Consider the following 43,734-nt stretch of genomic DNA (forward strand, 5'->3'; position numbering starts at 1 on the left):
TGGGTCTCCTCCGGTGCTGGGGGCCTTCGCCGGCCGCTGCTGCCCCGGGGACGGAGCCGCGGGGCCGTTCTCGACATCCTCCGTCACATCGCCCTCAGGTTCATCGAGGAGCGCTCCCCCGGCCGGCAGATCGGAAGCGACCAGCTCGGCGGCGCGCGCGGGGTCGCCGTTCGCGCGCTCGAGCAGTGCTGCGACGTCATAGCCGGCGGAACCGCGGGCAGGGACGAGGCCGAGGGACATGCCGTGGTCGAACAGCGGCATGGACACGGAGGCGTCCAGGTCGGGACGGAGGCGGTGGAGCGCGCAGACCAGCTCCCAGGCGGCGGCGTCCAGCCGGGCCCGCTGCCGGGGGTCGCACGCGCTCACGGCGGCGGTCACGCCGACGCCGTCGGGCTCGTACCCCAGCAGGGCCGGAAGCAGTTCCGGAACGCCCATGATCCGGGCGGCGCCGAACGTGCGGACGTGCGCGCCCTCAGGGGCCTCGAGCAGCCCCACCAGCAGCGGGACCGCACGCCGGTCACGGCGCCGGGCCAGGCCGTGGATGCCCTCCTCGCGGGCGTCCGGGTCCCCGTCGGTCGTCCGCTCCCAGAGCGCGGCGCGGATCGCGGGGCTGTCGGCCTCGAGCTGGAAACCCAGCGTGAACGTCGCCCAGTTGCGGACCTCCGGGTCCTGGTCGCGGGTCAGGGCGATGAGTGCGCGGACGTCCGACCCGTCCGGCCGGCCGGTGGCGACCCACGCGAAGGAGCATGCCGCCCCGCGGCGGACCTCGGCGTCCTGGTGCCCGGCGAGGGCGATGAGGACGGGAACAGCGCGCTGGTCGCCGGTGCTTCCGATCGCCTCGGCCAAGGACCGCAGAACATCGTGCTCGCTCTCCCGCTCCGCGAGCCGCAGCAGCGCGGAGGCCGCCTCGGCCCGCACTGCCTCGTTCCGGTCGCTCGCGTCGCCCAGCACATCGCAGCCCGTCGCGCGCTCGGCCGGGTCGTCCGAAGCGATCAGGGTCAGGCCGCGGGACAGCGCCCCCGTCAGGTCGCAGGTACTCACGTCAGGCCGTTTCGCCGGGATCGTGGGTGATCAGGTCGCCCGGCTGGCAGGCGAGGACGTCGCAGATCCTCGACAGGGTCGAGAAGCGGATGGCCTTGGCCCGGCCGTTCTTGAGGACGGACAGGTTCACGACGGTGATGCCCACCTGCGCCGACAGTTCGGTGAGCGTCATGCCGCGCTGCGCGAGGATCCGGTCGAGGTGGATCCGGATCGAGTGGAGTTCCTCGTCGGGCATCAGATGGTCCCTTCGAGATCCTCTCGCATGCGCACGCCCTCACGCATGATCTTCCCCATGATCAGTGCGGCGAGACCGGCGAGAACGAGCACCTGCGGTCCGGACACCGTCGGCCCGGAACCCACGATCGGCGCCATGCTACCGACCAGCCAGGACTGCGACCAGCCGACGACGAGGCCGGCCACCGGCGTGCCCACGGTGACGAACCAGCCCAGCATGGAGAGTCGTTGCGACGCCGCGTCCGTGAACGGCCCCTCGGACACGACGGCCTTGAGCAGCCGGGAGAAGAGCAGCAGGGCGAGGGAACCGAACAGCAGCCAGGGCAGTTCGCCCCCGAGGTCGGCGGCGCGCTGCCCCACGGAGGGATCGTCCTGGCACAGGCGCGTGGTGCTGCCGGACGCTTTCACGCCCTGGCCGACCGGTACGGAGTCCGCCGCCAGCGGGGCGTTGCGCCAGAAGTCCGTCTGAACGCACACCGCCCCGTCGTCGAGCATGTGCGTGATGGCCTTGCCGACGAAGGCGAGCCCGCACAGCACCGCCAGCGCAAAGGTCACCGAGGCCAGCGTCCTCGTGAGTCGCGTGTTCATCGCGCCCCTCCCCATCGATTATCGATACGATCGAACGGTCCTCACAGTAGAGGGCATATCGATAATCGACAAGTTCGGTCGGGGGCGTCCCCGCCCACGCCCCGGCTACGCTGGCTGCGCATGACGCACACCGGGATCGAGATCACCGCGGAGCTCGTCCGGGCCCTGCTGCGCGACCAGCACCCCGACCTGGCCGAGCGCCCCCTGCGCCTGGGTGCGCGGGGCTGGGACAACCAGCTGTGGCGGCTCGGCGACGATCTCGCCGTGCGCCTGCCGTGGGCGACCGACCGGGCCGACGCGCTGCTGCGCAAGGAGGGCACCTGGCTGCCCGCACTGGCTCCGCGCCTGCCCCTGCCGGTCCCCGTCCCGCAGCGCCTCGGCGAGCCGTCCGCGCGCTTCCCCCGCCCCTGGATCGTCACCACGTGGGTACCGGGCGAGCCCGCCGACCGCGCCCCCGCCACGCGCGCCGCGCAGGCGGCCGACGCCCTGGCCGCGTTCCTGACGGCCCTTCACCGACCCGCCCCCGACGACGCACCCAGCGGCGGCTTCGGCCGCGGGGGGCCGCTCGCGGACCGCACCGAGCACTTCGTCCCGTACCTCGCCTCGGCCACCGAGCAGGGCCTGATACCCGACCCCCAAGCCGTCCGCGCCGTCTGGGACGACGCCGCCGCCGCGCCCGCGTGGGCGGGCCCGGCACTGTGGCTGCACGGCGACCTCCACCCCGCCAACGTCCTCACCGCGGACGGCACCTTCTGCGGCGTGATCGACTTCGGCGACCTGTGCGCCGGCGACCCGGCCTGCGACCTCGCCGCCGCCTGGGTGCTGCTGCCGGACGGCGCCGCCGACCGCTTCCACGCCGCCTACCGGCCGGCCCCGGACGCCGCGACCCTGCGCCGCGCCCGCGGCTGGGCGCTGCTGCAGGCCCTCACCGGCATCCTCGTCGGCGACGCGGGCGTGCACGGCCGCCCCGGCGGCAAGCCCACCTGGGGCCCGCCCGCCCGCATCGCACTCCAGCGCCTGATCGCCACCGCCCCCCGCTGAGCCCCGGACCGTCCGCCGGGCCACGACGGGCGGGCGGGGGCCGAACGTCCCGAGCCCTCGGCCGAACGGCCTGTTTCGGCCCGCGCGGGGTGTGCTCGCGTCCGGGACAGGGCACCTGACCTGCGTACGGACGTGACTGCGTGGAATCCCACCTCATGTCGGCGCACACGCTCCGGGACGCGGACACCCGCTCCCGGGCGGCGATGAGTGAGGTGGACCCATGGACGGATCGATGTGCGCGGGGCTGTTCACCCGCCGCTTCGGCCCACCGCCCAGGGAAGGGCTCCCGACCACCGTGCTGGTGCACGGGCTCGGGCTGTCCGGGCGGTACTTCGTCCCCCTCGCACGGCGTCTGGCCGCGGGCGGGACGACGGTGCTCGTTCCCGATCTGCCGGGCAACGCGCGCTCGCGGGGCGTCGTCCGCCGCACCCCCGACATGGGCGAGGTCGCCGCCGCCCTGGCCCGCTGGCACCGGCGGCTGTCCCTCGGCCCGACGGTGGCGGTGGGCAACTCGGTCGGCTGCCAGGTCGTCGCGTCCTTCGCCGCCCAACACCCGGACGCGGTGCGTCGGACGGTGCTCCTCGCACCGGCCCTCGAACCGCGCACCGCCGCCCTGCGCCACTTCGGCCGGCTCCTCGCGGACGCGCCCCGCGAACCGCTCGCCCTGCTGGCGCTGGCCGCGACCGACTACCTGCTGACCGGTCCCGTCCGGTGCGCCCTGTCCTTCCGGCACGCGCTGCGCGACGCCGACGCGGCGTTCGAGCAGCACCTGGCCCGGATCGACGCGCCCACCCTCGTGGTGCGGGGCACCGGCGACACGATCGTCACCGCCGCCTGGTCCCGCCGCGTGGCCGGGCTCGTCCCCCGCGGCCAGGCGGTCGATGTCCCCGGCACCGCCCATGCCGCCCACTACAGCGCGCCCGACACCATCGCGCGGCTGATCCGCGACTTCAGCGCGAAGGAGGACACGTGACCCCGCTCGAGAAGTCCCACCGCGAGACGTCCACGCCCCGGCGGCGTCCGTCGCTGTGGCTGCGCGTGCTGCCCGGGGTGTCCCCCGAACGCCGCGGCTTCATCCTGGCCTGGTGGGGCTTCGCCGTCACCTTCGGCGGGATGCGGCTGCTCACGTGGCTGATCCACATCGACATGGCCGGGGTGGGAGACGTGCAGGCCGGCGGGGTGCACATCCACCACTACGTCTGGGGGATCCTGCTGCTCGCCGTGGTCGGCGCGGTGGGACTCGTGCACCGCACGGCGCGGGTGCGCGCCTGGATGGGACTCGCCTACGGCGTGGGCCTGGCGCTGATCCTCGACGAGGCGGCGTTGCTGATCAGCCTGGAGGACGTCTACTGGGACACCGAGGGCGGCATCAGCATCGCGCTGGCCGTCACGGTGATCGCCGTCGCGGGCAGCGTCCTGGCGGCGACGCGCGGCCGCGACGGCAACAGGGCTCACGACACGGAACGCAGCGGAGAGTGACCCCGCTCCCCCGGCGGCCGCGCAGTCCGGCCCCGCTCCCCCGCGCTGCGGGGCTGGACGGCGCGCGGCCGGGCAGGCGGATCCACGCGATCACGTCGGGCCGTTCAGTCGTTGCGGCGCTTGCCGAACTCCCCGATCAGCACCGGGTACTGCTCCTTGCCGTGCCCGGCGGCGATCGCCCGGTCCGCCATCGCCTTGAGCAGCCTCGGCAGTTCGGCGTTCACCCCCACCGCCTCGCTCTCCTCGATCAGGTGCTCCATCGCCCGTGCGTCGGTCTCCAGGGCGGAGACCTCGGCCGGGAAGGAACCGCTGTCGATCTGCTCGGCGTACCCCGGCAGCCAGTCGGCCACGACGGCGGCGATCTGCCGCGCGAACGGGGCGTACGTCGCGGCGTCGACGCCGGCCGTCCTGAGCATGGCCGTGCCCTGGAGCCAGGCGTTCAGGACGCTCCACATCATGGCCAGGCCGGCCACGTCGTACAACGACGCGAGCCCAGGGTCCGTTCCCAGGTGGGTGACGGTGCCGAGGGCGCCGAGGGCTGACTCGTGTGCCGCGAAGTCCGGCTCGGGCCCACTGAGCAGGATCACCGCATCGGCGGTGCCGATGGCCGGCGGGACGGCCATGATGGCGCCGTCCAGATAGCGGGCACCGCGCTGTTCGGCCCATCGGGCGGCTTCCCGGGCCTGGGCCGAACTGCCCGACGTCAGGTTGAGCAGCGTCGTGCCGTGCAGCGCGGCCTCCTCCGCGCCCAGCAGCTCGTACAGGGCCGGGTAGTCGGTGACGCAGACGATCGTCAGTGAGTCCGCCGTGAGCGCGTCGCCGACGGTCGGCGCCAGCCGTACGCCCTGGGCCACCAGTCGGTCGGCTTTGGAGGGGGTGCGGTTCCACACGGTGGTGGGATGCCCGGCTTTCAGGAACGCGCCGGCGAGCGCTTGGCCCATCAGGCCGAGTCCGATGATGGTCACGGGTGTTTCGGTGCGGTTGTTCATGACAGCATCGTGAACGTTGATACCGGTGTGAAGGTCAAGCGAGGTAGCGATGCTGATCGGGGAACTGAGTCGTCGAACGGGAGTCCACACGCATCAGTTGCGTTACTACGGGGCCCAGGGGCTGCTGGAGGCCGACCGGGGCGCCAACGGATACCGCGAGTACGACGAGACGGCTGTGCTGCGGGTCAAGCAGATCCGTCACCTGCTCGGCGCCGGCCTGTCGTCCGAGGACATCGCGTACGTGCTGCCGTGTGCCCTCGGAGAGGCTCCGGAGCTGCCCGGATGCCCCGAGTTGCTGGCTGCGATGCGGTCACGGCTGCAGCGGCTGAACGATCGGATGGCCGACCTCGCCCAATCGCGCGACGCACTGGCCGGCTACATCGCCGCCGCCGAGCGGACGGGCGACGAGAGCTACCCGCCCTTCGACACTGCGGACCACTGTCCCGTTCCGGCCTGAGGAGGCGGAGATTCCCCTCACACGACGGTGAAGTCGTGCAGGGTGCCCAGGCGGGTCAGGGACTCGCGGCCCGGGATGCCGTCGACCGCCCGGCCGGAGAAGCCGCAGCGCCGCTGCCAGTCGGCATAGGCCGACTTCGTTCGCACGCCGAAGGAGCCGTCCACCCACGTGGCGTTCAGCAGCAGCTCGGCGTGCAGGGCCCGCTCCACGATCAGGACGTCGGCCGGGTACGTGGTGCCGCCCTGCGGGAGTCCCGGATCACGGTCGGCGGCGGCGATGACGCGGGCCAGGGCGACCAGCGGCTTGGCCGGGGGCGTCGTCCCCGCGGCGAAGGCGGGCCAGGAACCGGGGCCCTGATGCTGGTTCTGCGGGACCTGGCTGTGCCCGTACCACCCCCTGCGCGTCGCCCAGATCCGCTCGTCCCGGTGCGCGCCGAAGTCGGTGGGCCGGCCCATCGGCCACACGTCGGGCACGCCCTCCAGGCGTTCAGCTGCGGCCAGCCCGTGCAGGGAGTGTCGACGAGACATGCGTGGGCGCGGCCGTCCACCCGGCAGTGCGGGAAGAAGTGCGCCTCGACCTGGAGGACGACCCGGCCGGCCCGGTTGGTGCGACTCCCGCCGTCGAGGTCGACGAGGGACTTCGCCCGGGAGGTCGCAGGGAAGAACTGGGTGCATCGGCCGGTGAAAGGGGACCAGAGGAGGGGCGGGTGCCGCACGCAAGCTCGCCGATGCGGCGTCACGACCACCCTGTGGACGGCCGCCTGCCCCGTCCAGCGGTGTTCCGCTGAGCGGGACCAGCGTGCTCCGCCTCGGGCGGACAAGCCGCCGCGGTGCCGGGTCGTGCCGGGAGAAAAGGACTTGAGTCGCTCGCGGCCCGACGTCCACGATGGCGGTCGGTCGGGTCGGCAACCGAAGGGGTGGGTGGCAGTGCCGGAGCGCAACGACGAGGTCGTTCTGACCGGCGGCGGCGTCAACCACGTCGTGCGCGTCGGGTCCACCGTCCGACGGCCCGTGGGGCCATGGACCCGCACGGTGCACGCGCTGCTCGATCACCTGCGGGCGGCGGGGTTCGCCGCTGCGCCGCGCGCCCACGGGTTCGACGCCGACGGGCGCGAGATCCTCGACTTCCTCCCCGGCGAGGTGGCCACCTACCCCCTGCCGGAGTACGTGCGGTCGGACGCGACGTTGCGGACCGTGGCGGTGATGCTGCGGGACTACCACGACGCCACCGTCGGCTTCGCACCCGCGGCAGACGCCGCCTGGTACCTCCCCGGCCGCGCCCCGGTCGAGGTGATCTGTCACGGGGACGCCGCTCCGTACAACTGCGTGTTCCGCGACGGGAGGCCGGTCGCCTGGATCGACTTCGACACCGCGCACCCCGGCCCTCGGATCTGGGATGTCGCGTACACCGCCTACCGGTTCGTGCCCCTGACCGACCCGGGTAACGGCGACTTCACGCTGCCTGTCGAGGAACAGGCCCGCCGGCTGCGGCTCTTCGCGGATGCCTACCGGCTGGACGACGACGGACGAGCGTCATTGGCCGACACGGCCCGAGACCGCTTGGACCACCTCGTCCGCCACATGCACGAGCAGGCTGCCGCCGGCACCGCCGCGTTCGCCGAGCACATCGCAGCCGGACACGACAACCTCTACCGGTCCGACGCGGCTCACCTCACGCGCCACGCGGCGGTCTTCACGGAATGGTTGCGGCGCAGCGCCCCCCTGGGGTGAAGCTCGAAACCTTATGGAGCCGGGGTCCAGTCGTGGTCGAACACCGGCACCCACACGAGGGCGCGGCGGTGCGCGCAGCTCCGGACGGGTACCGGAGCGGTGTCGCACGGGGCGGAAGCGGTCGGTGATGCGGAGACAAATCCGGGCTGAGTGCTCATAGGCTCCTCCAAGCGGTATATCACCACAGTACGCCGTAGGGGTATGTGTGGGGGAGGCATGCGGCGGCATCACTCGGAGCCGTACGGACGGACCCAACTCCCCACCGCACATGGGCCGTCCGGCTCCGATGCCGCAGTACGGGTCCCCGTCCGGGACGGCGGACGGGGACCTCGCGACGCGCGGTCAGCCGCTGATCTGCTGGGGCTCGGACCGGCTGCCGATGGCGATCTTGCGGGGCTTGGCACGCTCGGCGATCGGGATGCGCAGGGTCAGGACGCCCGCGTCGTACTCCGCGTGGATGTGCTCGGTGTCCAGGGTGTCGGCGAGCATCACCTGGCGGGAGAAGACTCCCAGCGGCCGCTCGGACAGCTCGACCTGTACCGCCTCGCCCTTCGCCACCGGCCGGCGCTCCGCCTTGACGGTCAGCATGTTCCGCTCCACGTCGATGTCCAGCGCCTCCGGGCTCATCCCGGGCAGATCGAACGCGATGACGTACTCGTCACCCTCGCGGTAGGCGTCCATCGGCATCACGGACGGCTTGGACCACGTCCCCGAGGTCGCGGTGAGCTGCTGGACGATGCGGTCCATCTCGCGGAACGGGTCGGTGCGCATCAACACGGTGAAACACCTCCAGTTGGTTCGGGCGGAAATTGCCAATGCGCTGCACGGCGATTCCGTTGTAACATGTCATCCAGTCGATGACAAGCAGAATGTCGTCAGAAGGGTGACAAGCATCGGAGGACCCTCGCCCATGACCGCGCCCCACGCCCTGACCACCGCCCTGAACAGCATCAATGAGGCCATCCACGCTGCCGGGAAGCCCTTGCCCCATCCCGCCTCGCCCAGCTCGGAGGAGGCCCTCGCCGCACTCCTGCTCCTGCGCGAGCTGCGTGATCAGCTCGCCGGGTGGGAGCCCGCGCTGATCGAGGCCGCCCGCGCCGCCGGCGCCAGCTGGGCCGACCTCGCCCAGCCCCTCGGCGTCGCCAGCCGCCAGGCCGCCGAACGCCGCTACCTGCGGATCCGCCCCGGCAGCCCCGGCACCACCGGTGAAGAGCGCGTCCAGGCCACCCGCAACCGCCGCGCCGCCGACCGCACCGTCACCACCTGGGCCCGCGACAACGCGGCAGACCTGCGCCGCCTCGCCGGCGAGATCTCCGCCCTCACCGATCTGCCCGACCCCGCCCGCACCCCCCTGACCGAGGCCCTCTCCCACGACGACGCCACCCACCTGCTCGCTCCGCTCACCGCCACCCGGCCGCACGTCGAACACGACCACGCCGACCTCGCCGCCCGCATCGACACCATCACCCACCACACCGACCGGCTCCGCCACGAACAGGGCGACCACGCCGCGCCCCCGGCCGACGCCTAGCCGGCGGACACCTGGCCGACGAACACGCGGCGGCGCCCCGCGGGAACGGAGGGGCGCGCAGCCGCGGAGAGACGGTGCGGGCGCCGTCGGGCCCGGGATACGCCAGGAGGGCCGATCGGCCCCGCAGCAATCGGCGCACCTGGCTCCGCCTAGATGTACAGGCACGGGAGGGGCGTCCAACACGTCCGGCCCGGAGGCCTGCCGGGCTCCGGCGGTGGCCGCCGGGCCGGCGTACGATCCGGCAGAACGCCGGCCTGTTCAGCTCACGCCGACGATCTGCCGCTCGGGCTCGATCACGGCCACGACGCGCTCCAGGGCGCGGGAGTACGGGCCACCGGTGTACTTCGCCGAGATCCGGTCGATGATCGCCCAGGCCGCGTCGCCCTCGATCCAGTCCACGACGCGGCCGCGGACGGCCACGGGTTCGAACGGGTTGTCCGCCGGTGTCAGGGAGAGCGCGACCCTGGGGTCGCGGCGCAGGTTGGCCGCCTTGCGGCTGTGCGGGCCGGTCAAAATAACAATGCGGTCGCCCTCGGTGCCGATCCACACGGGCACGGCGTGCGGGGCGCCGTCCGGTAGGAGGCTGGCGAGGTGGGCGATCGGGGTGCCGTCGAGGACGCGGCGAACGTCGGGGTCGAGCATGTGGTTCTCCTTCGAGGGGAGTTGGCAGCACGGGGCCGGTGCCACATCCGGAGTTTCTTCAAGAGACTCCACTAGCCTAACCAACGGCGTTCCGTAAGGGAACCCCATTTGCTAGAGTCGCCCCATGCAACGCACCAGCTTCGGCGAGATGGCCTGCTCGATCGCGCGCACGCTGGACGTGATCGGGGAACCGTGGTCACCGCTGGTCCTGCGGGACATCTGGGTCGGCATGCACCGCTTCGACGACATCCAGGCCGACCTGGGCATCTCGCGCAAGGTCCTGACCGAGCGCCTCCACCACCTGGTCGAGCACGGCGTTCTGGAGCGCCGCCCCTACGACCGGCGCCCGCGCTACGAGTACCACCTGACGGCGAAGGGCACCGAGCTCGTCGACCTGCTCATGGTCATGGCCGGCTGGGGCGACCGGTGGCTCGCCGGCGAGGCCGGTCCGCCCGTGCTCTACCGCCACCACGCCTGCGGGGAGATCAGCGGAGTCGAACTGTCCTGCGCCCACTGCGGCCGACCGATGCACGCGGACGACGTGGACGTTCTCCCCGGCCCGGGCAGCGCGCCGGCCGGGCCCTGAAACCGCACTCCGCCGCCGCCCGAAGAGCACCGTGCGCCGCGGTGGGGACTCCTCCGAACTGACGCGCGGATCGCGACGGAAGGCGTGCACCAGCCGCCCGGAAACGCGGGCACCGGCCTGTCACCGCGGAGCGGTCACCGCGGCCGGCGAGTTCGCGTCGTGGATGAGCAGGCGGGGTGCGCCGGTGCCGTCGGCGGGCACGGACCACACGTCCCAGCCGCCGCCGTGACGGGGCAGCCCGTACATCACGGTGTGGTCGTCGAGCCAGGCGGCCTGGTCGTCGACGCTGTGCTCCTCCGCCAGCGGGGTCTCCTTCATGGTGGCCAGGTCCAGCACGTACAGGCGCCACGGCCTGTTGGCGCTGGCGTTGACCCGCTTCTTGAACACGATGCGGGTGTTGTCGGACGACAGCGAGGGGCACTCGGCGTTGGTCCGCAGGGTGCGCGCGGTCCACTTCCGGTAGTCGCCCTGGACCAGGTAGGTGCGCCCGCCGGTGCGGGCCGTGGCATAGAAGGTGTTGTCGTCCGCGGCGAAGTTGACGCCCCAGTAGTTGAGGTCCGCGGCGTGGTAGGGCTTCCCGTCGAGGGTGAGCGGGATCTGCTCGATGCTGCTGATCAGGCGGCCGGTCCGGGTGTCGAGGATCGAGGTCCGGGTCGAGAAGTCGTCCTTCAGGTAGGAGTCGCCCTGCACGAACGTCGTCCAGGAGAGCATGCTGCCGCTGGCCGAGACCCGGGCCCGGTTGGGGAACCCCTCGGTCTTGACCTGCCGCACCTGCCGCAGGTCGCGGTCGAGGACCGTGACGTGCGTGGCGGGGACCGGGCCCCCCCGCTGCATGCAGATCCCGGTGCCGTGGGCGGCGTAGAGCCGGTCGCACAGCGCGGTGCCGGTGGTCCGCGGCGTGTCGGGGCGGTCGAGGGGCACCGAGGCGATCCGCCCGAACGAGGAGCCCGGGGCGGTGTCGCGGAAGAGGATCTGCCCGGAGGTGTCCAGCCGGACGACGCCGCTCGCACCGCCGGCGCCGTCGGCGTCCCGGGAGCGCAGCACGTACCCGGTGACGGTGGTGATCGCGACCAGGGCCATCACCAGCAGGATCAGCAGCCGGTTGCGGGTACTCATGCCGTGCTCTCCTCGCGCAGGGGAAGGGTCACCAGCGCCGCCACGATGGCGACGGCCAGGACGGTGAGGGCCACCGCGAGTGCGGTGTGCAGGCCCCACCGCGACCAGGCGGCGCCGAACAGCACCGAGGACGCCAGCGTGGCCAGCGACTGGCCCGTCTGGATCACCGACAGGCCGGCGGCTCGCAGGTGCTCGGGCACCATCGGCCCGACGGCCGCCATCAGCACCCCGTCGGTCGCCGCGTAGAACAGCCCGTGCAGCACGAGCGTGGTGACCACCAGGACGGGGCCGCCGACCGGGCCGAACAGCGCCAGGTAGGCGAGGAGCAGGGCCCCGTAGCCGGCGACGAACACCCGCAGCCGCCCCATCCGGTCGGCGAGCTGGCCGAGCGGCATCGCCAGCAGCAGGTAGACGCCGGTGGTGCCCAGTGGAAGCAGCGGGAAGTACTCCGCGGGGATGTCCAGGCGCTGCTGGATCAGGAGGTACACGAACGAGTCGCTGAGCGTCACCGCGCCGAGCAGCAGGACGCCGATGCCCACCCGGCGGAAGCCGGGCCGCAGCAGCAGGCCGAGCACGTCGCGCACGGTCGCCCGTTCGTGCCGGTCCAGCGGCTGCCGCCGGTCGCGGACGAACAGCGCCAGGATCACCAGCGCGAACGCGGCGATGCAGAAGCTCGCCACGAAGACGGTGTCGTAGTGGCCGGGTGTGGCCAGCAGCAGCGCGAAGGCGGCCAGCGGTCCGAGGAAGGCGCCGGTGGTGTCCAGCGCGCGGTGTGCGCCGAAGGAGCGGCCGAGCGTCTCGGGGGTGCTGCTCAGCGAGATGAGGGCGTCGCGGGGACCGGTGCGCAGGCCCTTGCCGGTGCGGTCGGCCGCGATCACCGCACCGAGTGCCGGCACGGAGGAGCCGGCGGCGAGCAGGCCCAGCTTGCACAGGGCCGACAGCGCGTAGCCGCTGCCCGCGACCAGTTTGCGGCGCTGCCAGCGGTCCGCGGCGTGGCCTCCCGCGACGCGGACCAGGGCGGTGACCCCGAAGTACATGCCGTTGAGCGCACCGAACTGCAGGGGGCTCAGGCCGAGGGTGAAGATGACGTACATCGGCAGCACCGCGGTGATCATCTCGGAGGAGATGTCCGTGACCAGGCTGACCGATCCGAGCGCGAGCACGTTGGAGTCCACGCCCGCCCACGCCCGGCGCCGGCCGGGGGCGGCGGCAGCGGCGGCGGGTACTTCGGACGTCTCGGGTACTTCGGACGTCACGGGGGTTTCGGCAGCCTCGGGAGCCTCGGCAGATGGGGGGCGGACGGCCCGGCTCGTCGAGATGTACATGACTGTCCTCTCTTGCTGATGCCTTCACGATCGGGGCCCGCCGGCCGGGGTGTGCCGGCCGGCGGGCCCGTGAGCAGGAGGTGGATCAGTCGTTGATCGAGTACGGGTCGCCGTAGACCTTCCACTGCAGCGGCGGGTTCAGGTTGAGGTTGCCGTTGTTGAGGAAGATCCGCTGCTCGGTGTCGACGCGGCTGGTGTCCTCGTGCGCGGCCTCGGTGAGCATGGCCGCCTTGCGGGCGTCGAGGAACGCGTTGAGGTAGGCGGTCTCGTTGCCGCCCTGGGCCGGGGTCTTGGCCTTCTTCAGCGCCGCCGCGCGGATCCCGCCGAAGCTGGTCGCGTCGTCGCCGGGACCGTGCATCACGATGGCGTCGTAGTAGGCGAACTGGCCGAGGGCGTGCAGGCCGTCGGACTTCGCCTGGCTGACGGCCGGGTTGAAGTACACCCGGTCGCGTTCGTCCTCCTGCGCCCGCTGGAAGACGGAGTCCTTGGCCGCGGTGTGCCAGGCGGTCTCGAAGTTCGAGCCGAGCCCGGTGTGCGAGGCCGTGCCGTTGACCTTCTCCAGCGCGGGCAGGTACGAGGCCAGGACGTTGCCGGGCTTGAGGTCGGTGTAGTGCCGGACGAGGTCGAGCATGTCGCCGGTACCGGAGCAGAAGCCGACGATGCCCGCGGTGTAGCCACGGCCGTCACCGATGTCCTCGATGTAGGTGTACTGCGACTTCCAGTCCAGCGAGGAGTTCTCCGCGCTGGAGACGAGCTGCATCGCGATCTCCTTCTTGCGCGGGTCCGTCAGATCGGCGCCCGAGCCGCCGGGCGCCGTGGTGGGAGCGGTCGTCGGCGGTGTGGTGGGCGGGGTCGTGGGCGCCGTCGTGGGCGGGGTCGTCGGCGGTGTGGTGCTCCCGGCGCCGTACACCTCGAACTCGAACAGCGAGTAGCCGTAGGCCGTGCCGCGCTGGCTGGCCGACATGCGCACGTAGCGGCCGTGCCCGCTGAGGGCCAGGTCGTCGGTGCCACCGTTGCCGGTGGTCGTGGAGTAGGCCGTCGTCCAGGTGCTGCCGTCCGTCGACGTCTGGATCTTGTACGACTTCCCGTACGCCGCTTCCCACGTCAGCTTGACGCGGCTGAGCGCGGTGTCGGCGCCGAGGTCGACCGAGATCCACTGCGCGTCGGAGCCCTCCTTGCTGCCCCAGCGGGTGGTGGCGTTGCCGTCCACCGCCTTGGCTCCGGAGTACGAGCTGCTCTCGGTGGACGAGGTGGTGGTCGGCTTGCCCAGTGCCAGGTTCACCGACCCGGTGGGCGGGGTGGTGGGAGGCGTCGTGGGCGGGGTCGTGGGCGGGGTGCCGGTCACGTCCCAGATGTCGGTGATCGGCTTCGCCGTGGCCGCGCTGCCCAGGGCGGGCAGCCCGTACATGTCCTCCAGCGTGCGCAGGATCGAGTAGTGGTTGTACTTGACGCTGGAGGTGGCGCCCTTCTTGACGTTCGCGCCGACGATCATCGTGGCGATCTTGTTGTCGGCGTCGTCCCCGTCGTTCTCGTCCCAGGTCAGGATGAGGGCGCTGTTGTGGGTCTTGGCCCACTGGATGTAGCCGTCGAAGTGCGCCTTCAGCCAGTCGTCACCCTTCTTGACCGAGCCGTCGTGCATGTCGTTGTCGAGGTTCGGGGTCACGAACGACACGTCGGGGAGCTTGCTGTAGTCCGTCGGGAAGCGGCTGTAGCGCAGGTTCGAGGTCGCCGGGACGTTGGAGAAGTTCACCCAGCCGTTGTGCTTGCGGGCGTAGCCGTTGCTGCCGTCGTCGCCGCAGTCCTTCGAGCCGTCGGCCGGCAAGTCCTCGGAGTAGCCGACGAAGGAGTGCCCGCGCGTCAGGAGCTGGTTGCCGAGGTTGTCCGACGTGTACTCGTACGGACAGTTGTCGTCGTCGACGCCGTGCGTGGAGCCCGAGAACATCGCGATGTAGTTGCCCTGGCTGGGGTGGGTCGTGCCGTGCATGTTCGACAGCGACGCGCCCTGCTTGGCCAGGGAGTTGATGTACGGCGCGTTGCTGCTGCCGACGACGTCGTCGTAGAACTTGTTCTCCTCCGTCACGACCACGACGTGGTCGAACTGGGGGATCCCGTTGGCGGTCACGGCCGCCGGGGACGCGGTCGCGCCGTTGCTGCCGGACGGGGACGCGATGGCCGTCGCCGTCAGCCCGAGCAGGCCCACGGCCACGCTCATGCCGGCGGCGATGAGGGCGTTGCGGGACCGCCGGCCGCGGCGGGCGTGGACGCCGTGCTCCCCGGGCGGGGGCTCGGTGCGCGGGGAGCGCGAGGGAGGGTAGGGAGGCGTCATGCTGATCTCCTTGGACAAGGCTGTGGTGCTGATCGGTGCGATGGACCTGGGCAGCGCCTGTGCGGCAGTGCGGCGGGCCGGGCCGCGCGGGGAGGTGACGCGTTCGGGGCATGCGGCATTGCGACGACAGGTTCAGCGGACTATGACCGCGGCGGCCGGGTCAGCTGCATGCGCAGATGCAGGTGAGCGCGTCAGGTTCGGAACGTCCGCGCCGAGCCGCTGGCGGGATCTTATGGGATAGGAAACTTTCTTAACAGATGTGGGAAGCTCCGAATCCCGGGGCATCGAAGAAAGGCCCAGCTCACCGGGTGCGGCCGCCCGGGAATCAAAGCCTCCAGATCCCACCCACCCGCGCGAAAGCGCGCTCGACGGCCTTGTCGCGCCGGTCGGGGGACCCCACACTGACCTCACCCGGCGGCCCGCAGGACGCGTCGCCGGCCCACGGACGTCCCACCGCGCCGCGCGAGGACACCGATGCACGCAGCGGGTCTGGAGAGGCTGCCCGGGTGACCGGCCAGTGACCCGCGGCGGGTCGGTTCTGTGAGTCACCCACACCGTTCACCACCTGGCCCGCCCCTGGCCGCCCCACGGCCGCCGGTGTGCCCCAGGCTTCGCCGGAAGCGTCAGCGCGCTTCCCGTCTTCCCCACTCCCCCGAAGGAAGGACCGGCCCCCTTGCGTACGCACTGGCGTAGACAAGCCCACCTCACCGCCGCCGCCCTGACCGTCCTTGGCCTCGCCCTGGGCCTGTCCGGCGCACCGGCCTCCGCCCAGGACCGGCCCGCGGCACGGAACGCGTCCGCCGCCCAGGACCCGTCCACGGTGCGGATCAACGAGATCGAGTCGAGCGACGGCAACCCCGGCGACTGGATCGAACTCGTCAACACCGGGACCACCGCGGTCGACGTGTCCAAGTGGGTCCTCAAGGACAACGACAACGCGCACTCCTACAAGATCGCGTCCGGCACGACGCTGGCCCCGCACGCCTACCTGGCGCTGAACGTCGAGTCGTCGTTCGGCCTGGGCAGTTCGGACTCCGCGCGCCTGTTCCGGCCGGGCGGCTCCACCCTGGTCGACTCCTACGCCTGGACCGCGCACGCCACCACCACCTACGGGCGGTGCGCGGACGGGACCGGCGCGTTCACCACCACGACCGCTCCGACCCGCGGCGCGGCCAACGCCTGCGGCGGGGGCGGACAGCCCTCCGACTCCGCCTGGCCGGGCGGTACGGCAGTCACCGTCGCCGACGGCTCCAATGTGTTCGGGGAGAACCTCAGCGGGCTGTCCTTCGAGAGCGCCGGGGTGCTGTGGGCGGTGAACAACGGCCCGAGCAAGCTCTACCGGCTCGTGCCCAACGGGACGACCTGGCGCCCCGACCCGTCCGCCGGCTGGTCGTCGGGCAAGAGCCTGCGCTACAAGAACGGCAGCGGCGACCCCGATGCCGAGGCCGTGGTCGTCACCCCCGAGGGCGTGTTCGTCGCCACCGAGCGCGACGGCAACAAGGGCTCCACCAGCCTGCCGAAGATCCTGCGCTACGACCCCGCCTCCACCGCGTCCGCGCTCAACGCGACCGCCGAGTGGAACCTCACCTCCGACCTGCCCTCCCTGCCGGCCAACTCCGGTCCCGAGGCGCTGTCGTGGATCCCGGACACGTTCCTGACCGCACACGGCTTCCGCGACGAGCACACCGGCGCCGCCTACGACCCCGCCACCTATCCCGCCCACGGCAGCGGCCTGTTCTTCGCCGGCGTCGAGGACAACGGCACCGTCTACGCCTACGCGCTCAACACCTCCGGCGGCGGCTTCACCCGCGTCGCCACCTTCGCCGGCGGCTTCTCCAGCGTGATGGACCTGGAGTTCGAGCCCGCCACCGGCCACCTGTGGGCGACCTGCGACGACACCTGCGAGGGCCGCAGCGCGACCCTGGACATCAACGCCCAGGGCAAGTTCACCGTCACCCACACCTACGACCGCCCCGCGGGGATGGGCAACTACAACAACGAGGGCTTCGCCATCGCCCCCCAGTCGACGTGCACCGGCGGCCACAAGCCCGTCATCTGGTCCGACGACGCCAACGACGGCGGCCACGCCCTCCGCACGGGCACCGTGAACTGCATCTCCTGACCCCGCCCCGACGTGGCCGGGGGCGGCACAGCTGCCGCCCCCGGCCTGGTCGTTCAGCGCTGCGGGACGTCCCTGACGAACACGATGCCGTCGATGTCCGCCAGGTGGGCCGGGTCCAGGGGGGCGTAGCCGTACCAGGGGGATACGCGCGGGGCGGGGGGCGGAGTGTCGAGGGTGGCGGCCAGGCGGGGGGCGTCGATGACGCAGCGGTCCTGCGGGAGCGCGTACAGGAGCCCTTCGAGGGTGGTCGGCGGCGGCGTGTCCACGCCGCGGTGCCGGATCGTGCCCAGCGCGGTCGCCACGAAGGCGTACTCCGCGCCGAGTCGGGTGCTCACCAGAGCGCCGGCGCTCCACCACTCCAACCGCGCCCCGCCCATCCGCATCGAGCTCTTGGCCCGCTGGAGATGCGCGTTCTGGGCGTGGACCAGCGCCGGGCCCCGTTCGGCGAGGGCGAGCAGGTTCTGGGCCATCATCTGGTCCCGCACGCTCACCAGCCGGGTCAGCCGCGCGGGTGAGGTGTCGGCCATCCCGTGGTGGTAGCGCAGCAGGCCGGCCGCGGTGCGCCCGTACAGCCGGGCCCGCTCGAAGGCGTCGGGCGAGGTCGTCGCGAGCAGGTGCGGAGCCTGCTGGTCGAGCAGCGCCAGCATCTCGTCGGCGAGCAGCCGCAGGCGGTCGGCCTCGACCGTCCGCCCGACGGAGAGCGCGGGTTCCATCATCACGGCCGGATCGGTCCATCGGTCGTCGGCGCCGAGCAGGCGGTCGAGGGTGTCCGGGGTGCAGGGCAGCAGCTCCGCGTCCACCCGGGGCGCCAGGTAGCCGTGCAGTGCGGTGAGGGCCTGCCGGGGGCTCGCCGCGTGGGTGATCTCCAGCGGGCCGTCGAACCCGGCGAAGCGCAGCCGCTCGGACGCGCCGCAACCGTCCTCGTCCGCCCGGACGTTGTGGTCCCGCATCCAGCGCACGAGGTCGCGGTTGGCGGCCGAGGCGCCCCAACCGTGGCTGATGCCCTGCGCCATGACGTCGTCGAGGGTGCCCGCACCCGTGGTGACGTAGTCGTCGACGAGCAGACCCATGACGCAGTCGCTCTCGATCGCGATCGTCCGGTAGCCCTCCTGCTCGACCAGTTGCCGGAAGACAGCGTTGCGCAGGTCGAGCAGCGCGTCCTCGCCGTGGGTGGGCTCGCCCAGCGCGAGCAGCCGGGGGCGCGACGGGAGCAGCCTCATGACGGCGGCGGCGTCGACGGCCTGGACGGTGTCCTTGATGTCAGTAGCCATGCCGTCAACGCTATCGTTGAACCTTCGGTGTAAACTTTTCCGCGCTATCGTGCGGCTCATGGGGAAAAACTCTCAAAGTGAGGATCGGCTCCGGCCGGTCGATCTGGCGCGCGGACACGGTCTGTCGACCCAGGCGATCCGGAACTACGAGGAGGCCGGCATCCTTCCGGCGGCCGCCCGCACGCCCCACGGCTACCGCACCTACACCTCCCTGCACGCGGGCGCCCTGCGCGCGTTCCTCGCGCTGCTGCCCGGCCACGGCCACCGGACAGCGGCGGCGATCCTGCGGGCGGTGAACCAGGGCGCGGACGACGGGGCGTTCCGCCTCCTCGACGAGAGCCATGCCCAACTCCTCGACGACCGGCAGACCCTGCGGGCCGTGGAGAGCGCCCTGCGCGACCTGAAGCCCACCCGGGCGGGGCACGGGACGGCGCCCGCCCCCAGGCCCGGCGGCACGTTCATCGGGCCGCTGGCGACCGAACTCGGCGTCCGCCCCGCCACGCTGCGCAAGTGGGAGCGCGCGGGGCTGGTGTGCCCGCGCCGCGATCCGCAGACCGGCTACCGCGTCTACGACGAGGCCGACGTCCGGGACGCCCGGCTGGCCCACCAGCTGCGCCGGGGCGGCTACCTGCTGGAACAGATCGGTCCGCTGCTCGCCCAGGTGCGGACGGCCGGCGGGCTGGAGCCGTTGGAGGCCGCCCTGGGCGACTGGCACGCCCGGCTGTCCGCCCGCGGGCGGGCGATGCTGACCGGAGCCGCCGAACTGGAGGCATACCTGCGCCGGCGCGGTTGACTCGTCGGCCCCGTCCGCGTGCGCCCCACCGTTCCGTCACTACCGGCGGAGCCGGCCGACGTGACCATCCGCTCCCGCGGGCCTGATGGACACGCCGGCCGTGCCGCCCTCGTGGTGGACGAGCCGGCCGGCACATGAGGAACCCCGCCCGAAGTGGTCCGCAGACCACTCCGGGCGGGGCCCGTCCAGATGTGCGTGCGAGCACGCCGCAGTCGGGTCCTCCGGTCAGCCGACCGGGACTTCGGTTCGCGGTTCCTCGGCCTCGGCCCGGGTCTCGGGGTTGCCCGGCCACCAGAACTTCCTGCCCGTCAGCAGCACCAGCGCCGGGACGAGCACGGTGCGCACGATCAGCGTGTCGAGCAGCACGCCGATGCCGACGATCACGCCGATCTCGGTGAGGGTGATGAGCGGGAGAACGCCCAGGACCGCGAAGACCGCGGCGAGCAGGATGCCCGCGCTGGTGATCACTCCGCCGGTCGAGGCGAGCGCGCGGAGGATCGCCGCGCGGGTGTCGTGGCCGGCCACCGTGTCCTCCCTCGCGCGGGCGATGAGGAAGATGTTGTAGTCGACTCCGAGCGCCACGAGGAACAGGAACGACAGCAGCGGAACGTTGTCGTCGAGTGCGGGGAAGTCGTACACGGTGGTGAAGACGAAGTGCGACGCGCCGAGTGCGGAGAAGTACGTCGCGACCACGGTCAGCACCAGGAGCACCGGTGCGACCAGGGCCCGGAGCAGCAGCACCAGCACGGTGAACACGATCAGCAGGACCAGCGGCACCACCACCTTGGTGTCGCGGCTGGTGGCCTGGGCGGTGTCGTAGTCCCCCGCGGTCGTGCCGCCCACCAGCGCCTTGGCGTCGGGGATGTCGGCGAGCTTGTCGCGCAGGCGTACGAGGGTGGGGCGGATTCCGCGCTGCCGGGCGATGAGTCGAGGATGACGGTCGAGACGGCATAGCCACCGGACGGGGTGCCGGGCCGGACCGAGTCGACGCCTTCGACGGTGCCCGCGGCCTGGGCGACCTCGGCCGCGGCGCCTGCGGCGGAGACCACGTCGAGCGGCTGGGTGGCCCCGGCCGGGAGGACCGACTGGAGGGTCCTGGCGCCCTGGACGGCCTCGGGGGTCTTGCGGAACAGCTCGTTCTGGGAGAGCCCGACGGTGGTGCCGAAGAGCCCGCACGCCAGCGCGGCCAGGATGACGACCGCCCCGGTGGACACCAGCGCGGGCCGCTTGCTGACGACCCGGCCGAGCTTGGACCACACCCCGTCGCGGTCGGCGGCGATGGCGTCGCCGACACGGGGGATCAGGGGCCAGAACAGCCAGCGGCCCGGCAGGACGAGCGCGGCGGGGAGCACGACGAGGCCGAAGAACATGGCGATGACGATGCCGACGGCGCCGGCGAAGCCGAGCCCGCGGTTGACCGTCAGTTCGGCGGCGAGCAGCGTGAGCAGACTCAGGACCACGGTGGATCCGCTGGCCAGAACCGCCGGGGCGACGCCGCCCAGGGCGCGGCGCATGGCGACGAAGCGGTTCTCCTCGACCCGCAGTTCGTCCCGGTAGCGCGAGACGAGCAGCAGGGCGTAGTTGGTGCCTGCGCCGAACACCAGCACGGAGAGGATGCCGGCGGCCGAGCTGTCCACGGCCACGTCGACATGGGGGGCGAGCGCGCCCACGACGACGGTGGCGAGACGGTCGCCCATCGCGACGACGATCAGCGGCACCAGCCACAGGATCGGGCTGCGGTAGGTGACCAGGAGCAGCAGCGCGACGACCAGGGCGGTCGTCAGGAGAAGCGTGACATCCGCGCCGTCGAAGACCTTGTTCAGGTCGGCGGCGACGGCGGGTGCGCCGGTGACCTGGGCGCGCAGCGGCGCTGGGAGGTTCTGTCCGGCGACCTTGCGGACCTCGGCGACCGCTGTGTTGTTCTCCTCGCCCTCGGCCTTGTCCGACAGGGGGACCATCACGGTGGCGACGGTGCCCTTGGGGTCGAACACGGCGGTGGCCGGGGTGCGGGTGAGGCCGGTGGCGCCGAGCGGTCCGGCCTTCGCCGTGATGGCGGACTTGTCGGCCCCGGTCAGCGGACTGCCGTCAGTACGGCTGTAGACGACGATCGCCGGGGACGTGCCGCCGCTCTCCATCGCGTCGATGATCTTCGCGGCTTTGGCGGACTGGGCCGCGGCGGGAAGGGTGTCGCTGTCCGCGCCCTTGGTGGTGGCCTCGGACGGACCGACCGCGAAGATCGCCCCGACGAAGGCGAGGGTGAGGAGCAGGACCGTTACGGCGAGCGTCCGGGGCTTGCGGACAGGGCTTGGGGACTTCATCGAATCCTCACGATGGCGCTGTTGTGATCGGCGGATTGCCGACTGCTGCGGACCCAGAACATATTCCATGGTGGAATAGTTTTACCGTGGAAAATTAAGACGATGACGGTAGGTTGTCAAAGGCGTACCGGCGCACAGGACCGGCCCGCAGGCAGGAAAGGCGGCACCGGGGTGCAGGGATCGACACGCGGTGAGATGGATGCGCAGCGTGAGCGGCTGATCGAGACGCTGCGGGCGTACAGCGGCCGCTTCACCGAGCTGAGCCACCTCTTCGCCGACTGGCTGGGCCTGCACTCCACCGACGCGACCGCGCTGCTGGAGATCGCCGCGGCGGAGGAGCGGGGCGTCCCGCTCTCCCCGGCCCGTCTCAGCGAGCGGATCCTCCTCTCGCCCGGCGCGACGACCGCCCTGCTCAACCGCCTCGAAGGGGCCGGACACATCATCCGCAGCCGGGAGGGCACCGACCGCCGGGTCATCACTCTGCGCAGCAGCGCGTATGTCCAGGAGCGCGCCGAGGAGTTCTTCCACCCCCTGGGCGAACGGCTCGACGCCGTCATGGCGGAGCACCCGCAGGAGTTGCTGGCCGGCTTCGAGGCCCTGCTCGCCGACCTGAGCACGAGCATGGACTCCTACATTGCCGAGCGGGCCCGGAAGAACTGACGCCGGCTCACGTCCCCCGGGCCGCGCCGGGCGCTACAGCCGGGGCACGGTCAGGCGGTCGCGCGATCGAGCCAGCCGATCAGGTCGTCGACGATCTCGTCGCGGTTGGTTTCGTTGAACAGTTCGTGCCGGGCCCCCGGGTAGGTGCGGTAGACGATGTCCGTGAGCCCTGCCTGCCGGTAGCGCTCGACGGCGAGATCGCTGAGGGTCAACGCCTGGTTGAGCGGGTCGTGGTCGCCGACGAGGACGTTGAGGGGCAGGCCGGCGGGGATGCCGCCGGGGGTGGCCAGCCGCCCGGCGGCGGCTGCCAGGTCCTGCATGGAGGGTCCGGTCAGGGTGAATCCGCACAACGGGTCGGCGATATAGGCGTCGACCTCCGCTTCGTCCCGGCTGAGCCAGTCGGCCTCGGTGCGGGTGGGCTGGAAGGCGCTGTTGAAGGCTGACATCACGTCACCACCGGCCGCGGCGAGGAATGCGAGGAGCCTGTCGACGGCCGCGGTCCCGCACAGGGCGACGGCGGTGACGAGGTCGGCGTGGTCGAGCAGGTACTGCTGGGCCGCGAAGGAGCCGAGGCTGTGGCCGAGGAGCACCACCGGCAGGCCCGGGTGGCGGTCGCGGGCGATCCGGGTGAGCGCGGCGAGGTCGTCGACCAGCAGGTTCCAGCCGTCGCTCCCGAGGTCGCCCGGCCGCCCCGGCAGCATGGTCAGCCCGTGGCCGCGATGGTCGTCGGCGTACACGACGTACCCCCGCGCGGTCAGCCGGTGGGCGAGGCGCGCGTAGCGGGCGCCGTGTTCACCCATGCCGTGCGCGATCTGGACGATGCCGCGTGGCGGGTGCTCGGGCACCCACGCGCGGACGTGGACGGTGAGGCCGTCCTGGCTGGGAAAGGTGAAGCGGGTGGACATGGCTCACTCCTGGATCGGGCACCGCACGGAGAAAGCGGCTCCGTGCCGCCTTCCGCTCCTACGGGAGGATCATGCGCCCCTACGTCGCGCAGGCCCAGCGCATCCCCTGGATCGCTCCCCGCCTCGCCCACTCCAGGGCCCGTGCCGGCGTCCGGCGCATGGCGCGTCCCGGGGGCTCCGCACACGATCCCCGGACACTAGACTCCGCGCATGAGCACCGGCCGCACGCCCCTGTTCTGTGACGCCGCACTCGCCGAGCGCATCGAGCGGGTCGAGGCGCAGCTCATCGCCAAGGGCAGCGAAGCCGCCCACCGCCGCGCGGCGGGCCCGGCGGGCTTCGTGGTCCCGCTCGCCGGGGGCGTGGCGAGCTTCGCCGAGGAGGGCTCGCCACTCAACAAGGTGGCGGGGCTGGGCTTCGGCGGGCTGCCGAGCACCGCCGCCCTCGACGACATCGAGCGGGCCTTCACCGCCTGCGGCGCCCCCGTACAGGTCGAACTCGCCCACCTCGCCGACCCCGCGATCGGCGCCCTGCTGACCGCACGCGGATACCGGCTGACCTCGTTCGAGAACGTGCTCGGCCGCGCCCTCACGAACGAGCACGAGCAGGTGCCGCCGCCCGAACGGCCCGCGGTCGCGATCCGTCCCAGCGGTGACGACGAGTTCGAGCCGTGGCTCGACGTCGTGGCCGCGGGCTTCGCGCAGCCCGACACCCAAGGGCTCCCCTCCCACGAGGAGTTCCCCCGCGACGTCATCGCCCGGGCCGTGCGCGATCTCGCGACGGCGGCCGGGGTCGTGCGGTACGCCGCCGTGCTCGACGGGATCCTCGTCGGGGGCGCCAGCCTGCGCCTGGCGGACGGGGTCGCGCAGTTCACCGGCGCGGCGACGGCGCCCGCGTACCGCCGTCGCGGCGTCCAGAGCGCGCTGCTGTCGGCCCGGCTCGCCGACGCGGCGGCCGCCGGCTGCGACATCGCCGTCATCACCACGCAGCCGGGTTCGAAGTCGCAGCACAACGCCCAGCGCCGGGGCTTCGACCTGCTCTACACCCGCGCTGTGCTGGTGAAACAGCTCTGAACCGCGGTAGGCCCGCAGGCCCGGATCCGGGCCTGCGGCAGTGATCTGGCTCACACCCTGTCACGGGAATCCACGGGTCGGTGTCTTGTGTGCGAACCGCTGGAAACGAGGGAGGCACACCGTGACTGGGAAGACCGGCAACACCGAGGTGGTCGTGATCGGCGGAGGGTACGCCGGGGTGATGGCGGCCAACCGCCTGCGGCAGCGCGACGACGTGACCGTGACGCTGATCAACCCGCGCCCGTCGTTCGTCGACCGGATCCGCCTGCACCAACTGGTCGGCGGGAGCAACGACGCCGTCATCGCGTACACCGACGTGCTGCGCGAGGGCACCGGGCTGGTGGTCGACAGCGCGACCCGGATCGACGCGCCCGCGCGCAGCGTGGCGCTGGCGTCGGGCGGCACGGTCGGCTACGACTACCTGGTCTACGCGGTCGGCAGCGGCAGCGCCGACCCGCGCGTGATCGGAGCGCCGGAGTTCGCCTACCCCATCGCCAGTCTGGAGGAGGCGCAGCGGCTGCGGCCGGTGCTCGACGCCGCGCCGGCCGCGGCCGCGGTGACGGTCGTCGGAGCGGGCCCGACCGGTATCGAGACCGCGGCCGAGCTGGCGGAGGCGGGCCGCGCCGTGACCCTGGTCTGCGGCGGGGTGCTCGGCCCGTACCTGCACCGCCGGGGGCGGCGCGCGGTCGCCAAGCGTCTGGCCCACCTCGGGGTGACCGTGGTCGACGGTCCCGGCACGAAGGTGACGGCCGTGGCGCGCGCGAGCGTACGGCTCGGCGACGGCCGCGAGCTGCCGAGTGCGGTGACGATCTGGACCGCCGGATTCGGCGTGCCGGAGCTGGCCGCCCGCAGCGGGCTGAGCACCGACGCGGTGGGCCGGCTGCTCACGGACGAGACGTTGACCAGCGTGGACGACGCGCGCATCGTCGCGGCCGGTGACTCGGCGGCACCCTCGGGCCTGCCACTGCGGATGAGCTGCCAGGCCGCGCTGCCGGCGGGCGCGCGCGCCGCCGACACCGTGCTGAGCCGGATCGCGGGCGAGCAGCCCGCCGCCCTCAACCAGGTCTTCGCCGGCCAGTGCATCAGCCTGGGCCGCCGTGCCGGGATCTTCCAGTTCGCCCACCGGTACGACGTCGCGGTGGGGTTCCACCTCGCCGGCCGGCCGGGGGCGAAGGTCAAGGAGTTCATCTGCCAGGGCATCGTCAAGTACATGACCGACGAGGCGGCCAAGCCCGGCACCTACAGCCTGCACCGCGTCTCGGGCGGGTCCAAGCGCCGGCGGATGCTCCAGGCCGCGCCCGCCCCGGCGCCGGCCACCGTCGAACGGGCGGCGTAGCGCCGCGGGCGGGGCCGATCGCCGGTGGGCCGGGGGCGGATGGGACCCTGCTGGGGAGCACGCTGGATGGCCGCCGGCAACCGGGCACGGCCGTGAGGGAGAGGGGTCGACCGATGAGCGACCAGGCCACTGACCCGGCGACGGAGACGTTCGTCGCCCACCGCAACCTGCTCTTCACCGTCGCGTACGAGATGCTCGGGTCGGCGGCCGACGCCGAGGACGTCCTGCAGGAGACGTGGTTGCGGTGGGTCAAGGTCGACCTGGCGGAAGTGCGCGACCAGCGCGCCTACCTGGTCCGGATCACGACCCGGCAGGCACTCAACCGGCTGCGCACGATGAGCCGTCGCAAGGAGTCCTACGTCGGCCCCTGGCTGCCCGAGCCGATGCTCACCGCGCCGGACGTGGCCGACGACGTCGAGCTCGCCGAGAGCGTGTCGATGGCGATGATGCTGATCCTCGAGACGCTGTCGCCGACCGAGCGGGCGGTGTTCGTGCTGCGCGAGGCCTTCGACGTCGGCTACGACGAGATCGCGGCCGCCCTGGAGAAGACCCCGGCGGCCGTCCGGCAGATCGCCCACCGCGCCCGCCAGCACGTCGACGCGCGCCGCCCGCGCCAGACGGTCTCCCCCGCGCAGGCCCGCGCGGCCCTGGCATCGTTCCAGCGCGTGCTCGACACCGGCAATCCGCAGGATCTGCTCGACGTGCTGGCCCCGGACGTCGTCCTGGTGAGCGACGGCGGCGGCTTCAAGCAAGCCGCGCTGCGACCGATCGTCGGCGCCGAGAAGGTGACCCGCTTCCTGTTCGGCGCCCTCGGCAAGAACGACCTGCCGGTCACCGTCCACCCCACCATGGTCAACGGCAGCCCCGCGCTCGTCGTCCGCCTGGACGGCGAACTGGACGGCATCATCGCGGTCCGGATCGAGGACGCGCGCATCACCGGCCTGTACTACGTCCGCAACCCCGAGAAGCTGTCGCGCGTGGAGTCCGAGACCCCGCTCGTCCGGCGGTAGGACCCGGCGGCGCACCAGCCCCCCGACGAGAGGAACAGCACAGTGGAGATCGTGGCAGACGACCTCTCCGGCCCGGAGATCGCCCGCTTCCTCGACGAGCACGTCCGGCAGATGCGGTCGATCACGCCGCTGGAGAGCAAGCACGCCCTCGACCTCGACGGGCTGCGCCGACCGGAGATCACGTTCTGGTCGGTCCTGGACGACGGGGCGCTCGTCGGGTGCGGCGCGATCAAACGGCTGGACGCGGGCCACGCGGAGCTCAAGGCGATGCGGACCCGGCCGGCCCGCACGCGCAGCGGGATCGCCTCCCTGCTGCTGGCGCACATCATCACCGAGGCACAGCGCGCGGGCTTCACCCGGTTGAGCCTGGAGACGGGCGCGGCCGAGTTCTTCCTGCCCGCCCGGAAGTTGTACGAGAAGTTCGGGTTCACCTACTGCGAGCCGTTCGCGCAGTACCGGCCCGACCCCAGCAGCGCCTTCATGACCCGGACGCTGTGAGCGGTTCCGGATCCGGGTGCGGCCCGCCCCTGCCGGGCGGGCCGCACCCGTTCCCGGCGGTTACCGGGTGAGCGCGGCGCCGCCGAAGGTCACGACGAGGCGGCCGTCCGCGGCGAAGGACCAGTGCAGGGCGCCGGAGTACGCGGCGCACCGGGACCCGTTCGCGCCGGTCCAGAACTGGTTCGAGCTGTCGGCGTCGCCGACGGTCTTGTCGTTCGACCCGCTGCCGCTGCGGCACGAGGTGTTGTTGCGGAACACCGAGGTGCCCGCGTCGAACGAGTAGTTGCGCTGGTCGTTGTCGATGCTGACGTTGTCCGACACCGTCATGGAGCCGGGGTTGCTGTTGTACGTGAAGCCGTGGTGGCCGTTGTCGTAGGCGATGTCGCGGCGGACGATGTGGTTGACCTTGATGTCGTCGCCGCCGAGCTTGTAGCCGTTGCGGTCGCCGTTGGTGTTCTGGGTGCCGTCGCTGAGGGTGCCGTTGCTGTAGGACAGGGAGTCCTCGATGGTCACCGGGCCGATGGGTCCGGTGTCGGTCTTGGTGTAGAGGTCCCAGCCGTCGTCGATGTTGTGGTGGGACACGTCGTAGCGGAAGACGTTGCCGGGGCCGGAGGTGAGCTTGGCGGCGAAGCCGTCGGCGTTCTCACCACCGGAGTCGGCGTTGTCGTGCGACTCCGAACTCACGACGAGGTTGTTGGCGGGCCACTGGTCCTTGGGGGTGCTGGAGGCGGTGCGGGAGATCTGCAGCCCCGAGTCCCGGTTGAAGCGCGTCACCGTGCGCTCGATGATGTTGTTGCTGCCGCCCACGAAGATGCCGTTGTCGCCCGCGTGCTCGACGACGATGCCGTTGACGCGCCAGTACGAGCCGTTCAGGGCGAGCCCGCGGTTGGCCGGATCCTCGGCCATGGCGGCGAAGTTCAGCACCGGGACCTCGCCCGGGTAGGCCGACAGCTGCGTGCGGGCGGACGCGGTGCCGTTGTTGCCCGGCGCGATGGTGACGGTCTGGGAGTAGTGGTAGGTCCCCCCGCGCAGGTAGATCGTTCCGCCGGAGGTGACGCGGGTGATCGCCGAGGCGAGCGTCGTCGGAGCCGACTGCGTGCCGGCCGCGCCGTCGGTGCCGTTCGGTGCCACGTACACCGCCGAGCTGCTCGGCGGCGGGGTGTCCGCCGTCTCGACGTCGAGGTAGTCGAGGTTGGGCAGCCCGGCGGAGGTGGTGGGGCCGAGGCGGACGGTGTTGCTGCCCGCGGCGACCGGCAGCGTGAGCGTCTTGGTCGCCCACGTCGACCAGGCGCCGGTGCCCTCGAACGACGCGGAGCCGGCCGCCGCACCGTTGACCGTGACGGTGGCGGGCCGGGCGGTGGTGGTGCCGTTGGCGAAGCGCACCTTCACCGTGGCCGTGCCGGCGGTGGCGGCGGTCACCGTGAACTGGGCGGAGCCGCTGGTGGCGTTGGTGCCGTTGCAGAACCCGGTGCCGGAGTAGCCGGCCCAGTCGGAGTCGATGGTGCCGGTGCAGACCGCCGGGGAGCTCTCGGCCTCGTAGCGGGTGGACGCGGCCTGCGCGGGGGCGCCGGACAGGGCGACGAGCGTGCCGGTCAGCAGGCTGACGCAGGCCAGGACGGGGCGTAATTGCATCTGGTGTCTCCAGTTGGTCGGCCGGCCCGTCGCGGGGTTCCGCAGGGGGAGGACGTCGAGGAACCACGCGGCGGTTGACGATGGGGGCGATCCGGGCGGAGACTGCGACCGCCCGGGAAAGCGCTTTCTCGGGACGGTAGGGGCTGTTCTTGAGCACGGTCAATAGTCGCGTACATGATTACAATTCACGCCTGTGAACGCTCAGGGCGTGAATACGCGCCCGCTGCGCGGCCTGGGCACCTCGGTCGCGACTCCTCCGCCCTGGTCGACGACGGCTACCGGCGCGACAGCCCGTGGACGCCGGCCCAGGCGCTGATCGCCGCGGCCAGCTCCTCGGGGCGGTCCTCCGGGGAGTGGTGGCCGGCCGGCCCGAGGCGGGCGACCTCCAGCGCCGCGATGTTCCGCTCGCACCAGGCCACGGCCCCCGCGTCGGTCATCGCACCGGGGCCCGGCGCGAACGCGGCGAGCAGCTTGGGGACATCGGGACTCGCGGCCAGCCAGGCGTCGTAGCGCTCGACGCGCGCCACGACGTCGGCGGGCTCGCCGTCCAGCGGCATCATCCGCGTCCACGCCAGGATCGGGCGGCGGCTGTGCGGCGTCGGGAAGGGGCGCCGGTACACCTCCAGGTCGGCCGGGTCCAGCGGCGTGGCGAGCGCGCCGCCCAGGCCTTCGATGAACAGCGACCGCTCCAGGATCATCTCCTCGCCCACCCCCGGGGTGCGCAGCAGGGTGAACACCGCTCTTCCCGCCGCCGGGAACTCGTCGCCCACCAGCGGCTTGACGATCGTCTCGGCGAACGCGAGGCCACGCACGCTGCCCGGCAGACGGGCGGCACGGTCGAAGGCGAGCGCGCCGCCCCAGTCGTGCCCGACGAGCACGGCCTCGTCGAGGCCCAGCGCGTCGAACCAGGCGTCGAGGTACCGGGCATGGTCGTCGAAGGAGTAGGCGAGGTCGGGCTTGCCGGAGTCCCCCATGCCGATGAGGTCGGGGGCCAGCAGGCGGCGGCCGGGCGCGGCCACACCCGGCAGGACGTTGCGCCACAGGTGCGAGGAGGTGGGGTTGCCGTGCAGGAACACGAACGGCAGCCCGTCCGGGTCGCCGGACTCGCGGTAGTGGAGGGTCGAGTCGAGGACGGGGAGCGTGGGCATCGGGGTGTCACATCGCTTTCGGTTCGGGGAGGTCGAGGTGCAGGACGCGGTCGAGGGCGATTTCGATGACGACCAGGTCCGGCGGGGCGGGCGGGGGCGTCCGGTAGCGGACGGTGTAGCGGCGGACCGCCTCGGCCACGCGCGCCGCGTCGTCGGTGACGGCGGCCCGGCCTTCGAGGGTGATCCAGCGGAAGCCGTCCGCCTGGCAGAGCGCGACCCGGGCCGCCGGACCGGCGGCCAGCACGTTGCGGGCCTTGCGGGCACCGGCCCGGGTGGTCACCCGGGCCAGACCGGCCCCGGCGTCGAAGGTGAAGCGGACGGGGGTCACGTGCGGGGTGCCGTCGGGGCGGAGGGTGGTGAAGGTGGCGGGGTGCGCGTGGGTCAGGAACGCCCGCAGGCCGGACGGGAGTTCGGTGGTCGCCCGGCTCACTTCTTCCTCACGCCCTCGTTCCAGACCAGCTTGGCGATGTTCGGCTTCACGGCCGTGGTGATGACGCCCATGGCCGTCCGGACGTACCGCCTCTCCTCCAGCTCGCGCAGCATGCCGGCGGCGAGGTCGGCGCGGGCGGTGAAGACGCCGTCGGCGCTGGTCTCGGCGGTGTGGAAGCGCGTGACGACGGGGTGTTCGAACAGGCCGGAGGGCCGCACGAGGGTCCACTGCAGGGGCGTGCGGCGGATGACGTCCTCCATGCGGCGCATGTCGTCGTGGACCGGGCGGGCGAGGCGCCGGTTCACCAGCGGGTCGAAGACGTGGTTGAAGAAGTGGGCGCCGGTGGGGCGCCAGTTCGGGTCGGCCACGCTGGAGCTGACGGCGAGCAGCCGCTTGACGCCGTGGCGCTCCATCGCCGTGGTGATGGCGGCCGCGCTCGCCGAGTACAGGGTGACGGCCTGCCTGCCGGGGCGGGCGCCCAGCGCGGACAGCACCGCGTCCGTTCCGGCGACCGCGGCGTCGACCGCCGCCGCGTCGGTGGCGTCGGCGACGGCCACGGTCATCCCGCCGGCCGGGGTGAGGGAGCCGGGGCGGCGGGTCACCGCGACGACCTCGTGTCCGCGGGCGAGGGCCTGTTCGGTGAGGTGGCGGCCGGTCGGTCCGTTGGCGCCGAAGACTGCGATACGCATGGTGTCGGGCATCCCTTCGCGGGGTGAGGGGGAGGTGGGGTGGAACGCCCTTGACTGTGCCGATCATGGAACGCAAGCTCAACGGTGATGAATAACGCCGCCCTCGTCCCCGCCCGCCCGCGCGGCCGTCCCCGCGGCAAGCCGCCGACGCGCGAGTCGATCGTCGTGGCGGCCCGTGCGCTGTTCCTGAGCCGCGGTTACCGGGGCACCACCGTGCGCGCGGTGGCGGGCGCCGCGGGCGTCGACGCGGCCCTGATCGCGTACCACTTCGGCTCCAAGAAAGGCCTGTTCGCGGACGTGATGCAGTTCCAGTGCGCCAACGCGCTGGCAGTGCAGGACGTGCTCGGCGGGGACCCCGCCGCCCTGCCCGAGCGGCTGATCGACGCGGTGACGGGCCTGTGGGAGGACGCCGACTTCCGGCAGCTCACCGCCCACGGCGACGAGGCCGCCGAGGTGATCCGCGAGTACCTGGAACACGAGCTGCTGGCCCGGCTTGTTGAATTCCTCGGCGGGCGCGACGCGACCGCCCGCGCCACGGCCGTGGTGACGGTCCTCGGCGGCCTGATCTACACCCGCTACCTCAACCCGCTGCCCTCCCTCGCCGCCCTCACCCCCGCCGAGGCCCGCCACCACCTCGCCCCGGCGCTGCGCGCGGCCCTGGCCCCCCGGCCCCGCACACCACCGGCCCCGCGACCGGCCCGTCCGACGTAACGCCTGACCTCGCACCGGGGCGGCGCGCGGTCGCGCCCGCGGGTCCCCGCCTCACGGGGGCGGAGGCGGGGACCCGCGGGGGGCGCGTGCGCGGATCAGGACCGCGGCGCGCTCTTCGCGTAGACCTCCGGGTCGACGCGCTGCGGCGCGGCGCCGGCCTCGGGCGCGGGGCCGCCCTCGCTGAGGCCGAAGCGCCCGTGGAACGTGCGCAGGAAACCGGGCGCGTACCAGGCCGAGTTGCCGAGCAGGCGCATCGCGGCGGGCACGAGGATGCCGCGCACGGCGACGGCGTCGATGAGGACCGCCAGTCCGCTGCCGAGGCCGAACAGCTGCATGAAGCTGAGCTTCGCCGTCCCGAAGGCGAAGAAGCTCACCGCCAGCAGGCAGGCCGCCGCGGTGACGATGCGGCCCGTGTGCCCCAGACCGTCGCGCACCGCCGACTCGTTGTCCTCGCCCAGATCGTGCAGTTCCTTGATGCGGCTGGTGACGAACACCTCGTAGTCCATCGACAGCCCGAAGGCGATGCAGAACATCAGCACCGTGATGGACACCTCCATGGGCTGCGCGGTGAAGCCGAGCAGGGAGGAGAGGTGACCGTCCTGGAAGATCCACGTCATGACGCCGAGGGTCGCTCCGAGGCTGATGAGGTTGAGCAGCAGGGCGCGCAGCGGCTGGACGATGCTGCCGGTGAACAGGAAGAGCAGCAGGAAGGTGGTGAGGGCGACCAGGCCCGCGGCGAGCGGGAGCCGGCCGGCGATGGAGTCCTTGGAGTCGACCAGGGCCGCGTCGACCCCGCCCACCAGCGGGTGCGCACCGGCGGGCGGGGCCACCGCCCGCACCTCCTCGACCAGGCCCTGCGCCGCGTCCGACTTCGGCGCCAGGGTGCTGACCACGTTGATCTGCTGCGCGTCGGGGCGGCCGAGTGCCGGGTTGCCGGGGTCGGTCGCGGCCGACCTGCCGCCGGCGTAGGTGCCCGTGCTGGCCTCGACGCGGACGACGCCGCGGAGCCCGGACAGCGTGACCGCGTACGACTCCAACGGGGCCCTGCCCAGGGGCTGGTCGATGACGATGTGCAGGGCCGCGTCGTCGTTGCCGTGGAAGTGCTGCCGCAGCGCCGAGGAGACCTCGCGGCTGGCGGCGCCCTCGGGCAGCACCCGTTCGTCCGGGGTCCCGAAGGTGATGCCCAGCAGCGGACTCGCCGCCAGCAGCAGGACCGCCAGCACGGGCAGCGCGGTGAGCGCGGGCCGCCGCATGACGGTGCCGGCCAGCCGCCCCCAGAAGGGCGCCCGGGTGGCCGGGCGGACCGCCTTCGTCCACGGCAGGCGCCCGCTGTTGACCCGGTGCCCCAGCACGGCGAACAGGGCCGGCATGACGAACAGGGCGCTGACGGCCGCGATGGCCACGACCCCGATCCCCGCGTAGCCGAACGAGCGCAGGAAGTACTGCGGGAACACCAGCAGCGCCCCGAGCGCGGCGGCCACCGTCGCGGCGGAGAACGCCACCGTGCGGCCCGCGGTGCTCACCGTCCGCCGGACGGCGTCGTCCACGGCGGCGCCTGCCGCGAGCTGCTCGCGGAAGCGGCTGACCATGAGCAGCGCGTAGTCGATGCCCAGGCCCAGGCCCAGGGCGGTGGTCAGGTTGATCGCGAACACCGAGACGTCGGTGACGCTGCCCAGGACGAAGAGCTCCGCGAAGGTGCCCGCGATGGCGATGGTGCCGATCGCCAGCGGCAGCAGGGCCGCGACCAGGCTGCCGAAGACCAGCAGGAGCAGCACGAGGGTGAGCGGCACGGCGATCGACTCGGCCAGCAGGAGGTCCTCGCCGGACTGGGTGCCCATCTCGCTGGTGACCGCGGCGCCGCCGCCGGCCTGGACGGTGAGCGCACCGGCGTACGGGCCGGTGTAGGCGTCGATGACGCCCTCGGCGTTCTTCCCGCGTTCGGTGTCGTTGCCCTTCACATGGGCGAGCACCATGGCCTCGCTCCCGTCCTGGGAGCGCAGCTCGGGGTTGGCCGTGTCCCAGTACGAGATCACGTTGTCCAGGTGCTGTTCCTTCTTCAGGGCGGCCACCAGGGCCTGGCCGCCGCGCTGTGCGGCCGGGTCGTCGACGCGGCCGGCGGAGGTGCGGACCAGCAGGACCAGGTTCGTCTGCCCGCCGAACTTCTCCTCGATGACCTTGCCGGCCCGGGTGGACGGGGAGGCCGGGTCGTCGTAGCCGCCTCCGAGCAGCTTGCCGAACGCGCCGGCGCCCAGCACGCCCATGAGGGCCACTGCCACAGCGGCGACGATCAGTACCAGCCGGGACCGGCGGATCGCCAGTTCGGCTATGCGTTCAAACACGCACGATCTCCTTCGATGTCCATACGGTGAAAGCGGCACGGAACGGCCGCGGTTGACGCACGAGGGGTCAGCGCGGCGCTGCCGCGGAGTCGGTTCACCCCGGCAGCGGCAGGTGCGGGTCGCACGCTTCGTCGCCACGGGTGACGCTAGTGAGCGGGCGGAAGTTTTGGCAGTGTTAGATTTTCCTAACACCCCGCACGACGCGGGTGGCCCACCCGGGCGGCCGTCGCCGGCCGCCGCCTGTCCGCGGAGGAATGCGCCATGGCCCCGCCCACCCTGCGCCAGCGCCGCCGCGCGGCCGCCACGCAGGAGATCCTGGACGCCGCCGAGCGCCACCTCACCGAGCACGGGCCGGCGGCCCTGTCCCTGCGGGCGGTCGCCCGCAGCCTCGACATGACGGTGCAGGCGCTCTACCACTACTTCCCGAGCCGGGACGCCCTCGTGACGGTGCTCATCACCAGGGCGTACGACGACCTGGCCGACGCCGTGCGGGCCGCCGTCGACAGCCCGACCCGCGACGCGGACCTGCCGGGGCTGGTGGTCGCGGCGGAGGGCTACCGCCGCTGGGCCGTCGCGCACCCCGAGCGCTTCCAGCTGCTGTACGGGACACCGCTGCGGGACTACGCGGCACCCGCCGACGGCCCGACCACGCAGGCGACGCGCCGCATGAGCGCGATCTTCGAGCGCGAGCTGTTCGCCGGCTTCACCGCGGCCCAGCTGGCCGCGGCCCGCGTCCCGGCTCTGTCACCCGCGCTGCGGGCGCACCTGGAGCGGCTGCCGCACTACGGCCAGGGGTATCTGCCCGCCCCCGCGACCGCCCTGCTGCTGGGCGCATGGGGCCACCTGCACGGACTCGTCGTCCTGGAGGTCTTCGGGCACACCTCCTTCCTCGGCGAACAGCAGGACGACGTCTTCCGCATGGCCATGCGCCATCTCCTGGAGGACCTGCACCGCCGGATCACCCCGGCGTGAGCCGGGGGTCGCGGCGGCCACCGCGCGCTGCGCCCGCGCGGCTGCGCACGCAGCACGAGCCCGGCCCCCGCAGGACCTTGCGGGGGCCGGGCTCGTACGGGGGAGCTGGTCAGCGGCGCGGGGCCAGGACCTGGGCGAGCACGTCGTGCACGTAGGTGTTGGGGTGCTTGCCCGAGAAGCGGTCGGAGAGCGGGCCGGCGGCCGTCACCGGCACGTCCACGCTGGTGTGCCCCGACGTCGTCCAGTCCAGGAAGAACGTCCGGCTGCTCCCCGCGAGGGTGAACACCAGGGGCGCGCCCCACCGTCGTGCGTGACGCAACCGCCCGCTCACGGAACCTCCTGCAGCACACGACTCTCTCGTGCCGGGCCGACCGTAGGGAGCGGGGACGTACCGCGCCTGAACGCAGCGCGCCCTCCATCGGGCGGTGATCCGCAGCTGGGGGATGTGCCGGGGGTGTCAGACGGGGTTGCTGCGGCCGTGCCAGTCGAGGCAGACCACCAGGGCGTCGTCGTCGGCGTCCGCGTCGCGGTACTCGCTGAGTTCCCGCAGCACCGCGCCGGGCACGTCGGCGGCGGGCAGCATGGTGGCCGCGCCGATGGCGCGCGCCAGGGCCTGCTCCTCGTACGCCACGCCGGCCGGCGACGCGGCGGCGTAGACGCCGTCGCTGACGAAGACCAGCCGGTCGCCGGGCAGCACCCGGAACTCCTGCACGACGTAGTCGGTCTGGTCGAACATCCCCAGCGGCAGCTGGGCCTCGAACGGAATGCGTTCCACGGTCTTGTCCCGCTGGCGCCACAGCTGCGGCGAGCCCGCGTCGACCACCTGTACCTGGCCGGTGGCCAGGTCGAAGCAGAGCAGCAGCGTGGACACGTGCGCGTTGCCGCCGTGCTCGGTGTAGAGCGCCTGGTCGGCCAGGGCGGCCTGGTCGGCGATGCCGATGCCGGCCCGGCGGGCGTTGCGCAGGGCGTTGACCGCGAGGTTCGTCAGGAGGGACGCGTCGATGCCCTCGCCCATGCCGTTGGTGATGGTCAGGGTGAGGGTCTGCGCGGCGCTGGCCCAGTCGAAGTTGTCGCCGTGGATCGCGTAGGCGGGCTCCAGCTGGGCGCCGATGGAGTACTCGGCGCGGGCGCAGGAGCGGGCCGGCAGCAGCTGCCACTGCATCTCGGCGGCGAGCGTGAGCCGGTTGACCCGTCGGGCCTGCACATAGACGTCCGTGTCGCGCTCCGCGACCAGGATCTCGTGGCCCATGAGCTCGGCGATGTCGGCGAGGTCACGGACGGCCACCGGCGTGCAGTCCGCCGGGGGCAGCCGGACGGTGAGGACGCCCAGCCGGTCGCCGCGCACGGTCACCGGCAGGTGCAGGTCGACCAGCTCGCCCCCCTCGGGCCGTTCCTCGACCGGCTCCTGGCTGCCGAAGGCCCGGCCCTGCGCGCTGGAGTGCACCGAGACCGCGGCGGCGGTGTGCGGCAGGGTCGTGACCTGCTGCAGGACGCTCTGGCTGTAGTCAGCCATCAGCAGATCCACCGCGTGCGCGCCGTAATGGGCGGCGAGCGCGGAACGCACCGCGTCCAGCAGTGCGTGCGGAGCGGCCGTGCGCAGCGCACGCTCCACGGACAGGAAATTCTTCATGTGCTGGTTCAGACCTTCTCGACGGTGACGATGTGGAAATGACGCTTCTCGGGGAGCAGCGCGTGCGGGGGGCCGGTGACGGGGTGGAAAGAAGCCGCACCGGATGACACAGTGGGGTGATGCCCCCCACTCCCCCGTCGTTCGATGCCGCGCGGGCGGCTCACGTTGCAGGGACAGTGGCGGAGTGGCTCGAGGTGCTGTGGGGGCGTGGTCAGGACGGTACCGCTGTGGGCTCGCTGCCGCCTTCGCAACTGCGTGCGCTGACCGTGATCGAGGAGCGGGCGGGGGCCAATCTGCGGACCTTGAGCGAGGCGCTCGGGTCGCGTCCCCCGTCGGTGAGCCGGCTGTGCGACCGCCTGGTCGCGGGCGGGCTGCTGGAAAGGACCCCCAGCACGACCAGCGGGCGCGAGGTGGAACTGCGGCTGACGGGCCGGGGACGGACCGCGCTGCACGACATACGGGCCCTGCGCCGGCAGGAGGTCACCGAGGTGCTGCGGACGATGCCCGCCGCCCAGCTCGCGGCCCTCGCCGAGGGCCTGGAGGCGTTCCAGGACGCGGCGCGCTCGCGCGTCGGGCTGCACCAGCCGCCCGCGACGCTCTCGCGAGACGAATCCGACACCGCCTAGCAACCGCACCTCCCCTTCCGCTCCTGCCGCCGCGCCGCGACAACGGCGTCGCAGGGCGCGTGGTCGGGCGCCACGAACGCGGCCGACGACTGCTCGGCGAGCGCCCTCACCAGGGAATGTTGCCATATGGAAACTGAATGGCTAGCGTGGTAGTCCTGGCCGCATCCACGGTCGGCACCTGCCCGCCGGCGACCCGAGCAAACGCCGCCAGCATCACGGGACCCGCAGCCGGCCCGGCCCTCCGGCCTCCACCGGCGCTACCGCCATGAGAGGCCGACCCGTGCACTCCTCCGGCACCGCCGAGTACGCCCTGCGGCTGACCAGCCACCGCACCGACGATGCCCTGACCATCACCGTCGCCGGCGACATCGACCCCAACACCGTCGAGCCGCTGCAGTGCGCCCTGAGCGCCGCGCGCACCGGCCCCGACGCGCGGCGCACCGTCGTCCTGGATCTGTCCGCGGTCACCTTCGCCGGCACCTCCCTGATCAACGCCCTGCTGCGGGCCCGGACCTCCCTGGGCGCGGAGCGCCTGCGGATCGTCGACCCGTCGCCCTGCGTGATCCACCTGATGGCCCTGTCCGATCTCGGCCGGCACTTCTTCCCCGACGCCGCGAGCGCGGTGCCGAGCGCGGCAGCGGTCCCCTGACCGCTCCGTGCCCCCGGCACCGGGAGCGGGGCCCGGCGCCGCGGTCGATCCAAGGAAATGGATCATGTGTACGTATATTGGGGGTGCGTCACCCCGCCGGGCATTGGGCAGTTACTGTCCAGACCGGCGGCCGACGCCCGCGAAGCACTCCGCAGTCCGTGGAGGCAGACATGGATCAGGGGTGGACCGTATGGAACCGTTGCAGGTACGCCTGATCGGGCCGGATCGCGACGGCGTGGTGGTGCTCACGGTGGCCGGAGAGCTCGACTACGCCACGGAGCAGGCTCTGGGCGACGCGGTGGCCGACGCCCTGGGCGAGCACTGCGAGCGGCTGGTCCTGGAGTGCGCGGGCGTGACGTTCTGCGACTCGCAGGGCCTCAACCGCTTCCTGCAGCTGCGCCTGGACCTGGAGCAGCGGGGTATCGCCCTGGTCCTGGCGGGCATCAGTACGTCCTTGCGGGCCGTCCTGGACCTCACGGGCGCGATCGAGGTCTTCGTGCTCGCCGACACCGTCGAGGACGCCCTGCGCACCCCCTGAGCCGCCGGACGCCGATCTCCTGGCCGCCCGTACGGCCGGTCGAGGGCGCCGGGACGGTCGGAGGCCGGTGATTCAGCCGCCGTCGACGGCGAACAAGGTGCCCGCCACATCGAACAGCTGCGTCCCCGGCCCGGACGGGGCGGGCAGCGCGGGGGGCGCCACCTCGCCGCCCCCCGCGATCGCGCGGGCGGCCGCCGCCTCCGCGTCCGGGGTGCGGAACGTGACCTGCCAGCGGGGGCGGACCTTCGGATCCGGGGCCTGGTCCACCGCGCCCCCGCGCAGGCTCGCCACGGCGTGCCCGTGGACCACCAGCACCTCCCGGTCGTCCTCGTAGCGCAGCGCGCAGCGCTCGGGGGGTTCGGTGTCCCAGCCCAGCGCCTGGCTGTAGAAGATCGCCGCGGCGAAGGTGTCGCGGGTGTACAGGTCCAGCCACACCCTCCGGTCCTTCCCGCCCGCCGGACCCCCGGCGCCCCAGCCGGGGGTGACGGGCCCCTCCCACAGCACGAAGGGCGCGCCGTCCGGGTCGGTGGCCCACGCATTCGGCCCGGGCCGAAGGACAGCGGGCCGACCGCGACCGTGCCACCGCGTTCACGGACCCGATCGGCCGCCTGGTCCACACTGCGCACCGCGAAGTGCACCGACCAGGCCCGCGGTACGCCGGGCGCGCGCACGGCGGCGCCCAGCCCGGCGAGGGGCATCCCGTCGCTGAGGGCGATCGCGTACTCGTCGAGACCGAAGCCGGGCCGGTAGCTCCAGCCGAGCGTCGCGGCGTAGAAGTCCTTGACCGTCGAAAGGTCGGGGGCCGCCAGGCTCACCCAGCAGGGCGCGCCCTGCACGACATCCACAGCAGCCGGCATACCGGATCCTTTCTGCCCAAAGGGTGAGTGATCACTGTGTCATCAGCGGGGCGCGGTCACGCTCCGGCACGGGTTCCCCGCAGCGGGCGTGTCGGGGGCGGCGGTTGACGTTCCGCGACTCCGGTCGCGAACGGACCGGTGATTGCCCGGGGGCGTACTGCCGTTGTGTCAGTGCTTTGCGGTAGGAAGGGGGAATGAGCAGGGCTGGTCAGAGGGGGTTATGGAGATGGGGCCACGGAATCGGCCGTTGCGGGCACTGGAGCACGGCAGCGAGACGGGCGCTTTCGCCGGTCTGACGGTGCCGCTGCGGGTCGCCGCGTCGCTGCTGGGGATCTCGACCTACATGCTCGACAAGCTGATAGCCGACGGGGTGTTCGTCGTCGAACGGGAGGACGGTTCGTCGCAGCGCGTCATCGCCCTCCCGCGCGTTCTGGCGGTCCGCCGCTGGATGCTCGAAAGCTCTTCGGCGGACTGAGGCACCGCCTCCCCCACCCCGCCGCCAACTGGCCCCCGCGCCGGGCCCGGTCGCCCGTGCGCCGATCCGGCCGCCGTCGCCGAACGCCTCATGTACGCGACACGCGGTCAGTACCGTCGGAGGTTCAGGTCACCTCTGGTGGGGAGAGAGTCGTGAACGTCCTATCCGCGCGAAGACACGCACACCGGCCGGACGGCCGGCGGCCGTCGCACCCGGGCGTCCTGCTGATCGCCCTGGTCGCCCTGGCGATGGCGGGGCTGGTCCTGGGCGTACCCGGGGCCGCACAGGCGAGTACCACCTTCTCCGCGAAGATCGACTTCGGCACCGCGACGACGGTGCCCGTGACGGGCTACACCCTGGACTACGGGCAGGCCTACGGTCCGCGCACCGGACCCGACCAGGGCAGCGGGCTGAGTTACGGCTGGATCGCGATGGGCTCCGCGACGCCGCTGGACCTGGTGGGCAACGGCCGGGACCGTGGAACGGCCGAGCCGGACCGGTTGCTCGCCACGCTGATGCACATGCAACTGCCGGCCGCCTCCCTGGGCGTCAGGACGCCGGGCCGGTGGGAGATCGCGGTGCCCAGCGGCACCTACGCGGTGACCGTCGCCGTCGGGGACCGCACCGCGACGGACAGCGTGCACACCCTGCAGATCGAGGACCAGAACGGCGTCGACGCGTTCGTGCCGAGCGGCACCGTCAAGTACCGCACGGCGACGGCGTATCCGACCGTCACGGACGGACGGCTGACGATCAGCCCGCTCGGCGGCACCAACACGAAGATCAACTACGTGTCGATCGCCCCGCTGGCCGACGCCGACGCCCACCCCGCCGTGCGGGCGGTGACGCCGGCGAACACCGCGGCGGGGGTGTCGCCGACCGGCAGCATCGTCGCGGACCTGCGCCTGCTCGCCTCCGGTGTCGACACCGCGACCCTGTCGAGCAGCACCGTCACGCTCAAGGAAGCGGCGACCGGCACCCCGGTGGCCACCCATGTGATCACCAGCGGCGGCGGCGACGTGATCAACGTGTCCCCCACCGCGGGGCTGAAACCCACGACCCGCTACGAGTTGGCGGTGACCAGCGGGGTCAAGGACCTCGACGGCAGGACCTTCGTCCCCTGGCGCTCGGTGTTCACCACCGGCACGGCCGGGGGCGGCGGCACCGTCGCCTTCGACAAGGTCGCCACCGGCGCGACCGGCAAGATGTTCTCCACGGTGGTGAAGGGGCCGGACGGCAAGCTGTACGCGGCGACCCTGGACGGCTACGTCATGCGGTACACCATCGCCGCGGACGGCACCCTCACCGGAGCGGAGACGATCTCCACCGTCCGCACCGACGCGACCGCGCGCGGCCTGCCCGGCGCTCCCAACCGCTCGATCATCGGCATGGCCTTCGACCCCGCGTCCACGGCGACCAACCCGATCCTGTGGATCACCTCCAACACCATGTACGGCGGGGGCACACCGAGCGAGCCGGACTGGTCCAGCAGCATCGCCCGGCTGACCGGGCCCGCGCTGGCCACCTACACCGAGGTGATCAACCACCTGCCGCGGTCGGTCAAGGACCACGAGACCAACTCGCTGGCCTTCGGGCCGGACGGAGCCCTCTACGTCACCCAGGGCGCCAACAACGCGATGGGTGCCGCGGACCCGACCTGGGGCAACCGGCCGGAGCACCTGCTGAACGCGGCGGTCCTGCGCCTGGACCCGGCCAGACTCCCCGCCACCGGCGCCGTCGACGTCCAGACCGAAGCACCCGGGAGCTACGACCCGTTCGCGGCCAACGCGCCGCTGACCCTGTACGCCACCGGGGTGCGCAACGCGTTCGACTTGGTCTGGCACAGCAACGGCCACCTGTACACGCCGACCAACGGCTCCGCCGCCGGCGGCAACACCCCGGCCACCCCGGCACCACTGCCCGCCGCCTGCTCCCGCCGCGTCGACGCGGCCACGGCCGGCGCCTACACCGGCCCGACCGTCCCGGCGCTGACCTCGAACCCCAACGCCGAGACCGACTACGTCTTCGACATCAAGAAGAACCGCTACTACGGACACCCCAACCCCTCCCGCTGCGAATGGGTGCTGGCCGGCGGCAACCCGACCGCCGGCATCGACCCCTTCGAGGCCACGAGCTATCCCGCCGGTACGCTGCCCGACCGCAACCTGGACCTGGCGGGCATGTACGACGCGGGGCTGCACGCCTCGGCGGACGGCGTCGTCGAGTACCGCAGCAACACCTTCGCGGGAGCGCTCAAGGGCAAGCTGCTGGTCGTCCGCTACAGCAGCGGCCAGGACATCGAGACCTTCGGCGTCGACGCCGCCGGCCGGCTGTCGGCGCCCACGGTGGGCACCACCGGATTCACCGGCTTCCAGCAGCCGCTGGACCTCACCGAGGACACCGCCAACGGCAACCTGTACGTCACGGAGCTGGGCGCATCGAAGATCACGCTGTTGCGGCCGCACGTGACCGCCGCCGCGGCCTCCGCCCACTGAGCAGTGCGTGCCCCCGCCCGCCCCCCGGTACGCGCACCGGGGGGCGGGCGGGGCGGTGTCACCGCTGCGCGGCCGCCCGGTAGGGGCGGAAGAAGGCGCGGAGTTCCTCCGCGTACAGCTCCGGCTCCTCGAAGGCGGCGAAGTGCCCGCCGCGCGCGGGCTGGCTCACCCGCACGACGTTCGCGGTGCGCTCCATCCAGGCCCGCGGCGGGCGGACGATGTCGCCGGGGAAGAGGGCGAAGCCCGACGGCACCTCGACCCGGCGGGCGTGCTGCGCGGGCGGGATCGCGGCGTTCGCGTGGTACATCCGCATCGAGGAGCCGATCGTCCCCGTCAGCCAGTAGATCGTGAGATTGGTGAGGATCTCGTCCTTGGTGAAGCTGCGCTCGAGGTCCCCGTCGCAGTCGCTCCACGCCCGCAGCTTCTCGACGATCCACGCGGCGAGACCGGCCGGCGAGTCGGTGAGCCCGACGGCGGCGGTCTGCGGCTTCGTGCGGTGCATCGCGGCATAGGCCCCCTCCGCCCCGCCCCAGGACGCGGCGGCAGCGAACCAGGCGCGCTCCTCGGCGGTCAGCTGTGCCGGGTCCCCGGCGAACACGGGCACCCCGGCGTCCGTCCGGTGGACGGCCACCACCCGGTCGGGGTGGTCGAGCGCCAGGTAGCGGCTGACGTGGCTGCCGATGTCCCCGCCGGCCGCGCCGAAGCGTTCGTAGCCCAGGACGGTCATCAGGTCGGCCCACAGGCCGGCGACGGCGATGGAGTTCAGCGGCGGGCCACTGGGGCGGTCGGAGTACCCGTAGCCCGGCATGTCGGGCACGACGACGTCGAACGCGTCGGCGGGATCGGCACCGTGCGCGCCGGGGTCGGTCAGCAGGGGGATGACCTTCGCGTAGCGCCAGAACGAGTCGGGCCAGCCATGGCTGAGCACCAGCGGCAGCACCGGCCCGGCCGGGGTGACGGCCCGCACGTGCGCGAAGTGGATCCCGAGGCCGCCGAGCGGGACGCGGAAGCGGGAGAACCGGGCGAGCGCCGCCTCCTGCGCCGGCCAGTCGAACCCGTCCGCCCAGTAGGCGACGAGTTCCCGCAGGTAGGCGACGTCGGTGCCGAGCGCCCACCCGGCGTCCTCGGGCGCGTCCGGCCAGCGGGTCGCCCGCAGCCGCGCTCTGAGATCCTCCAGCGCCGCCGGGTCGGTTGACGGGGTGAACGGCTCGGGGCGGGGCGCGGCATCCGGCATGGACGCATGCTAACGCGGGCGGGGGCGGCGACGGCGGACGCGGGGACGGAGGGGCGGCTCGAGGCGCGGCGGTGCGGGCCGCGGGCCGCGGGCCGCCGGACGTCAGCGCAACTGCCACAGGTGGTCGGCGGTGCCGTTGTCGTCGTACTGCACGACGTGGGCGCTGTTCGCGGTCGACATCAGGTCCACGCCCAGCACCTTGCCGGAGTTGCGGTTGCGGATGCGGTACCAGCCGTCCCC

The 43,734-nt window shown here is 72.7% G+C and carries 44 protein-coding genes and 2 pseudogenes (1 of these 46 cut by a window edge); 21 read left to right on the forward strand and 25 right to left on the reverse strand.

The genetic code is table 11. The features are described 5' to 3' along the window. The 3 genes in view from ABZ721_RS04335 to ABZ721_RS04345 are tightly spaced (at most 1 nt apart) and all read right to left on the reverse strand, a layout consistent with a single transcriptional unit that may run on beyond the window. A protein-coding gene (locus tag ABZ721_RS04335; protein ID WP_358787045.1) for a HEAT repeat domain-containing protein crosses the window boundary here: on the reverse strand, positions 1 to 1,041 show its 5' portion. The gene continues 6 nt to the left of window position 1, outside the view; 1,041 of the gene's 1,047 nt are visible here — the first part of the coding sequence; the start codon lies at positions 1,039 to 1,041; the stop codon falls past the left edge of the window. A 1-nt stretch (position 1,042) separates the two neighbouring features. After that, positions 1,043 to 1,276, reverse strand: coding sequence for a helix-turn-helix transcriptional regulator (locus ABZ721_RS04340; protein WP_358787046.1), 234 nt, complete (start codon positions 1,274 to 1,276; stop codon positions 1,043 to 1,045). Then, the gene (locus tag ABZ721_RS04345) at positions 1,276 to 1,863 is read right to left on the reverse strand and encodes a DUF2975 domain-containing protein (RefSeq protein ID WP_358787047.1); all 588 of its coding nucleotides are present in this window, start codon (positions 1,861 to 1,863) and stop codon (positions 1,276 to 1,278) included. The genes ABZ721_RS04340 and ABZ721_RS04345 overlap by 1 nt, the downstream gene beginning before the upstream one ends. A 120-nt stretch (positions 1,864 to 1,983) precedes the next feature. Here ABZ721_RS04345 and ABZ721_RS04350 point away from each other — a divergent pair, with 120 nt between their 5' ends. The 3 genes from ABZ721_RS04350 to ABZ721_RS04360 all read left to right on the forward strand — a co-directional run bounded on the left by ABZ721_RS04350 (position 1,984) and on the right by ABZ721_RS04360 (position 4,383). Further along, the gene (locus ABZ721_RS04350; RefSeq protein ID WP_358787048.1) at positions 1,984 to 2,904 is read left to right on the forward strand and encodes a phosphotransferase; all 921 of its coding nucleotides are present in this window, start codon (positions 1,984 to 1,986) and stop codon (positions 2,902 to 2,904) included. 220 nt (positions 2,905 to 3,124) lie between these two features. Further along, positions 3,125 to 3,877, forward strand: a complete 753-nt coding sequence (locus tag ABZ721_RS04355) for an alpha/beta fold hydrolase (protein ID WP_358787049.1) — start codon at positions 3,125 to 3,127, stop codon at positions 3,875 to 3,877. Next, the gene (locus ABZ721_RS04360; RefSeq protein ID WP_358787050.1) at positions 3,874 to 4,383 is read left to right on the forward strand and encodes a hypothetical protein; all 510 of its coding nucleotides are present in this window, start codon (positions 3,874 to 3,876) and stop codon (positions 4,381 to 4,383) included. The genes ABZ721_RS04355 and ABZ721_RS04360 overlap by 4 nt, the downstream gene beginning before the upstream one ends. A gap of 104 nt (positions 4,384 to 4,487) precedes the next feature. Here ABZ721_RS04360 and ABZ721_RS04365 read toward each other — a convergent pair whose 3' ends face one another. Further along, positions 4,488 to 5,372: an NAD(P)-binding domain-containing protein gene (locus ABZ721_RS04365; protein ID WP_358787051.1), complete on the reverse strand. Its 885-nt coding sequence runs from the start codon at positions 5,370 to 5,372 to the stop codon at positions 4,488 to 4,490. A 49-nt stretch (positions 5,373 to 5,421) separates the two neighbouring features. On the opposite strand from ABZ721_RS04365, the gene ABZ721_RS04370 reads away from it, so the two are divergent. Then, positions 5,422 to 5,829 (forward strand): MerR family transcriptional regulator, encoded by a 408-nt coding sequence (locus ABZ721_RS04370; protein ID WP_358787052.1) that lies wholly within the window; start codon positions 5,422 to 5,424, stop codon positions 5,827 to 5,829. A gap of 17 nt (positions 5,830 to 5,846) precedes the next feature. Here ABZ721_RS04370 and ABZ721_RS04375 read toward each other — a convergent pair whose 3' ends face one another. Next, on the reverse strand, positions 5,847 to 6,356 hold the full coding sequence (locus ABZ721_RS04375; RefSeq protein ID WP_358787053.1) for a peptidoglycan-binding domain-containing protein: 510 nt from the start codon (positions 6,354 to 6,356) through the stop codon (positions 5,847 to 5,849). 393 nt (positions 6,357 to 6,749) lie between these two features. Here ABZ721_RS04375 and ABZ721_RS04380 point away from each other — a divergent pair, with 393 nt between their 5' ends. Next, on the forward strand, positions 6,750 to 7,559 hold the full coding sequence (locus tag ABZ721_RS04380; protein ID WP_358787054.1) for a phosphotransferase: 810 nt from the start codon (positions 6,750 to 6,752) through the stop codon (positions 7,557 to 7,559). A 342-nt stretch (positions 7,560 to 7,901) separates the two neighbouring features. On the opposite strand, the gene ABZ721_RS04385 is transcribed toward ABZ721_RS04380, so the two are convergent. Further along, on the reverse strand, positions 7,902 to 8,336 hold the full coding sequence (locus ABZ721_RS04385; protein ID WP_358787055.1) for an Hsp20/alpha crystallin family protein: 435 nt from the start codon (positions 8,334 to 8,336) through the stop codon (positions 7,902 to 7,904). 133 nt (positions 8,337 to 8,469) lie between these two features. Between ABZ721_RS04385 and ABZ721_RS04390 the strand changes: the two genes are divergently transcribed. Then, positions 8,470 to 9,090, forward strand: coding sequence for a type III effector protein (locus ABZ721_RS04390; RefSeq protein ID WP_358787056.1), 621 nt, complete (start codon positions 8,470 to 8,472; stop codon positions 9,088 to 9,090). Positions 9,091 to 9,348: 258 nt separating this feature from the next. Here the strand turns inward: ABZ721_RS04390 and ABZ721_RS04395 are convergent, their stop codons facing one another. Then, positions 9,349 to 9,732: a TIGR03618 family F420-dependent PPOX class oxidoreductase gene (locus tag ABZ721_RS04395; protein ID WP_358787057.1), complete on the reverse strand. Its 384-nt coding sequence runs from the start codon at positions 9,730 to 9,732 to the stop codon at positions 9,349 to 9,351. Between the two features lie 124 nt (positions 9,733 to 9,856). Between ABZ721_RS04395 and ABZ721_RS04400 the strand changes: the two genes are divergently transcribed. Continuing rightward, entirely contained in the window at positions 9,857 to 10,318 is a 462-nt protein-coding gene (locus ABZ721_RS04400) for a helix-turn-helix domain-containing protein (protein ID WP_358787058.1), read from the forward strand. 120 nt (positions 10,319 to 10,438) lie between these two features. Here the strand turns inward: ABZ721_RS04400 and ABZ721_RS04405 are convergent, their stop codons facing one another. The 4 genes and pseudogenes from ABZ721_RS04405 to ABZ721_RS04420 form a co-directional block, all read right to left on the reverse strand. After that, positions 10,439 to 11,434, reverse strand: coding sequence for a hypothetical protein (locus ABZ721_RS04405; RefSeq protein ID WP_358787059.1), 996 nt, complete (start codon positions 11,432 to 11,434; stop codon positions 10,439 to 10,441). Then, complete coding sequence (locus ABZ721_RS04410; protein ID WP_358787060.1) at positions 11,431 to 12,690, reverse strand: MFS transporter; 1,260 nt, start codon at positions 12,688 to 12,690, stop codon at positions 11,431 to 11,433. The genes ABZ721_RS04405 and ABZ721_RS04410 overlap by 4 nt, the downstream gene beginning before the upstream one ends. Positions 12,691 to 12,844: 154 nt before the next feature. After that, a pseudogene (locus ABZ721_RS04415) lies at positions 12,845 to 13,543 on the reverse strand (chitosanase); the annotation flags it as partial. Between the two features lie 150 nt (positions 13,544 to 13,693). Then, positions 13,694 to 15,085: pseudogene (locus ABZ721_RS04420) on the reverse strand (alkaline phosphatase family protein); the annotation flags it as partial. A gap of 673 nt (positions 15,086 to 15,758) precedes the next feature. Here ABZ721_RS04420 and ABZ721_RS04425 point away from each other — a divergent pair. Next, positions 15,759 to 17,207, forward strand: a complete 1,449-nt coding sequence (locus tag ABZ721_RS04425; protein WP_358787061.1) for a lamin tail domain-containing protein — start codon at positions 15,759 to 15,761, stop codon at positions 17,205 to 17,207. Between the two features lie 53 nt (positions 17,208 to 17,260). On the opposite strand, the gene ABZ721_RS04430 is transcribed toward ABZ721_RS04425, so the two are convergent. Then, positions 17,261 to 18,478: an erythromycin esterase family protein gene (locus ABZ721_RS04430; protein ID WP_358787062.1), complete on the reverse strand. Its 1,218-nt coding sequence runs from the start codon at positions 18,476 to 18,478 to the stop codon at positions 17,261 to 17,263. Between the two features lie 58 nt (positions 18,479 to 18,536). Between ABZ721_RS04430 and ABZ721_RS04435 the strand changes: the two genes are divergently transcribed. Beyond that, a complete protein-coding gene (locus tag ABZ721_RS04435) occupies positions 18,537 to 19,271 on the forward strand; it encodes a TioE family transcriptional regulator (RefSeq protein ID WP_358787063.1) in 735 nt (244 codons plus the stop codon). A 225-nt stretch (positions 19,272 to 19,496) separates the two neighbouring features. Here the strand turns inward: ABZ721_RS04435 and ABZ721_RS04440 are convergent, their stop codons facing one another. Then, on the reverse strand, positions 19,497 to 20,114 hold the full coding sequence (locus tag ABZ721_RS04440; RefSeq protein ID WP_358787064.1) for an MMPL family transporter: 618 nt from the start codon (positions 20,112 to 20,114) through the stop codon (positions 19,497 to 19,499). Continuing rightward, positions 20,030 to 21,589 (reverse strand): MMPL family transporter, encoded by a 1,560-nt coding sequence (locus ABZ721_RS04445; protein WP_358787065.1) that lies wholly within the window; start codon positions 21,587 to 21,589, stop codon positions 20,030 to 20,032. The genes ABZ721_RS04440 and ABZ721_RS04445 overlap by 85 nt, the downstream gene beginning before the upstream one ends. Positions 21,590 to 21,784: 195 nt before the next feature. On the opposite strand from ABZ721_RS04445, the gene ABZ721_RS04450 reads away from it, so the two are divergent. After that, positions 21,785 to 22,249, forward strand: a complete 465-nt coding sequence (locus ABZ721_RS04450; protein ID WP_358787066.1) for a helix-turn-helix domain-containing protein — start codon at positions 21,785 to 21,787, stop codon at positions 22,247 to 22,249. Positions 22,250 to 22,299: 50 nt separating this feature from the next. Here ABZ721_RS04450 and ABZ721_RS04455 read toward each other — a convergent pair whose 3' ends face one another. Then, positions 22,300 to 23,154, reverse strand: a complete 855-nt coding sequence (locus ABZ721_RS04455; protein ID WP_358787067.1) for an alpha/beta hydrolase — start codon at positions 23,152 to 23,154, stop codon at positions 22,300 to 22,302. Positions 23,155 to 23,364: 210 nt separating this feature from the next. Between ABZ721_RS04455 and ABZ721_RS04460 the strand changes: the two genes are divergently transcribed. The 4 genes from ABZ721_RS04460 (at position 23,365) to ABZ721_RS04475 (ending at position 27,069) form a co-directional block, all read left to right on the forward strand. Then, positions 23,365 to 24,225 (forward strand): GNAT family N-acetyltransferase, encoded by an 861-nt coding sequence (locus ABZ721_RS04460; protein WP_358787068.1) that lies wholly within the window; start codon positions 23,365 to 23,367, stop codon positions 24,223 to 24,225. A gap of 121 nt (positions 24,226 to 24,346) precedes the next feature. Continuing rightward, positions 24,347 to 25,561, forward strand: coding sequence for an FAD-dependent oxidoreductase (locus ABZ721_RS04465; RefSeq protein WP_358787069.1), 1,215 nt, complete (start codon positions 24,347 to 24,349; stop codon positions 25,559 to 25,561). 113 nt (positions 25,562 to 25,674) lie between these two features. Further along, complete coding sequence (locus tag ABZ721_RS04470) at positions 25,675 to 26,571, forward strand: RNA polymerase sigma-70 factor (protein ID WP_358787070.1); 897 nt, start codon at positions 25,675 to 25,677, stop codon at positions 26,569 to 26,571. Positions 26,572 to 26,613: 42 nt separating this feature from the next. Next, a complete protein-coding gene (locus tag ABZ721_RS04475; protein WP_358787071.1) occupies positions 26,614 to 27,069 on the forward strand; it encodes a GNAT family N-acetyltransferase in 456 nt (151 codons plus the stop codon). Between the two features lie 60 nt (positions 27,070 to 27,129). Here ABZ721_RS04475 and ABZ721_RS04480 read toward each other — a convergent pair whose 3' ends face one another. From ABZ721_RS04480 to ABZ721_RS04495, 4 genes are all read right to left on the reverse strand, one after another. Continuing rightward, complete coding sequence (locus tag ABZ721_RS04480; protein ID WP_358787072.1) at positions 27,130 to 28,701, reverse strand: carbohydrate-binding protein; 1,572 nt, start codon at positions 28,699 to 28,701, stop codon at positions 27,130 to 27,132. 275 nt (positions 28,702 to 28,976) lie between these two features. Next, positions 28,977 to 29,849, reverse strand: coding sequence for a haloalkane dehalogenase (locus ABZ721_RS04485; RefSeq protein ID WP_358787073.1), 873 nt, complete (start codon positions 29,847 to 29,849; stop codon positions 28,977 to 28,979). Positions 29,850 to 29,856: 7 nt separating this feature from the next. Then, on the reverse strand, positions 29,857 to 30,246 hold the full coding sequence (locus ABZ721_RS04490) for a pyridoxamine 5'-phosphate oxidase family protein (RefSeq protein ID WP_358787255.1): 390 nt from the start codon (positions 30,244 to 30,246) through the stop codon (positions 29,857 to 29,859). 29 nt (positions 30,247 to 30,275) lie between these two features. After that, positions 30,276 to 30,968, reverse strand: coding sequence for an NAD(P)H-binding protein (locus ABZ721_RS04495; RefSeq protein ID WP_358787074.1), 693 nt, complete (start codon positions 30,966 to 30,968; stop codon positions 30,276 to 30,278). An 87-nt stretch (positions 30,969 to 31,055) separates the two neighbouring features. On the opposite strand from ABZ721_RS04495, the gene ABZ721_RS04500 reads away from it, so the two are divergent. Then, the gene (locus ABZ721_RS04500; protein WP_358787075.1) at positions 31,056 to 31,679 is read left to right on the forward strand and encodes a TetR family transcriptional regulator; all 624 of its coding nucleotides are present in this window, start codon (positions 31,056 to 31,058) and stop codon (positions 31,677 to 31,679) included. Positions 31,680 to 31,774: 95 nt separating this feature from the next. On the opposite strand, the gene ABZ721_RS04505 is transcribed toward ABZ721_RS04500, so the two are convergent. After that, the gene (locus ABZ721_RS04505; protein ID WP_358787076.1) at positions 31,775 to 34,018 is read right to left on the reverse strand and encodes an MMPL family transporter; all 2,244 of its coding nucleotides are present in this window, start codon (positions 34,016 to 34,018) and stop codon (positions 31,775 to 31,777) included. Between the two features lie 261 nt (positions 34,019 to 34,279). On the opposite strand from ABZ721_RS04505, the gene ABZ721_RS04510 reads away from it, so the two are divergent. Then, the gene (locus tag ABZ721_RS04510) at positions 34,280 to 34,990 is read left to right on the forward strand and encodes a TetR/AcrR family transcriptional regulator (protein WP_358787077.1); all 711 of its coding nucleotides are present in this window, start codon (positions 34,280 to 34,282) and stop codon (positions 34,988 to 34,990) included. Between the two features lie 109 nt (positions 34,991 to 35,099). On the opposite strand, the gene ABZ721_RS04515 is transcribed toward ABZ721_RS04510, so the two are convergent. Both ABZ721_RS04515 and ABZ721_RS04520 read right to left on the reverse strand, forming a co-directional pair. Continuing rightward, entirely contained in the window at positions 35,100 to 35,321 is a 222-nt protein-coding gene (locus ABZ721_RS04515; protein ID WP_358787078.1) for an alkaline phosphatase, read from the reverse strand. A gap of 126 nt (positions 35,322 to 35,447) precedes the next feature. Continuing rightward, positions 35,448 to 36,620, reverse strand: coding sequence for a PP2C family protein-serine/threonine phosphatase (locus ABZ721_RS04520; protein ID WP_358787079.1), 1,173 nt, complete (start codon positions 36,618 to 36,620; stop codon positions 35,448 to 35,450). A 119-nt stretch (positions 36,621 to 36,739) separates the two neighbouring features. Here ABZ721_RS04520 and ABZ721_RS04525 point away from each other — a divergent pair, with 119 nt between their 5' ends. The 3 genes from ABZ721_RS04525 (at position 36,740) to ABZ721_RS04535 (ending at position 38,433) form a co-directional block, all read left to right on the forward strand. Next, positions 36,740 to 37,246, forward strand: coding sequence for a MarR family transcriptional regulator (locus ABZ721_RS04525; protein WP_358787080.1), 507 nt, complete (start codon positions 36,740 to 36,742; stop codon positions 37,244 to 37,246). A 265-nt stretch (positions 37,247 to 37,511) separates the two neighbouring features. Then, the gene (locus ABZ721_RS04530) at positions 37,512 to 37,895 is read left to right on the forward strand and encodes an STAS domain-containing protein (RefSeq protein ID WP_358787081.1); all 384 of its coding nucleotides are present in this window, start codon (positions 37,512 to 37,514) and stop codon (positions 37,893 to 37,895) included. Positions 37,896 to 38,085: 190 nt separating this feature from the next. Further along, complete coding sequence (locus ABZ721_RS04535; RefSeq protein WP_358787082.1) at positions 38,086 to 38,433, forward strand: STAS domain-containing protein; 348 nt, start codon at positions 38,086 to 38,088, stop codon at positions 38,431 to 38,433. Positions 38,434 to 38,505: 72 nt separating this feature from the next. On the opposite strand, the gene ABZ721_RS04540 is transcribed toward ABZ721_RS04535, so the two are convergent. Continuing rightward, a complete protein-coding gene (locus ABZ721_RS04540) occupies positions 38,506 to 38,868 on the reverse strand; it encodes a VOC family protein (protein WP_358787083.1) in 363 nt (120 codons plus the stop codon). A 648-nt stretch (positions 38,869 to 39,516) separates the two neighbouring features. On the opposite strand from ABZ721_RS04540, the gene ABZ721_RS04545 reads away from it, so the two are divergent. Together ABZ721_RS04545 and ABZ721_RS04550 are read left to right on the forward strand one after the other, a co-directional pair. Next, a complete protein-coding gene (locus ABZ721_RS04545; RefSeq protein ID WP_358787084.1) occupies positions 39,517 to 39,765 on the forward strand; it encodes a hypothetical protein in 249 nt (82 codons plus the stop codon). 152 nt (positions 39,766 to 39,917) lie between these two features. After that, the gene (locus ABZ721_RS04550; protein WP_358787085.1) at positions 39,918 to 42,260 is read left to right on the forward strand and encodes an Ig-like domain-containing protein; all 2,343 of its coding nucleotides are present in this window, start codon (positions 39,918 to 39,920) and stop codon (positions 42,258 to 42,260) included. Between the two features lie 58 nt (positions 42,261 to 42,318). On the opposite strand, the gene ABZ721_RS04555 is transcribed toward ABZ721_RS04550, so the two are convergent. Both ABZ721_RS04555 and ABZ721_RS04560 read right to left on the reverse strand, forming a co-directional pair. Further along, positions 42,319 to 43,494, reverse strand: a complete 1,176-nt coding sequence (locus tag ABZ721_RS04555) for an epoxide hydrolase family protein (protein WP_358787086.1) — start codon at positions 43,492 to 43,494, stop codon at positions 42,319 to 42,321. A 102-nt stretch (positions 43,495 to 43,596) separates the two neighbouring features. Then, entirely contained in the window at positions 43,597 to 43,674 is a 78-nt protein-coding gene (locus ABZ721_RS04560) for a hypothetical protein (RefSeq protein ID WP_358787256.1), read from the reverse strand. Between the last annotated feature and the right edge of the window lie 60 nt (positions 43,675 to 43,734).

The sequence above is a fragment of the Streptomyces sp. NPDC006733 genome, from assembly GCF_040636125.1.
Classification (GTDB): Bacteria; Actinomycetota; Actinomycetes; order Streptomycetales; family Streptomycetaceae; genus Actinacidiphila.

What these genes read in the sequence shown, in the direction of transcription:
- ABZ721_RS04445 (WP_358787065.1), bottom strand. Translation starts at nt 21,589, where the DNA reads ATGAAGTCCCCAAGCCCTGTCCGCAAGCCCCGGACGCTCGCCGTAACG.
- ABZ721_RS04365 (WP_358787051.1), bottom strand. Translation starts at nt 5,372, where the DNA reads ATGAACAACCGCACCGAAACACCCGTGACCATCATCGGACTCGGCCTG.
- ABZ721_RS04510 (WP_358787077.1), top strand. Translation starts at nt 34,280, where the DNA reads ATGGCCCCGCCCACCCTGCGCCAGCGCCGCCGCGCGGCCGCCACGCAG.
- ABZ721_RS04395 (WP_358787057.1), bottom strand. Translation starts at nt 9,732, where the DNA reads ATGCTCGACCCCGACGTTCGCCGCGTCCTCGACGGCACCCCGATCGCC.
- ABZ721_RS04370 (WP_358787052.1), top strand. Translation starts at nt 5,422, where the DNA reads ATGCTGATCGGGGAACTGAGTCGTCGAACGGGAGTCCACACGCATCAG.
- ABZ721_RS04450 (WP_358787066.1), top strand. Translation starts at nt 21,785, where the DNA reads ATGGATGCGCAGCGTGAGCGGCTGATCGAGACGCTGCGGGCGTACAGC.
- ABZ721_RS04495 (WP_358787074.1), bottom strand. Translation starts at nt 30,968, where the DNA reads ATGCGTATCGCAGTCTTCGGCGCCAACGGACCGACCGGCCGCCACCTC.
- ABZ721_RS04350 (WP_358787048.1), top strand. Translation starts at nt 1,984, where the DNA reads ATGACGCACACCGGGATCGAGATCACCGCGGAGCTCGTCCGGGCCCTG.
- ABZ721_RS04375 (WP_358787053.1), bottom strand. Translation starts at nt 6,356, where the DNA reads ATGTCTCGTCGACACTCCCTGCACGGGCTGGCCGCAGCTGAACGCCTG.
- ABZ721_RS04400 (WP_358787058.1), top strand. Translation starts at nt 9,857, where the DNA reads ATGCAACGCACCAGCTTCGGCGAGATGGCCTGCTCGATCGCGCGCACG.
- ABZ721_RS04470 (WP_358787070.1), top strand. Translation starts at nt 25,675, where the DNA reads ATGAGCGACCAGGCCACTGACCCGGCGACGGAGACGTTCGTCGCCCAC.
- ABZ721_RS04530 (WP_358787081.1), top strand. Translation starts at nt 37,512, where the DNA reads ATGAGAGGCCGACCCGTGCACTCCTCCGGCACCGCCGAGTACGCCCTG.
- ABZ721_RS04435 (WP_358787063.1), top strand. Translation starts at nt 18,537, where the DNA reads ATGGGGAAAAACTCTCAAAGTGAGGATCGGCTCCGGCCGGTCGATCTG.
- ABZ721_RS04355 (WP_358787049.1), top strand. Translation starts at nt 3,125, where the DNA reads ATGGACGGATCGATGTGCGCGGGGCTGTTCACCCGCCGCTTCGGCCCA.
- ABZ721_RS04500 (WP_358787075.1), top strand. Translation starts at nt 31,056, where the DNA reads ATGAATAACGCCGCCCTCGTCCCCGCCCGCCCGCGCGGCCGTCCCCGC.
- ABZ721_RS04340 (WP_358787046.1), bottom strand. Translation starts at nt 1,276, where the DNA reads ATGCCCGACGAGGAACTCCACTCGATCCGGATCCACCTCGACCGGATC.
- ABZ721_RS04545 (WP_358787084.1), top strand. Translation starts at nt 39,517, where the DNA reads ATGGGGCCACGGAATCGGCCGTTGCGGGCACTGGAGCACGGCAGCGAG.
- ABZ721_RS04460 (WP_358787068.1), top strand. Translation starts at nt 23,365, where the DNA reads ATGAGCACCGGCCGCACGCCCCTGTTCTGTGACGCCGCACTCGCCGAG.
- ABZ721_RS04525 (WP_358787080.1), top strand. Translation starts at nt 36,740, where the DNA reads ATGCCCCCCACTCCCCCGTCGTTCGATGCCGCGCGGGCGGCTCACGTT.
- ABZ721_RS04555 (WP_358787086.1), bottom strand. Translation starts at nt 43,494, where the DNA reads ATGCCGGATGCCGCGCCCCGCCCCGAGCCGTTCACCCCGTCAACCGAC.
- ABZ721_RS04520 (WP_358787079.1), bottom strand. Translation starts at nt 36,620, where the DNA reads ATGAAGAATTTCCTGTCCGTGGAGCGTGCGCTGCGCACGGCCGCTCCG.
- ABZ721_RS04485 (WP_358787073.1), bottom strand. Translation starts at nt 29,849, where the DNA reads ATGCCCACGCTCCCCGTCCTCGACTCGACCCTCCACTACCGCGAGTCC.
- ABZ721_RS04405 (WP_358787059.1), bottom strand. Translation starts at nt 11,434, where the DNA reads ATGAGTACCCGCAACCGGCTGCTGATCCTGCTGGTGATGGCCCTGGTC.
- ABZ721_RS04390 (WP_358787056.1), top strand. Translation starts at nt 8,470, where the DNA reads ATGACCGCGCCCCACGCCCTGACCACCGCCCTGAACAGCATCAATGAG.
- ABZ721_RS04560 (WP_358787256.1), bottom strand. Translation starts at nt 43,674, where the DNA reads ATGTCGACCGCGAACAGCGCCCACGTCGTGCAGTACGACGACAACGGC.
- ABZ721_RS04455 (WP_358787067.1), bottom strand. Translation starts at nt 23,154, where the DNA reads ATGTCCACCCGCTTCACCTTTCCCAGCCAGGACGGCCTCACCGTCCAC.
- ABZ721_RS04480 (WP_358787072.1), bottom strand. Translation starts at nt 28,701, where the DNA reads ATGCAATTACGCCCCGTCCTGGCCTGCGTCAGCCTGCTGACCGGCACG.
- ABZ721_RS04345 (WP_358787047.1), bottom strand. Translation starts at nt 1,863, where the DNA reads ATGAACACGCGACTCACGAGGACGCTGGCCTCGGTGACCTTTGCGCTG.
- ABZ721_RS04535 (WP_358787082.1), top strand. Translation starts at nt 38,086, where the DNA reads ATGGAACCGTTGCAGGTACGCCTGATCGGGCCGGATCGCGACGGCGTG.
- ABZ721_RS04430 (WP_358787062.1), bottom strand. Translation starts at nt 18,478, where the DNA reads ATGGCTACTGACATCAAGGACACCGTCCAGGCCGTCGACGCCGCCGCC.